Consider the following 56,766-nt stretch of genomic DNA (forward strand, 5'->3'; position numbering starts at 1 on the left):
ACGAAGGGGACAACGTACTGCTTACATCTTTAATACAAAAGCCCGCTCAAAAACGTCTTGAACGGGCTTCGTTCTGGCGGAGCGGACGGGACTCGAACCCGCGACCCCCGGCGTGACAGGCCGGTATTCTAACCGACTGAACTACCGCTCCAGCTTTCTTACCCAACCTGCAGGACGTCGGTTACGTTCCTGCAAGCCTTGCGACACTTCTATGAAACGCCGCTGAATCTGGCGTCCCCTAGGGGATTCGAACCCCTGTACTCACCGTGAAAGGGTGATGTCCTAGGCCTCTAGACGAAGGGGACATAATCTTTTCAGATTTGTCTGACTTTCGCTATTCACTTCTGGTCAACAGCGAAGGCCGAAATTCTAACTGCTATGAATCATTTTGTGAAGCATTTATTACTACCGCTGCTTCGCAAATCAATCCATCTTGTTCTGTTGGTGGAGGTAAGCGGGATCGAACCGCTGACCTCTTGCATGCCATGCAAGCGCTCTCCCAGCTGAGCTATACCCCCTTGCAGAACAGAAATGAGATTATATGGACCGATTTCGAACTTGTAAATACCCTTTTTACGATTCGTGCGAAATTTTTTGCGAAGCCGCCGCGTACCTCATGCACGGACAGCTTCGCGCGCGCACGAACGTCAAGCCAGCGCGGCCTCGATGCGCGTCACCACGACATCGCGACCGAACAGCACGAGCACCGCGTCGATCGACGGCGTATGCGTCGTGCCCGCCACCAGCAGACGCACCGGCATCGCGAGCTGCGGCATCTTCAGCTTGTGCGTGGCGAGCGTCGCCTTCAGCGCGGCGGACACCGCTTCCTTCGTCCAATCGGCCACCTTCAGCGCGGCAGCGAGATCGGCCAGCGCCGGACGCACCGCATCGGTCACGTGCTGCGCGAGCGCGTCGGCGTCGGGTACCGGCACACGATAGAACATCGCCGCACCTTCCGCGATCTCCTTGACCGTCGTCGCACGATCCTTCATCAAGCCGACCACCGCGTCGAGCGCGGGGCCCGTCGCGATCGCCGCGTCATCGATGCCGAGTGCGTCGAGGAACGGCTTCGCGAGTTCGGCAAGGCGCGCGTTGTCGGCTTCCTTGATGTAATGCGCGTTCAGCCAGCTCAGCTTGCTGTGGTCGTACTGCGCGGGCGACTTGCCGAGATGCTCGAGATCGAACCATTCGACGAACTGCTCGCGCGAGAAGATCTCGGCGTCGCCGTGCGACCAGCCGAGACGCGCGAGATAGTTGACGACGGCTTCCGGCAGGAAGCCCGCGTCGCGGTACGCCATCACGCTCATCGCGCCATGTCGCTTGCTCATCTTCTCGCCCTGCTCGTTCAGCACGGTCGGCAAGTGCGCATAGACGGGCGGCTCGCCGCCGAGTGCGTTCAGGATGTTGATCTGGCGCGGCGTGTTGTTCACGTGGTCGTCACCGCGGATCACGTGCGTGATGCCCATGTCCATGTCGTCCACCACCACGCAGAAGTTGTAGATCGGCGTGCCGTCCGGGCGCGCGATCACGAGGTCGTCGAGCTCCTCGTTCGAGATCTCGACACGCCCCTTCACCGCATCGTCCCACACGACCGTGCCCGTCAGCGGATTGCGGAAGCGCAGCACCGGCTTCACGCCGGCCGGCGGCTCCGGCAGCACCTTGCCGGGCTCCGGGCGCCACGTACCGTCGTAGCGCGGCTTCAGGCCGGCTTCGCGCTGGCGTTCGCGCAGCGCGTCGAGTTCCTCGGCCGACATGTAGCACGGATATGCGAGACCCTTCTCGAGCATCTGCGCGAGCACTTCGCGATAGCGGTCCATCCGCTGCATCTGGTAGATCGGGCCTTCGTCGAAATCCAGCCCGAGCCACTGCATCCCCTCGAGGATCGCATCGACCGCTTCCTGCGACGAGCGCTCGACGTCGGTATCCTCGATGCGCAGCACGAACGTGCCTTTCATCTTGCGGGCGAACGCCCACGGATAAAGTGCGGAGCGAATGTTGCCGAGGTGGATGAAGCCGGTGGGACTCGGCGCGAAGCGGGTACGGACAGGACGGGTCATAAACGGTAACTCGAACGCCTGGGGCGCATGAATGATTCGACGCGGGACGATGCGGCAGCCCGGACAGCAACGGAGCCGGCGGCGCCCGGAACGGGAAAGAAGCCGGAATTATACTCGCGCCGGACATCGCGCCAAGCGCACCGCTTGCTTTATGATGTGCGCGCCGCGGCCGCCAGCCGGTGCGGCGCCGGCCGCACGGAACCCGCTGCGCGGCCGCTCGGAACCTATCGCCGCCGCGGGCCGTGTGACCCGCCGCCAAGCCGCCGGAGAACCATTCGATGTCGTCCCCTCGCCTGTCGCGCCGCCACTTCACGATCGCGTGCGCGTCCGCCAGCCTCGCCGCCTGTACGTCCTTCGGCGACAAGTCCCGCCCCGGCACGGCCCTGCCGCAGGAGAAGCCCGTCAAGATCGGCATCGCGCTCGGTGGCGGCGCCGCGCGCGGGTTCTCGCACATCGGCGTGCTGAAGGCGCTCGAGGCGCGCGGCATTCCGATCGAGATCGTCGCCGGGACGAGCGCGGGCTCGGTGGTCGGCGCGCTCTACGCGTCGGGCATGAACGCGCTGCAGATCAACAAGATCGCCCTCGACATGGACCAGGCATCGATCAGCGACTGGGCGCTGCCGTTTCGCTCGCGCGGCCTGCTGCAAGGCGTCGCGCTGCAGAATTTCCTGAACAAGACGCTCAACAACCGGCCGATCGAGAAGATGGCGAAGCCGCTCGGCATCGTCGCGACGGACCTGCAAAGCGGCCAGCCGATCCTGTTCCAGCAAGGCAACACGGGGCTCGCGGTGCGCGCGTCGTGCAGCGTGCCGTCGGTGTTCGAGCCGGTGAAGATCGGCAATCGCGAATATGTGGACGGCGGGCTGGTGAGCCCGGTGCCGGCGTCGTTCACGCGCAAGATGGGCGCGAGCTTCGTGATCGCGGTCGACATCTCGGCCCGGCCGGACGGCGCGGCGACCAACAACCCGATCGAGATGCTGCTGCAGACCTTCACGATCATGGGCCAGACGATCAAGACCTACGAGCTCGACAAATATGCGGACGTCGTGATTCGCCCGAACCTGGCGGCGATGGGCGGCAGCGACTTCAACCAGCGCAACGCGGCGATCCTCGCGGGCGAGGAAGCGGTCGCGCGCATCATGCCGGAACTGCAGCGCAAGCTCGCGGCGGCGCGGGGCGTGACTGCCGCCGCGTAAGCCGCGATGGGCGGGAGGCCGCGGCACGCGCCGCCTCCCGGTGGCCGACAGAACGACCTCCGCTTCGTCGCCACCGTCAGCCCCAAAACAAAAAACCCTGCCGCCTTTCGGTGACAGGGTTTTTTATCGTCCGGCCTGACCGACCGGCAAACGTCAGTTGCTGCCGTTCGCCGAATCGTCGCCGATCGTCGCGCGCACGCGGCGCAGGTCTTCGGGCTTCATCGGGAATTCCGATTCGATCCGGCGCGCGCCGGTGAAACGCTTTTCCCAGTAGCCGCTGTCGAGATCGTCGACGCGGACGGTGCTGCCCGTCGACGGCGAGTGCACGAACTTGTTGTCGCCGATATAGATGCCGACGTGCGAGAACGTGCGGCGCATCGTGTTGAAGAACACGAGATCGCCCGGCTTCAGGTTGCTCATGCTCACCTTCTCGCCGACGCGGCTCATTTCTTCCGCGCGACGCGGCAGCGACATGCCGAGCGTGTCCTGGAACACGTAGCGCACGAAGCCGCTGCAGTCGAGGCCCGAATCCGGCGAGTTGCCGCCCCAGCGATACCGCACGCCGATCATGTTCAGCGCGCCGACGACCACGTCGCCCGCCTTGCCCGCCATGCCGGCAAGGAACGACTTCGCGCCGCCGCTCGACGGCTGCGCGCTGGTCTGCTGGAGGGAGGAACCCGACCCGATCTGAGTCGAATTGGTGACATTCTGGTTAAAACTGCTGACTTCGTCGGCGAACGCGCCGGGTGCTGCTGCGAACAGGGCGCCGATGAACAGCCCGGCGATGGTGCGCGCGCATGCCTGGGTCAGGGATCGATGCTGCATTGGTCGATGGAATGTGCTTAAAAATCAGCTGATTGGCGGAAAATTTCGGTCGATACTAGCCAGCGCGTAATCGTTTGTCAAAACAAATTAATAAATACAATCGAGATGGTCAGACCATTGGACGCCTATCACGCTTTCCAGACCGCTTTCAACAGCTTTTGTGTGTAAGGATGTGACGGTCGGGTGAAGATGTCGGACACCTCCCCCGACTCGACGACGGCGCCGTCCTGCATCACCGCGACGCGGTGCGCCATCGCACCGATCACCTCCAGGTCGTGGCTGATGAACACATAGCCGAGGTTGTATTTCTGTTGCAAATTCGCGAGCAGCTTCAGCACCTGCTGCTGGATCGACACGTCGAGCGCCGACGTCGGCTCGTCGAGGATCAGGATGCGCGGCTCCAGCACCAGCGCGCGCGCAATTGCGATCCGCTGGCGCTGGCCGCCCGAGAATTCGTGCGGATAACGCTGCAGCACCGTACGGTCGAGCCCGACTTCGCGCAGCACCGCGAGCGACTTCGCGCGGCGCGCGTCGGGCGTCATGTCCGGGCGATGCAGTTCGAGCCCTTCGCCGACGATCCGCTCGATCGTGTGACGCGGCGAAAGTGAACTGAATGGATCCTGAAAGACCACCTGCATGTTCGAGCGCAGCGCGGTCTGTTCGCGACCGCGATAGGTCGACAGCGCGCGTCCCTGGAATTCGATCTCGCCGCCGGCCGTCTTCTGCAGGCCGAGCAGCGCCATCGCGAGCGTCGACTTGCCTGAGCCCGATTCGCCGACGATGCCGAGCGTTTCGCCCTGCCGCACCGACACCGACACGTCGGCGACGGCCGTCACCGGCACCGTGCCGAACCAGCCCGCGAAGCCCGGCCGCTTGCGCGCGAACTGCACGCTCACGTGGCGCGCGTCGAGCACGACGGGCGCGATCGGCATCACCGGCGTGACCGTGCGTTGCGGCCGGCTGTTCAGCAGCCGCTGCGTATACGGATGCTCGGGTGCCGCAAAAATCTGCTCGACCGGCCCGCTCTCGACGAGCCGGCCGTGCTCCATCACCGCCACCCGCTGCGCGAAGTGCCGCACGAGATTCAGATCGTGCGTGATCAGGAGGATCGCCATCCCGCGCTTTTCTGCCTCCTCCCGCTGCAGTTCCAGCAGCAGGTCGACGATCTGCGCACGGATCGTCACGTCGAGCGCGGTGGTCGGCTCGTCGGCCAGCAGCAGGCGCGGCCGGCACGCGAGCGCCATCGCGATCATCGCGCGCTGCCGCTGGCCGCCCGACAACTGGTGCGGGTAGCTGTCGACCCGCTTCTCGGGCTCCGCGATGCCGGTGCGCGCGAGCAACGCGATCGCCCGCTTGCGCGCCTCGACGGCCGATACGCCGTCGTGCAGCACGATCGTCTCGCCGATCTGCACGCCGATCGTATACAGCGGGTTGAGCGCCGTCATCGGCTCCTGGAAGATCATCGCGATGTCCGAGCCGCGCAGCCCGCGCATCTCGCGCTCGCTCCTGGCCGCCAGATCCTGCCCGGCAAAGCGGATCGCGCCCGTGACCTCTGCGTCGCGCAGCAACCGCAGGATCGACAACGCGGTCACGCTCTTGCCGGACCCCGATTCGCCGACGAGCGCGACCCGCTCGCCCCGCCCGATCGCGAGCGTCACGTCGTCCACCGCGACCGTGTCGCCGAAGCGCACATGCAGACGCTCGAGCGACAGCAGCGGTTCGTGCTGCGCCGATACGGTCGACTCGCTCATCGCTGGCCTCCCGCCGCGCGCACCGAATCGGCGATCCGCGTGTCGAGCGCGTTGCGCAGCGCGTCGCCCATGAAGGTCAGCAGCAGCAGCGTCGCGACCAGCACGCCGAACGTCGACAGCGAGATCCACCATGCGTCGAGGTTGCCCTTGCCCTGCGCCAGCAGCTCGCCGAGGCTCGGCGTCGGCGGCGGCACGCCCAGCCCGAGGAAATCGAGGCTGGTGAGCGCGAGGATCGAGCCGCTCATCCGGAACGGCAGGAACGTGATCACCGGTGTGAGGCTGTTCGGCAGCACGTGGCGCCAGATGATCTGCCAGTTCGTCAGCCCCATCGCGCGGGCCGCGCGCACGTAGTCCTGGGTCCGGTTGCGCAGGAATTCCGCGCGCACGTAGTCGGCGAGGCCGATCCAGCCGAACAGCGACAACAGCACGATCAGCAGCAGGAAGCTCGGCTCGAAGATCGACGCGAAGATGATCAGCAGGTACAGCTCCGGCAGCGAACTCCAGATCTCGATCAGCCGCTGCCCGACGATGTCGATGCGCCCGCCGAAGAAGCCCTGCACCGCGCCCGCGGCGATCCCGAGCAGCGTGCCGATCACCGTCAGGATCAGCCCGAACTCGACCGACACGCGGAAACCGTACACGAGCCGCGCGAGCAGGTCACGGCCCTGCGCGTCGGTGCCGAGCCAGTTCTCGCGCGACGGCGGCGCCGGGTTCGGCACGTTCGAGAAGTAGTTCAGCGTGTCGTAGTAGTAGCGGTTCGGCGGATAGACGACGAAGTTGCCGGGCGCCTCGAGCCGCTTGCGCACGTACGGATCGAGATAGTCGGCCGGCGTCGGGAAATCGCCGCCGAAGGTCGTCTCCGGGTACGCATGGAACATCGGAAAATAGGTCTGGCCGTCGTAGCGCACCACGAGCGGCTTGTCGTTCGACCACAGCGGCGCCGCGAGACTCGCGGCGAAGGCCACGACGAAGATCACGAAGCTCCAGTAGCCGAGGCGCTGCTGCGTGAAACGCTGCCACACGCGGCGGGTGGGCGACGGCGACACGCGCGCACGTGCGGCGTCGATACGGGAAGAGGCGACGGCCCGGTTCATCGCGCGCCCCGCCCGCTGGCGCCGGGCATGCGAATGGCTCGTTTCATGTCAGCGCTCCAGGTTGTCGAATTGAATGCGCGGATCGACCCACACATAGCAAAGATCGGAGATCAGCTTGGTCGCGAGCCCGATCAGCGTGAACAGGTACAGCGTGCCGAGCACGACCGGGTAATCGCGCCGCACGACCGACTCGTACGACAGCAGCCCGAGGCCGTCGAGCGAGAACAGCGTCTCGATCAGCAGGCTGCCGGTGAAGAACGCACCGATGAACGCGGCCGGGAAGCCGACGATCAACGGCAGCATCGCATTGCGGAACACGTGCTTCCACAGCACGCTGCGCTCGGAGAGCCCCTTCGCGCGCGCGGTCAGCACGTATTGCCGGCGGATCTGGTCGAGGAACGCGTTCTTCGTGAGCATCGTAACGACCGCGAAGCTGCCGACGACCGACGCGGTGATCGGCAGCGCGATGTGCCACAGGTAGTCGAGCACCTTGCCGACGAGCGACAGCTGCGCGAAGTTGTCCGACGTGAGGCCGCGCAGCGGAAAGAGCTGCCAGAACGAGCCGCCGCCGAACAGCACGAGCAGCAGCACGCCGAGCACGAAGCCCGGAATCGCATAGCCGACCAGCACGACGAGGCTCGTCGCGACGTCGAACGGCGAACCGTTGCGCACGGCCTTCGCGATGCCGAGCGGCACCGAGATCAGGTACGTGAGGAAGAACGTCCACAGCCCGATGCTGATCGACACCGGCAGCTTCTGCACGACCAGCGACCACACGCTCTGGTGGCGGAAATAGCTGTCGCCGAGATCGAAGCGCGCGAAGCGCTTCAGCATCAGCCAGTAGCGTTCGAGCGGCGGCTTGTCGAAACCGTACAGCGCCTTCAGTTGCGCGAGCTGCTGCGCGTCGACGCCGGTGTGCGCGCGCATCCCGAACGGCGTCGCGCCCTGCTCCGTCGCGCCCTTGCGCAACTCCTGCACGGCCTGCTCGACGGGGCCGCCCGGCACGAACTGGATCACCGCGAACGTGAGCGTCAGCACGCCGACGAGCGTCGGGATCATCAGCAGCAGGCGTTTGAGGATGTAGCTCCACATAGGGCGTCGACTCGTGATCGGATGGCGGGGTTGGACGGAGGGCCGGCGCGGGTCAGTGATCGGGCTTCGCCCACCAGGTCGACACGACCCAGCCCTCGGCCGAATAGTACAGCGGCAGCGTCCGCGGATAGGCGAGCGTGCGCTTGTACGCGATGCGGTGCGTCGTGCTGTACCACTGCGGGACCGCGTAGTAGCCGTGCATCAGCACGCGGTCGAGCGCGTGCGTCGCGTCGAGCAATTCCTCGCGCGTCTGCGCGGCGCCGAGCGCATGCAGCAACGCGTCGACGGCCGGCGATTTCAATCCGATGAAGTTGTCGGAGCCCGGCTCGTCGGCGAACTTGCTCGCGTAGCGCGAGTATTGCTCGGCGCCCGGCACCTGCACGCCCGGCAGGCGGATCGTCGTCATGTCGTAGTCGAATGCATCGAGGCGCTTTTGCAGCAGCGCGTAATCGGCCGTGCGAAACCGCACGACGATGCCGAGCTTCGCCAGGTTGCGCTGGTAGGCGGTCACGACGCCTTCCATCGCGCCGCCCGCATCGTCGAGGATCTCGAACGCGAACGGCTCGCCCTTCGCGTTGCGCAGCGCGCCGTCGCGATAGGTCCAGCCGGCCTGCGCGAGCAGTGCGCGCGCCTTCAGCAGGTTCGCGCGCAGCGAGCCCGGCGGATTCGTGTCCGGCTGCGTGACCGTCGGGCCGAACACGGCCGGATCGAGCTGTGCGCGCAGCGGCTCCAGCAGCTTCAGCTCGCCTTCGCTCGGCGTACCGGTCGCCTGCAGGTCGGTGTCGGCGAAATAACTGTTGAGACGCGTGTATGCGCTGTAGAACAGCTGGCGGTTCAGCCATTCGAAATCGAATGCGAGGTCGAGCGCCTCGCGCACGCGCACGTCGCGGAACAACGGCCGGCGCAGATTCATGAAGAAGCCCTGCATACCGGCGCCGTTATGTTGGCGGAATTCGCGCTTGACGAGCTCGCCGCTGTCGAAGCGCTTGCCGACGTCGCGCCGCGCCCAGTTGCGCGCGATGTACTCGACGAGCACGTCGTATTCGCCGGCCTTGAACGCCTCGAGCCGCGCGACGCCATCGCCGTACAGCTTGTAGACGATCCGCTCGAAGTTGTTGGTGCCGACTCGTACCGGCAGGTCGGCGCCCCAGTACGCGGGATTGCGCCGGTAGGTGATCGTGCGGCCGTTGTCGTAGCGCTCGATCACATACGGGCCGCTGCCGATCGGCTGCTCGAACGCAAGCTGGTCGAACGGGATGCGCGAGCCGTCCGCGCGCAATCCCCACTTGCGCGAAAACACGGGCACGCCGCCGGCGATCAGCGGCAGTTCGCGGTTCGCGCTGCGGAACTCGAAGCGCACGGTCGCCGGATCGACGACCACGGCCTTCGCAATTTCCGCGAAATACGCGCCGAACTGCGGTGCGGCCTGCTTGCTCTTCAACGTGTCGAACGAAAACTTGACGTCGTCGGCCGTGACGCGATCGCCGTTCGAGAAGCGTGCGCGCGGGTTCAGGCGGAACGTGACCGAACGGCGGTCCGGGGCGACGTCGATGTCGTCGGCCAGCAGCCCGTAGGCGGACGCCGGTTCGTCGGAGCTGCCGGTCGCGAGGCTCTCGAACAGCATGTCGATGCCGGGCGCGGTGTTGCCACGCATCGTGAACGGATTGAACTTGTCGAACGACGTCAGTCGGCTCGGATTCGCGAGCACGAGCGTGCCGCCCTTCGGCGCGTCGGGGTTCACGTAGTCGAAATGCTTGAAGCCCGGCGGATACTTCGGCTCGCCGTACTGCGCGATGGCGTAGGCCGCGTGCGCGGCCGGCGCGGCCAGCACCGCATGCAGCGCCAGCACCGCGGCCACGCGGCCGGCGGCCCGCAGCGCGCCGAGGCAGGCACGCGCGGCGGCGGCCCGGGGCGAACCCTTCGTCATAGAGGCCCTGTCGATCGAATGAGGGTAGTAACGTGGAGCGATTCTACCCATTCAGTCCGTCGAGCCAAAAGAAAACCGCCACGCGGGCGGTTTCCTCGCGAGCAGTTGTCGCGCACGCGGCACGCATGCGCGACCGGTCGATCAGCGCCAGCCGTTGTGGCGGCCGTGATCCCAGTGACCGCGATCGCCGCCCCAGCCGCGGCCATGGCGGCGATACCACTCGTCGCGGCCCCAGTAGCGGCGGCCGTCCCAGTAGCGGTCGCCGTGCCAGCCGATCACGATCGCCGGCGCCGGGGCGTACACGGGCGCCGGTGCATAGACAGGCGCCGGCTGGTAGACGACCGGCGGAGGCGGCGGCGCATACACGGGCGCGGGCGCGACGTAGACCGGTGCCGGCACGCCGACGTTGATCCCGACATTGACTCCCGCCATTGCTGCGCCCGACACGAGCAAGGCCGTCATACCGGTCAGGAGCGAGGCAACACGCAAAGTCTTCATGGATTCCTCTTCTGGTTGTGTCATGTGTGATTCGACTATAGCGGCAAGCGCCGGCTCCGCATATTTCAAGTTTGTAAGAACTGATGCGCGGCATCGCAACAGGACACGCGCGCTAACGTCTTGTAACAATCGACGCCCGGCTGCCGGCCAGGCCGGGCTGCGTGGCGTAGCGCTGCGTACGCCGTCCGTCAAGAGATTCTTTCAGCCTGACGTCGATATCCACCCCGTCACCCGCCCGTGTCGAACCGGAAGCCGAATCGCGCAACCGTTTCGATCCGCGCGGAAAACGCATGCGCGACCAGCTTGCGCCGCAACCGGACGACCAGCGCATTGACCGTTTCGGGTTCGATATCGGCATCGTCCCACGCATAACGCAGCACGGCGTCCCGCCCGACCGGCCGCCCCGCTTCGCGCAGCAGGCATTCGACCACGCGAAACTCCCGTGCACTGAGCGCGAGCCGCCGGCCCTGCTCCTCGAGCGCACGCGTCGCCGTGTCGAGCCGGATCGATTCACGCATCGCGATGACGCCCGCGCGGCGCCACAGCGCGCGCAACCGTTCGTGCAATTCGACGAACGAACACGGATGTGCCAGGCATACGTCGCAGCCTGCGTTCAGCATCCGCGCGCGCTGGGCGGACGTGGTGCCGGCAACGATCGCGGCGATCGTCGCACCGCCGGCCGACGCGGCGAGCCGCGGCAATTCATCGAGAATCGCCGCCGCGGCCCCGCCATCGGTCGCGACGATCACGATCGCGTCGAACCGGTCCTGCGTCGCCGCGAAACAGCCATCGCGCCATGCGTCGACGCGCTCGACGCCGTGCGTGCTCTCTCGAAACGCCTTGTCGAGCCGCGACGCGTGCGGATTCGGCGGCGCAATCAGCAGGATGCGCATCGCTCGGTCTCCGGCGCCGTCATACAAGCGAACGCGGCCAGCATTCGACCGTGATCGCCGTACCGGTCGGCTGCGCATCGCCGATCCGCAGCGCGAAACCATGCACGCGCATCACCGCCGACACGATGCTCAAGCCGAGCCCCGAGCCGTTCACGTGGCGCGTGCGCTCGCCGCGGTAGAAGCGTTCGAGCACCGCATTGCGCTCGCCGGGCGGGATGCCGGGCCCGGTGTCCTCGAACCGGACGAGCGGGCCGTGCGGCGTCGTCTGGAGCACGACGTGCACGCGGCCGCCCGGCGGCGTGAACTTGATCGCGTTGTCCGCGAGATTGCTGAACGCCTCGAACAGCAACGCACGATCGCCGTGGATGCCGTCGACCGTGGCCGCCTCGAGCGCAAACGACACGTCGACGTCCTCGGCCAGCGGCTCGTAAAGCTCGCACACGTCGCGCAGCAGGGCCGCGACGTCGACCGCGGCAAAACCGCCGCGCCGGCTCAGCGTGCCGATCTCGGAGATGCGCAGCATCGCGCGAAACCGTTCGAGCAGCCGGTCGGTTTCGTCGCGCGCCGAAGCCAGCAGCGCCGCCGACGCGGGATCATGCGCGCAGAACGGCTGGTCGGCGAGCCGCGCCAGCATCGTATGCACGCGTGCGAGCGGCGTGCGCAGGTCGTGTGCGATCCCGTCGCAGGTATGGCGCACCTCGCCCATCAGCCGCTCGACTTCGTCGAGCATGTGGTTCACGAGATGCGCGAGCAGATCGAGTTCGTCGTAGCCGCCGACCGGCAGCCGCTTGCCGAGATCGCCTTCGGCGATCTGTCGCGTGACGCGCCGGATCGCGGCGACGCGGCGCATCTGCCGCATGCCGAGCATGCTGCCGCCCGCGATGCCCGCGATCAGGATCACCACGCCGCCGATCACGAGCCCGCGGATCGCGACGTCGCGGATCTGGATGAAATGCGACAGGTCGCGCGCGACCACCAGCGTCATGCCGTTGTCGCGGCGCACGGCCATCGCGCGCGCGATCGGCGACGGCTGGCCGTCCAGCAGCACGAGCGTGCGGTTCAGCGTCCGGCCGCGGCGATCGGTCTGCAGCGCGGGCGGCTTAGTGATGTCGCCGGCCACGCGGCGCCCGCTCGCATCGAACAGCCCGTAGAAATTCGTATGCATGTGCTCGTGCTCGAGCCGCCGGTGGATCGCGAGCGGCAGCTCGGCATCCGGAATCGAATCGAAATAGATCAGTTGCCACGCGAGCACTTCGTCGGTGTCGCGCGTCATCGTATGCGTCGCGGCCACGCTGATCACGCCCGCGAGCAGCAGCAGCGACACCGAGAAGATCGCCGCGTATGCGCATAGCCAGCGAAACGTCGTCGTATGCCAGCGGCGCGTGAAGTGCGCCGCGCGGGCTGCGTCCATTCGCGCCTCCGTCAAGCGAGCATGTAGCCCGATCCGCGCACCGTCTGGATCATCGGGTTCGCGCCGGGCGGATCGATCTTCTTGCGCAGCCGGCCCATGTGAACGTCGATCAGGTTGGTGCCGGGATCGAAGTGATAGCCCCACACGGCCTCGAACAGCATCGTGCGCGTAATCGTCTGGCCTGCGTTACGCATCATGAATTCGAGCACGCGGAACTCGGTGGGCAGCAGCGGAATCTCGTCGGCGCCGCGGCGCGCGCAGCGCGAAATGAGGTCGAGCTCGAGCGCGCCGACCTTCAGCAGCGTCTGCTGCGGCACACCCGATGCCTGCCGGCGGCGCAGCAGCACTTCGATGCGCGCGCTCAGTTCGCCGGAATCGAACGGCTTCGTCAGGTAATCGTCGCCGCCCGCGCGCAGCCCGCGGATGCGCTCGTCGACGTCGCCCAGCGCGCTCAGCATCAGCACCGGCGTGTCGATGCCGACCGTGCGCATCGCCGTCACGATCGCGAGGCCGTCCGCGCCCGGCAGCATCCGGTCGAGCGTGATCGCGTCGTACGATGCGCTCATCGCGCGCATCATCCCTTCGCGGCCGTTATCGGTCCAGTCGACCTCGAACCCGCGGGCGGTCAGTTCGCCGACGATTTCGTTCGCGGTCACCGCATCGTCCTCGACCGTCAGTACTCGCATGGTTGCCCTCGCAATGAACTTCAACACGGGCGCGCACGATGCGCCCGCCACTATCGTAAGCGCCGCGATTGCCGTGCGGCGCCAGATGAAAATAACTTCATTCGGTATCGCGACGTGCGTAGGTGAAACATGTTTCATCCGTGCGTCGCCGGCCCTGCGACGGCTACCGCCTACGCTGACGTCATGCGGCATCGGGCCGCGAAACCAGGAGCTACCGGATGAAACTGTCGACCACCGTCGCCTGCATGCTGCTCGCATGCGCCAGCACCGCCGCGTTCGCGGGGCCGCACCTCACGCCGCAGGAATGCCACGCGTACCCGTTCGTGCACACGGGCAGTGGCGTCTCGCGTGCGGACCTCGTACGCGAGCTGTCCGAGCTCGAACAGGTCGGCTACGATCCGGCCCACGCGAGCCCGTACTATCCCGACGATCTCGACGGCGCGAAGCATCGGCTGGCCGCCGAGTACCGCGCCGACTGCACGCATGTGCTGACGGCCGACGCCGGCACGCGGCACTGACCACACTGCCCGGCGCAACACGGCAGCCGGAAAAAACAAAAGGCGGCACGCATGTGCCGCCTTTCTTCATGAACGCGCACGGATGCGAACCCGATGCGCCACGTTGCCGCTCAGCGCGACATCATGTTCATGCTGACGTTGTGCATCACCCACAGCGTGCCGACGATCACGATCGCGGCGGTCAGCACCGTATAGCTGAACGCCATCACGTTCCAGCGCTGGCCCGACGAGCCGTTCATGTGCAGGAAGTACACGAGGTGCACGACGATCTGCACGAAGGCGAGCACGGCCAGCCCGATCAGCGACGCATGCGGCGACAGCACGCCGCCCATCACGAGGCCGAACGACGCGGCCGTGAGCAGCACCGACAGGATGAAACCGGCGACGTAGCCGCCGACACTGCCGTGCCCTTCTTCGAGTTGAGACGAATGCGAATGGGCCATTTAGATCACGCTCGCGAGATAGACAAAGGAAAACACGCAGATCCACACGATGTCGAGGAAGTGCCAGAACAGGCTCAGGCACGTCAGGCGTCGCAGGTCGCGATCGGTCAGGTCGCCGCCACGCAACACGATCTGCGCGGCCAGCACGATCATCCACAACAGGCCGGCCGTCACGTGCAACCCGTGCGTGCCGACCAGCGTGAAGAATGCCGACAGGAACGCACTGCGCTGCGGGCCCGCGCCTTCCGCGATCAGGTGCGAGAACTCGCGCAGCTCCATCGTGAGAAACGCCGCGCCGAGCACGAACGTCACCGCGAGCCATGCGAGCAGCGCGCCGCGCCGCTGCTGGTACGCCGCGAGCATCGCGAAGCCGTACGTGATGCTCGACAGCAGCAGCGCGGCGGTTTCGACCGCGACGCCCGGAATGTCGAACAGCTCTTTCGCCGTCTGCCCGCCCGCGTACTGGTGGCCGAGCACCGCGAACGTCGCGAACAGCGCCGCGAAGATCACGCAGTCGGTCATCAGGTACAGCCAGAACCCGAACACCGAATGCGACGGCGGATGGTCGTCGTGTTCGAGCAGGGTTGCGCTCAAGGTTTTCTGCAACATCAGTTGGCCTCCAGTTCCACGTCGTCGACGCGCGCGGCCGTGCGCCGCGTCGGCTGCTTGTCTTCGGTCTTGCGCACCGTCGACGCAGGGATGTAATAGCCGTCGTTATCGCGCGAGCTGTAGATCGCGAGCGTCGCGATGATCCCGACGAGCCCGCCGATCGCCATCCACCAGATGTGCCACACCAGCGCGAAGCCGAGCACCAGGCTGAAGACCGCGATCACGAGGCCCGCGCAAGTATTCGACGGCATATGGATGTCGCGGAACGTCGCCGGGTTCGGCCGGCCTTCGCCGCGCGCCTTCATGTCTGCATACGCATCCAGCGTGCGCACCTGCGGGATCACCGCGAAGTTGTAGTCGGCCGGCGGCGACGAGGTCGCCCACTCCAGCGTGCGGCCACCCCACGGGTCGCCCGTCGTGTCGCGGTACTCGGGCAGATGGCGGTTGCGGATGCTGACCACCAGCTGCAGCAGCTGGCACGCGATGCCGATCGCGATCAGCACGGCGCCGAATGCGGCGACCAGCAGCCACGGATGCCAGGCCGGGTTGTCATAGTGGTTCAGGCGGCGCGTCATGCCCATGAAGCCGAGCACGTAGAGCGGCACGAACGCGACGTAGAAGCCGACCTGCCAGAACCAGAACGCGGCCTTGCCGAGCTTCTCGTTCAGCTTGAAGCCGAACGCCTTCGGGAACCAGTAGTTGAAGCCCGCCAGATAGCCGAACAGCACGCCGCCGATGATCACGTTGTGGAAGTGCGCGATCAGGAACAGGCTGTTGTGCAGCACGAAGTCCGCGCCCGGAATCGCCATCATCACGCCGGTCATGCCGCCGAGCGTGAACGTGACCATGAAGCCGATCGTCCACAGCACGGGCGTCGTGAATTCGATCCGGCCGCGGTACATCGTGAACAGCCAGTTGAACACCTTCACGCCGGTCGGAATCGCGATGATCATCGTCATGATCCCGAAGAACGCATTCACGTTCGCGCCCGAGCCCATCGTGAAGAAGTGATGCAGCCACACGAGGAACGACAGCACCATGATCGCGCAGGTCGCGTACACCATCGTCTTGTAGCCGAACAACGGCTTCTTCGCGAACGTCGCGATGACTTCCGAGAAGATCCCGAACGCCGGCAGGATCAGGATGTACACCTCCGGATGGCCCCACGCCCAGATCAGGTTCAGGTACAGCATCGCATTGCCGCCGGCATCGTTCGTGAAGAAGTGCATGCCGAGGTAACGGTCGAGGCCGAGCAGCGCGAGCGTCGCGGTCAGGATCGGGAACGACGCCATGATCAGCACGTTCGTGCACAGGGCCGTCCACGTGAACACGGGCATCTTCATCAGCGTCATGCCCGGCGCGCGCATCTTGATGATCGTCACGAAGAAGTTCACGCCGGTCAGCAGCGTGCCGACGCCCGAGATCTGCAGCGCCCACAGGTAGTAGTCGACCCCTACCCCCGGACTGAACTGCAGCTCCGACAGCGGCGGGTACGCGAGCCAGCCCGTCTGCGCGAATTCGCCGATCACGAGCGACAGGTTGATCAGGATCGCGCTGACCGCCGTCATCCAGAACGACAGCGAGTTGATGAACGGGAACGCGACGTCGCGCGCGCCGATCTGCAGCGGTACGACCAGGTTCATCAGGCCGACCATGAACACCATCGCCATGAAGAAGATCATGATCACGCCGTGCGCCGTGAAGATCTGGTCATAGTGGTGCGGCGGCAGGTAGCCGGGCGCGTTGTACGCGAGCGCGAGCTGCATGCGCATCATGATCGCGTCGGCGAAGCCGCGCAGCAGCATGATCAGCGCGACGATGATGTACATCACGCCGAGTCTCTTGTGGTCGACCGTGGTCAGCCATTCCGTCCACAGCCATTTCCAGCGGCCGGTGATCGTCAGCGCGGCGAGAATGCCCAGCACGACCAGACCCATGAAGGCGCCGGCCCCCATGATGATGGGCTGATCGAACGGGATCGCCGAGAGTGTGAGTTTGCCGAACATGCGTTACCCCTTCGTGCCGCAGGCGGCGTCCTTCAGGTCGAGGACGTGGCCATCGTTGTATTTCGCGATGATGTTGTGGAAGAGCCGCGGATCGACCGACGAGAAATAGCGCACCGGCGCCTTCTCGCTCGGCTGCGCGACGCCGCCGTACATAGTCGCGTCGAGCCGGTCCGGCGACGCCTTCACCTTCTGCACCCACGCATCGAACTGCTCGCGCGGCTCGGCGAGCGTGCGGAATTTCATGTCCGAGAAACCGCGGCCGCTGAAGTTGGCGGACGTGCCCGCGTAGTTGCCGGGCTCGTCGGCGATCAGGTGCAGGCGCGTCTGCATGCCGGCCATCGCATAGACCTGGCCGCCGAGCTGCGGGATGAAGAACGAGTTCATCACCGAATCCGACGTGATGCGGAAGTTCACCGGCGTGCCGACCGGAATCGCGAGCTGGTTCACCGACGCGATGCCGAGCTCCGGATAGATGAACAGCCACTTCCAGTCGAGCGCGACCACCTCGACGTCGATCGGTTTCACCGCCGATTCGAGCGGCTTGTATGGATCGAGCTCGTGCGTGGTCTTCCACGTGAGCACGCCGAGGAACAGGATGATCAGCGTCGGCACCGTCCAGATCACGACCTCGATCGCGGTCGAGTGCGACCAGTTCGGTGCGTAAGCGGCGTTGCGGTTCGACGCACGGTAACGCCACGCGAACCATAGCGTGAGCAGGATCACCGGCACGACGACGATCAGCATCGCCCAGGTGGACGTCGCGATCAGCGCCTTTTCGGCGGCGCCCACACTTCCTTTCGGATTTAGTACATCTAAATTACAACCTGACAGGCTCAGCGCCGCGCCCATGGCCATCAGCGCCGACCAGCCTCTTGAAGCTCTTCTTTTCATCACACAGCCCCGCGGGTCATTGAATCCGTTTGCGTATGCCCGATGCGCATTCGATTCACGAAATTGGCCGAATCATACGTCGCGCGGGTGCGATGAAAAACCGGTGCAGGCGGCAAATCATCATTGCAAAATCTGCCGTGAGTCACATTGTCGCGGGGCAATTTCACGCAGCCGGAAGCGGGCCCGGCACGCCCCGTGCCAAGCCTCGATCGATGCGTGCGCAACGATACCTGCCGCGCGAATGCGGCTGGCCTGCGCGGCGCGGTGTGCCGGGATCAGTCGTGCGTCGACGCCATGTACGACGGCAGCGCCGGCGCGGGGCCATCCCCTGCCGGCACCTTCGAATGGCTCGCTTCCTGGATCAGCTTGCCGACGGTCGGATCGATCGCATCGGTGAACGGCTTCGGATCGATGCCGACCGCCAGCACGATCAGCGCGAGCGACGCGAACATCACGATCTCGCGCCGATTCAGGTCGGCCAGCTTCGCGATCCGCTGGCTCGCGACCTTGCCGAACACGACGCGCTTGAGCATCCACAGCGTGTACGACGCGCTGAGGATCAGCGTGAGCGCCGCGATCGCACCGATCCAGAAGTTGAAGCGGATCGCGCCCATGATCACCATGAACTCGCCGACGAACCCCGACGTGCCCGGCAGACCGACGTTGGCCATCGCGAACAGCAGCGTGAAGGTCGCGAAACGCGGCATCACACCCGCCACGCCGCCGTACGCGGCGATCTCGCGCTGCCTGGTGCGATCCACGAGCACGTTCACGCACAACAGCATCGCGCCCGCCACGAAGCCGTACGACACGAGTTGCACGATCGCGCCTTCAACGCCGATCCGGTTGAACAGGAACAGCCCCAGCGTGACGATCCCCATGTGCGCGACCGTCGAATACGCGAGCAGCTTGCCGAGATCGGTCTGCGCGAGCGCGATCAGGCTCGCGTAGACGATCGCGAACAGCGACAGCGCGATCACCGCCGGCGCGAAGAAGTGGCTCGCGTCCGGCGTGATCGGCAGCGCGAAGCGCAGGAACCCGTAACCGCCGAGCTTGAGCATCGCGAGCATCAGCGCGGCACCCGTCGGACCGTCCGTATACACGTCGCTCAGCCACGTGTGGACCGGCCACATCGGCACCTTGACCGCGAACGCCGCGAAGAAGCCGAGGAACACCAGCAACTGCGGCGCGAAGCCGAGCTGCAGCGTGCGCCACACGGCCATGTCGAACGTATGCGACTGCGCGTACAGGTACAGCATCGCCATCAGCAGCAACAGCGAGCCGGCGAACGAGATGAAGAAGAACTTCACGGCCGCATACACGCGTCGCTCGCGCCCCCACGTACCGATCAGCAGGTACAGCGGGATCAGCGTCGCCTCGAAGAAGATGAAGAACAGCAGCCCGTCCTGCGCGACGAATACGCCGACCATCAGCCCCGACAGGATCAGGAACGACGCGTAGTACTGCGCGACGCGCACCGTGACCGACTCCCACGACGCCACCACCACCACGAGCGTCGTGAATGCGGTCAGCACGACGAGCCACAGCGACGCGCCGTCGATGCCGACCCGCCAGCCGGCATTGAATGCCGCCAGCCAGTCGCGTCTTTCGACGAACTGCATCGCCGCCGAATGCGCGTCGAAACCGGCGATCAGCGGCACGACGGCCGCCAGCCCGGCGATCGCGCCGACCAGCGCGATCAGTCGTATCCGGCGTGAATGCTGGTCGGAACCGGCGCGCAGCAGCACCGCGCCGAACAGTATCGGAACCCAGATGGCCAGGCTCAGGAAGGGGAAATCATGCATGTCAACAACGCCTTGAGGAGGTCGCGCCCTGCATCGGGGACAGGCGCAACGAAAGGAACGAAATCAAATCGACAGGTAGATTTCGTGAATCGCCAATGTTGGCAAAATGTAAAGCGGCATCACCGGAAAAGTTGATGCTGCTCAAATGCGATCGGGTTAACCAGCATAAAACGATTGAATATTTTCTGCAGCGCAGCAGAACATCAATTTTGCGTGCCCGCGTAGCCTGCTGATTTTTATGAGTAATTTTTCGTATTGCTCGATGCCGCGTGCGACAGAAATCGACGCAGCGCCGCATTTTTGATGTCAACCGGTCATTTCGGAGGGCCGGAACGACATGCTCAGCGTTCCGCAGTACCGCGGTCGCGTGGCCTCTCCTGTCTTACAGAAATACTTTCATTTTTATTTCATTCGATCTCATGCTGCGCATACGCAGATCGAGTTACCCTCGCGCACCTCTTCTCACGCGAGCGGCCATTAGCGCAGGTGACTCAAGCGATCCCATACGCGCATCGTCACCGCACGATAGTGGTCGTGCTGGGCGGGGAAATGGACGAAGCGGCTGTCGCGCGTCGCATAGACCGGCGATGACGCGAGCGTCGTCGCATCGACGATATGGCGCGCGTCGATCATGCCGGACTCAAGCAACTCCACATAGATCGCCTGCTGGTCGCCACCACTCGCATAGACCGACGAGCGATCGTCGAACCGCTCGATGCGCGCGCAGATGCGTTCGACCAGTTCGCGCATCGGCGCCACGTTGCGCACGCCAATCATGCACGAGTTGATCGCCCACGCCGTGTGATCGGTCCCGATCACGAAGTCGCGCCCCTCGATCGTGCCATCGATGCGCTGGCGCTGGTCGATCGCGAGGATGTCCGCATCGACCCAGAACACGAACGCGTGATGCGGCAGATGTTCGCGAATCAGATGCAGCTTCGCCCAGTTCGCGTCGATGCCGTCCGGCAGGAAAGCGGGCGCGGCGCGATACGTGTGGTACGCATAGCCGTGTCGCGTGCAGTAGCGGACGAAATTCTCCTCGTGCAGGTCGCCATAGCCCGCGATATGCGACGTATGCAGGCTCACGAACGCGATCGGCGCATGCGGATTCACATGCCGCTCTGCTTCGCGCGGTCGCTGCTGCGCGGCGCACCAGTCGTCCATCGCGCGCGGACAGTCGCCGCGCTGGTACCGTTCGGCATCGTCGACGAGCGCCGTCACGTAACGGAAGTCGTAATCGGGCACCGGCGCCCAGAAGCCGTTCACGTCTCGCCACTCGGGTGCCTGGTGCGCCACGAGCGGTCGCGCGCCGGCGATCGAATCGATCGAGACGCCATCGCTCCAGACCGTCTGGGCCGACGCGAAATGGCCGTTCGCAAGCGGTACGTCGAACGGCAGCGGTGGAAAGTGCGCTGCCAGCAGCGTCGCCTCGCACGCGTGCTGCCGCTCCGGAAGATGCATCGCCCACTTGCCCAGTTCGAGCGCCAGCCGGCGCAACTGCTCGCGTACGTCGGGCACGTTGCGGAAGATCATGCCGCTCGCGGCGGGCAACGCCGATTTCGACGTCTGCGTCGTGACGATCGCGTCGTAACCGTGCGCGACATCCGTCAGCGCATGCGGATCGAACACGACGGAGAACGGGTCGAGCACGAGCAGCAACGCACCGTGCTCCATCGCAACGAGTTGCGCGATGATCGCGTGGTACTTGTACAGCACCTGCTGGCGCTCGCCATACACGTGCATGCCGTCGGCCATTGCATGCCGGTAGCCGTGCAGATGCGCGTAACGTGCGTGGTTGTCGATCAATCCGTCGACAGGTCGATGAGACAGGACGGTCAGAACGGAATGCGGGGTTGCCACGAGCATCACCTCGAGTCGCGCGGAACGATACGCGATATGTAGCGCATGACCGCCACTCCCGTCGAGCAGTCATTGCCCGAATGACGTATCGACGACGCGCGCCCGAGGATGAGACTCGACGGCATCGATGCTCGGCGCACGACACCACACGGTGGGCCGGAAAAAGAAAAAGCCCCGCAAGTCCGAGAACTTGCGGGGCTTTGTCACCGCTTTTGGCGGAGACGGAGGGATTCGAACCCTCGATCCAGGTTTTGGCCCAGATGCTCCCTTAGCAGGGGAGTGCCTTCGACCTCTCGGCCACGTCTCCCAAACTTTCGCTCGCACCAGGGAGGCAGTGCGACGAGAACGAGATAATATAGGGTTTCGAACCGTACGTCAATTTCCGTGATGCATTTTCTTCAATGCATCACGAAAAATTCACGACGCCTGGTCGAGTTCGAATACCTTGTGCAGCGCGCGGACGGCCAGCTCCATGTATTTCTCGTCGATCAGCACCGAAATCTTGATTTCGGACGTCGAGATCATCTGGATGTTGATGCCCTCTTCCGACAGCGTGCGGAACATCTTGCTCGCGACGCCCACGTGCGAACGCATGCCGACGCCGACGACCGACACCTTCGACACCTTCGGGTCGCCCTGCACGCGCTCGGCGCTCACATGGCCCTGCACCTGGTTGGTGAGGATGTCCATCGCCTTCTGGTAGTCGCCGCGGCCGACCGTGAACGTGAAGTCGGTCTTGCCTTCGACGCTCTGGTTCTGGATGATCATGTCGACGTCGACGTTCGCATCGGCCACCGGGCCGAGGATCTGATATGCGATGCCCGGCTTGTCGGGCACGCCCATCACAGCAATGCGTGCTTCGTCGCGCTGGAACGCGATGCCGGAAATGACTGCCTTTTCCATGGTCTCGTCTTCTTCAAAAGTAATCAGGGTGCCCGAGCGCATTTCTTCGTCGAGCGCAATCAGCGGATCGGTCAGGCTCGACAGCACACGCGTCTTCACCTGGTATTTGCCGGCGAATTCGACCGAGCGGATCTGCAGGACCTTCGAGCCGAGGCTGGCCATTTCCAGCATCTCCTCGAACGTCACGCGGTCGAGGCGGCGCGCCTCTTCGACGACCCGCGGATCGGTCGTGTAGACGCCGTCGACGTCGGTATAGATCAGGCACTCTTCGGCACCCAGCGCAGCCGCCACCGCCACCGCCGACGTGTCCGAGCCGCCCCGGCCCAGCGTCGTGATGTGGCCGTCCGGATCGACGCCCTGGAAGCCCGTGATGATCACGACCTTGCCTGCGTTCAGATCGTCCTTCACGCGCTCGTCGTCGATCGAGTGAATCCGTGCTTTCGTAAACGCGCTGTCCGTCTTGATCGGCACTTGCCAGCCGGCATAGCTCACGGCCTCGACGCCGATTTCCTGCAGCGCGATCGACAGCAGGCCGACGCTGACCTGCTCGCCGGTCGACGCGATCATGTCGAGCTCACGCGGGCTCGGCTGGCTCGAAATCTCTTTCGCGAGACCGAGCAGACGGTTGGTTTCGCCGGACATCGCCGAAGGCACGACCACCATCTGGTGCCCGGCCTGATGCCATTTTGCGACGCGTTTCGCGACGTTCTTGATGCGCTCGACCGAGCCCATCGAAGTGCCGCCGTATTTGTGTACGATGAGTGCCATTGTCGTTCTGAACTGGAGGAGAAACCGCACGGGCGCGCTGGGCAGGCCGCGTAGCCGTTCGGTCACGCGGCTTGTGGCTGTGGACGGACGACGAGGGGGACGGCTGGGACGCAACACGCAAGCGTGGCGGATTTTGCCCGGAAGGCCGATCAGGCCGCGCAAACCGGGTACGTCACGCGGAAAACCTGCACAAAACGCTCAAAAATCGAGCCGAGCAAACGACCGAGCGTACCCGATAGAAGCCCGCTTGACAAGCCGCGCGCCGTGTCGGCGGCCGTTCCGGCGCTGTTTACCAAATGGTGAAAATGGGCCCGCCATCGCGCGTTCGACCGCCTGCCGTTGCTAGGCGATCAGCAAATCGGGGCGCCATTCGATCCGGCGCCATGCCGCGTCACCGGGCGCCGCGTCGGCCGGCTCGCCGATGTCGCGATTGACGCCCAGTCGCGGCACGTAGATCAGCCGGTCACCCGCGAACAGCAGCGGCACGTCGCGTTGCCAGGCCGGCACCCCGCGCTCCTGGAACAGGTTCTTCAGCGTCCGGCCCGGCCCGCCCGGCGACGTGCGCATCCGTTCGCCGCCGGCACGGGCGCGTGCCGCCAGCCGGGTACCGCGCAGCAGCGCCTCGGGCACCGCGTCGGCGCTCCCCGCATCGGCGGGCGCGAACACGAACGTGCCGCGCCATCCCCGCAGATGCCACACTTCCTGCCCGTCCCACGCGAGTGCCGCCTCCGGCTGCGGCGTCCCCGTGCCGTCGTCGGCCGGCTCGCTGCTGTCGCCCGCCTCCCAGTACACGACATCGCGATAGAGCCGCAGGCACTGCCCCGCGTGATCGACACGCAGCGCATGCGCGTCGTGCGCCGCGCGCAGTTGCCGCATCATGTTGGCCAGACGGGCAGCCGACGCGCCCGGCAAACCGAGCCGGCGCATCCAGAAGCGCAGCAGGTTCGCACCGCGCGTGTCGTCGAATCCGACCAGTGCGTCGCGCGACAGCGCGTGACCGTCATCGCGCGTGGCGACGGCGAAATCGAGCTCGGCCAGATCGTCGAGCAGCCGCTGAGCGGCGGCCGCATGCTGGGCCGCGCGGCCGAGCGCGTCGCGAAAGCCCGGGAAATGCACGGCCAGCGCCGGCAGCACGTCGACGCGCAGCGCATTGCGCGCATAGCGCGTATCGCCGTTCGATTCGTCGTCGATCCACGCGAGCGCGTGCTGCTCCGCATAGCGCTCGAGTTGTGCGCGCAACAGTCGCAGCAACGGGCGCACCCGCTCGATGCTCACGCCGTCGGGGCGATAACGCGGCGCCATCGCGGCGAGCCCCGCGATTCCCGCGCCGCGCAACAGTTGCAGCAGCACCGTCTCCGCCTGGTCGTCCGCATGTTGCGCGATCCACAGCGCCGCTACGCCATGGCGTTCGCCCATCTCGTCGAGCGCCGCGTAGCGACGCTCGCGCGCGGTCGCCTCGATCCCGAGCCCGCTGTCGCGCGGCACGTCGACGCGCATCGATTCGAATGCGACACCGAGCCGCGCCGCTTGCCCTTCGGCATGCGCGACCCATGCGTCGGCGTTCGCGCTCAGGCCGTGATGCACGTGCAGCGCGACGCAGCGCGATGCGCCCGCGACGCGCACGGCCGCATCGAGCAGCACGGTCGAATCGAGGCCGCCGCTGTAAGCGATCGCGATGCGCGCGTCCGGCGGCAGACCAGAAAGCGCAACGCTGACCGCGTCGAGGACGACGCGGTCAGCGGAGAATTCGGTGGGCGGGATCACGAGCGAGACGCGCGTGCAGCGGCACGCGCCTTGAATACACGGCCGGTCATGCGCCGGGCGTGGTTTCCTTGAACTTGCCGTAAGCCATCAGGCGCTCGAAGCGGCGCTCGCGCAGCGCATCGATGCTCATGCCCTGGAACTGGCGCAGCGAATCGGCCAGCGCACGGCGCAGCAACGCGGCCATGCCCTTCGGATCGCGATGCGCGCCGCCGAGCGGCTCGTTGATGATCTTGTCGATCAGGCCGAGCGCCTTCAGGCGGTGCGCGGTCAGGCCCAGCGCTTCCGCGGCTTCCGGCGCCTTCGCTGCGCTCTTCCACAGGATCGACGCGCAGCCTTCCGGCGAGATCACCGAGTAGGTCGAGAACTGCAGCATCATCACGGTGTCGGCCACGGCGATCGCCAGCGCACCGCCCGAACCGCCCTCGCCGATCACCGTCGTGATGATCGGCGTCTTCAGCTCGGCCATCACGTACAGGTTGCGACCGATCGCCTCCGACTGGCCGCGCTCTTCCGCGCCGATGCCCGGGTACGCGCCCGGCGTGTCGACGAACGTGAAGATCGGCAGCCCGAACTTCTCGGCGAGACGCATCAGGCGTTCGGCCTTGCGATAGCCTTCCGGACGCGGCATCCCGAAGTTGCGCGCGGCGCGCTCCTTCGTGTCGCGGCCCTTCTGGTGACCGATCACCATGCACGGATGGCCGCCGAAGCGCGCGAGACCGCCGACGATCGACAGGTCGTCCGCGAACGCGCGGTCGCCATGCAGCTCGTGAAAATCGGTAAACAGTTCCGCGACGTAGTCGAGCGTGTACGGCCGCTGCGGGTGCCGCGCGATCTGCGAAACCTGCCACGGCGACAGGTTCGCGTAGAGGTCTTTCGTCAGTTGCTGGCTTTTCTTCGACAGCCGCTCGATTTCTTCCGAAATATCGACAGCCGAGTCGTCCTGCACGAATCGCAGCTCTTCGATCTTGGCCTCGAGTTCGGCGATCGGCTGTTCGAAATCCAGAAACGTGGTCTTCATGTGTTCGAATCCTTGGGTCTTGCGGCAGCGCGTATTCTACCCGCGCGGGCGACGCTCAAAACCGGCTCTCAACTATTGATGTTTAAAACCCGATAGCCGACGCTCAGGCGTCGGCGTCGGGCGCATCGAGGCTGCGCCACATGTACCAGGTCGCGACGGTGCGCCACGGCTCCCAGTTGGCCGCGACCTCGCGCGCCTCGCTGCGCGTGACGGGTTCCCCGCTGAAGTAATTGACGCTGATCGCACGGATCAGGCCCGGGTCGTCGAGCGGCAGCACGTCCGGCCGCGACAGGTTGAAGATCAGGAACATCTCGGCCGTCCAGCGGCTGATGCCGCGGATCTGCGTGAGTTCCGCGATCACGTCCTCGTCGTCCATCGACGTCCATTTGTCGACGTGCAGCGCCCCCGACACGAAATGCTGCGCGAGATCGAGGATGTATTCCGTCTTGCGTTTCGACAGCCCGCACGCGATCAGCTTGTCCGCGCCGAGCCGGATCACCGGTTGCGGCGCGAGTTTCGGGCAGGCGTCCTCGATGCGCGCCCACAGCGACTGGGCGGACGGCACCGAAATCTGCTGGCCGACGACCGAGCGCGCGAGCGTGACGAACGGGTCGCCGCGCTTCACGAGATGCGCGGGACCGAACTTCGGAATCAGCTTCTTCAGAATCCGGTCGCGCTTGACGAGGTCCGCGCACGCCTTGTCCCAATAGGCGGGACGCACGACACCCTCCTCGCCGCCCGCTTCGGACGCACGTGTCTTGCGGGCCGTGTCGGCGGCCGGCTGCGCGGCCGTCGGCTGCGCATGACCGTTCAGCGCGCCGTTCGGCACGGCGCGCGTCGCGTCCGCCTTCGCCGCCGGTACGCGCTTGGCTGCCGGACGCGCGGCGACCGGGGTCGCGCGCCTGACCGGCGCTTTTCTGGCCGTTGCCATCTTGCCTCCTACCTGACGGATCGGTCAGTGGAACGCGCTGCGCTCATACGCGACGCCATTCGGTCGATCCGCCCGGTTTGTCTTCAAGTGCGATGCCGGCTTCGAGCAATTCCGCCCGGATCCGGTCCGCTTCGGCATAGTCCTTCGCTTGCTTCGCCGCAACGCGCGCGGCGATCTGCGCTTCGATCTCGTCGGCCGCGAGCCCGCCCGCCTGCGCGGCGCCGGACGCCTGCTGCAGGAACGCGCGCGGTTCGCGGCCCAGCAGGCCGAGCAGGCCCGCCAGCTGTTTCAGTTGCCGTGCGAGCGAGGCATCGCGCGTGCGGTTGACTTCACCCGCCAGCTCGAACAGCGTCGCCACCGCGACCGGCGTGTTGAAATCGTCGTTCATCGCCGCCGCGAAACGTTGCGCGTGCGGCTCGTTCCAGTCGAGCGCGAGCGTGTCGGGCTCGACGTCCTTCAGCGCGGTGTACAGACGCGTGAGCGACGCGCGCGCGTCGTCGAGATGCACGTCGCTGTAATTGAGCGGCGAACGGTAGTGCGTGCGCACGATGAAGAAGCGCACGACTTCCGCGTCGTAACGCTCGAGCACCTCGCGGATCGTGAAGAAGTTGCCGAGCGATTTCGACATCTTCTCGTTGTCGACCTGCACGAAGCCGTTGTGCATCCAGTAGTTGACGAACGTCTCGCCGGTCGCGCCTTCGCTTTGCGCGATCTCGTTCTCGTGGTGCGGGAATTGCAGGTCCTGCCCGCCGCCGTGGATGTCGAAATGATTGCCGAGCAGCGAGCAGCCCATCGCCGAGCACTCGATGTGCCAGCCCGGGCGGCCCATCCCGTACTTCGACGCCCACGACGCGCCTTCCGGCTCGTCCGCCTTCGCGCGCTTCCACAGCACGAAGTCGAGCGGATCCTGCTTTGCATCGTTCGCGGCGACGCGCTCGCCCGCGCGGAGATCGTCGAGCGACTTGCCCGACAGCTTCCCGTAGTCTGCGAACTTGCGCACCGAGTAATTGACGTCGCCGTCGGCCGCCTGATACGCGTAGCCGTTCGTCTCGAGCGTCTCGATCATGCCGAGCATCTGCGGGATGAACTGCGTCGCGCGCGGCTCGACGTCGGGCCGCTGGATGCCGAGCGCGGTTTCATCCTCGTGCATCGCGCCGATGAAGCGGTCGGTCAGCGACTTGATCGTCTCGCCGTTCTCGACCGCGCGGCGGATGATCTTGTCGTCGATGTCGGTGATGTTGCGCACGTACGTGACCCGATAGCCGATCGCACGCAGCCAGCGCTGGACGAGGTCGAACACGACCAGCATGCGCGCGTGGCCCACGTGACAATAGTCGTAGACGGTGATCCCGCATACGTACATCCGCACTTCGCCGGGCTGGCGCGGCACGAAAACTTGCTTGTCACGCGCGAGCGTGTTGTAGATGCGCAGTGATTCCATAGAGATGAACCGTGAGCCGAAGGAAACCGCCCTGGCGAAGCTCGCCCAGCATGTGAAACGGACGGACCATCTGCTGCGGCGCCAGGCCGCGCGTCCTCGATATCACATGGGGCGGTCAGGCTGCAAGCACAGCGGTGACGGCCACGAGAGGCTAAGAAAGACTGTCTGCCGCTCGCCGGAACGCGCAGACGTTTTGTTAGAATGGCTCGGAGTATAACATTCCGATTTACGCCTATGAAACCTCATCGCGGCCGCGCGCCGAGCGCTGCGACCCTCGTTGCGACCACCGTCATGGGCGTCGCGCTGACGCTTTTCGCGGCTCCCGCGGCGCATGCGCAAAAGGCCCCGGCGGTCGCCGACGGCACTCCCGAAATCGACGCGTCGATCGCCGGCAAGCAGTGGCAGCAGGCGCTCGCGCAGCTCGACGCGCGCATCGCGTCGAACCCGCACGACGTGCAGGCGCAGTTCAAGCGCGGCACCGTGCTGGCCCGCCTGAACCGCGACGACGACGCGATCCAGCAGTTCGTCGCGATCACGCAGGCGTACCCCGAACTGCCCGAGCCGTACAACAACCTCGCGGCGCTCTACGCGAAGCACGGCCGCTATGACGAGGCGCGCACCGCGCTCGTCACCGCGACGCAATCGAACCCGGGCTACTCGCTCGCGTACGAGAACCTCGGCGATCTCTACCTGCGCCTCGCGGCCGAATCGTACAAGCGCGCGCAATCGCTCGGCCGCACGAGCGGCGCGACCGCGCAGCGCCTCGCCGATCTGCAGAAGATCGTGTCGCCGTCGAAAGCCGCGCCGAACGCCCGCGCGACGACGCCGGCCACGCGCGACTACACCGACCGCGCCGCCGCGAACGTGAGCACCACCACGCTGCCGATGTCGCCGACGTTCCAGTTCAGCGGTCCGTCGGGCGCACTGGCGGCACCGTACGTCGCGCCGTCGCAATAAGCGGCGCGGCCTTCCTTCCCTCCCAACCTGAGGATCGCAATGAAACGTCTGTTGCTGGCGCTTGGCGGCGCCGCCCTTCTCGCGACCGCGCCCGCGTTCGCGCAAACGGCCACCGCGCACCCCGTCGTGCAGCTGAAGACCTCGCAGGGCGACATCCGCGTCGAGCTCTATCCGGAGAAGGCGCCGAAATCCGTCGCCAACTTCCTCGATTACGTGAAGGCCGGCCAATACAACGGCACGATCTTCCATCGCGTGATCAAGGGCTTCATGATCCAGGGCGGCGGCTACAAGACCAACTTCGAGGAAAAGCCGACCCGCGCGCCGATCCCGCTGGAAAGCCGCAATGGTCTGAAGAACCTGACGGGCACGATCGCAATGGCGCGCACGAGCGATCCGAATTCGGCCACCGCGCAGTTCTTCATCAATACGGTCGACAACGGCGGCCTCGACTATCCGAACCCGGACGGCAACGGCTATGCGGTGTTCGGCAAGGTCGTGTCGGGCCTCGACGTCGTGAAGAAGATCGAAGGCGTGGCGACGACCTCGCGCGGCCCGATGCAGGACGTACCGGCGCAACCGGTCGTGATCGAATCGGCGAGCATCGTCTCGAAGTAAGCACCTGCCGGCACGTCCGGCGCCACACGCGGCCGCGTCGCACGACCGGCCGCGTGCCATTTAAACCGCCTCACCGAAGGAATTCATCATGGTTGAACTGCATACGAACCACGGCGTGATCAAGCTCGAACTCGACGCCGCGAAGGCACCGAAGACGGTCGAGAACTTCCTGAACTACGTGAAGAAGGGCCATTACGACGGCACCGTGTTCCATCGCGTGATCAACGGCTTCATGATCCAGGGCGGCGGCTTCGAGCCGGGCCTGAAGCAGAAGCCGACCGACGCGCCGATCGACAACGAAGCGAACAACGGCCTGAAGAACGACAACTACACGGTCGCGATGGCACGCACGAACGATCCGCACTCGGCGACCGCCCAGTTCTTCATCAACGTGAACGACAACGACTTCCTGAACCACTCGTCGCCGACGCCGCAGGGCTGGGGCTACGCAGTGTTCGGCAAGGTCGTCGAAGGCCAGGACGTGGTCGACAAGATCAAGGGCGTCAAGACGGGCAACGCCGGCTTCCATCAGGACGTGCCGACCGACGACGTCGTGATCGAAAAGGCCGTGGTGGTCTGACGCATAGTCGTTACGGAGGCACTTCGATGTTGCAGGAGAGTCCGCCGCGAAGCGTCTCCGCGGGCGTGCCGGGCGAGCGCGAGTACGCGCAAGCCGCACGCCCGTTCCTGTTTCTCTCCGATCTGCACCTGAGCGAGGCGATTCCGAAGACGGTCGCCGCGTTCGAGCATTTCGTGAAATACACCGCCGACAGCGCCGACTCGGTGTTCATCCTCGGCGACCTGTTCGAATACTGGATCGGCGACGACATCCTCGACGACGATCCGTTCGCCGCGCGCATGGCCGCGCTGATGCACACGTTCTCGGAACGCGGCATCGCGCTCTACGTGATGCACGGCAACCGTGATTTCCTGCTCGGCCGGCGCTTCATGAAGGCGGCCGGCGCGATGCTGCTGCCCGACCCGTCACTGATCATGGCGTTCGGCCAGCGCATCGTGCTAGCGCACGGCGACGCGCAATGCACGGCCGACCGCGGCTACCAGGTGTTCCGGCGCTTCGCGCGCAATCGCGTCGCGCAATGGCTGTTTCTCGCCTGGCCGTTCCGCTGGCGCCGCGCGCTCGCGCAGCGCATGCGCTCGAACAGCGAAGCGGGCCGGATGCGCCCGGCTTCGGCCATCTACGACGTCACGCGGGATGGCGTGGCCGCGCTGTTCCGGAAAAGCCGCGCGAGCGTGATCATTCACGGCCACACGCACCGCCCCGCGCGCCACGCGGAACCGGGCGGAATCCGCTGGGTGCTGCCCGACTGGGATCTCGATCACGGCACGCCGCGCGGCGGCTACCTGCGCGTCGACGCGGAAGGCATCCACGCGATGCCGCTCGACTGACGCCGGCGCTGCCGTCGCACTGACCGGCAGCGATCAGCGCCCATCGCGTGGGTTACGTCTGGCGTTCGACCGTCTTGCCTTCCAGCACCGCTGACAGCCTGCGCAGGTCGAGGCGCGCCGCGTCGGCGCCCTGCAGCGTTTCCAGATGCGTGCCGAGCCGCTCGAGCGCCGCGACGATCTCGTCGACGCGACGGCTTTCCTTCGCCGCGTGATCGATCAGCCCGTGAATCGCGAGCGACATCGGATCGTCGGCGTTCGGCGTGATCCCGTACGCGCTGAATGCCGCGCGCTCGGTCTGCGGCTTCGGCTGCGCCGGCATCACGATGCGTGCCGGGTTGCCGACCGCGGTGCCGCCGGGCGGCACCGGTTTGACGACCACCGCGTTCGACCCGATCTTCGCGCCCGCGCCCACCGTGAAACCGCCGAGCACCTTCGCGCCGGCGCCGACGATCACGCCGGCCTCGAGCGTCGGGTGGCGCTTCGCGCCGCGCGTGAGCGACGTGCCGCCCAGCGTCACGCCCTGATAGATGGTGCAGTCGTCGCCGATGATCGCCGTCTCGCCGATCACGACGCCCATGCCGTGATCGATGAATACGCGCCGGCCGATCGTCGCGCCGGGGTGGATCTCGATGCCAGTCAGGAACCGGCCGGCCTGCGACACGAACCGCGCGAGCCAGTAGCGCTTCGCGCGCCAGCATGCGTGCGCGAAACGGTGCAGCACGAGTGCATGCAGCCCCGGATAACAGGTCAGCACTTCCCACGCACTGCGAGCGGCGGGATCCCGCTCGCGAATCGTTGCGACGTCTTCGCGCAGTCTCGTGAACATGATATGTGATCTGGGAAAAGGCCGGCGCGCATCGCCGGCAATGCCGGCCGTTATCGCGCCGGGTAATTTACTTATGACGTCCGGCGATTGTAGGGCCAGTCGTGCCCGGCCGCACGCGGCCGCGCGTTCACCCCGCCGTCGGCACGGGTATTCGGCCGGGACGCTTGCTACGCCGGGGTTTCCGGGGCCGATCGGTCGGGAGAAACAGCAGGTTCGACGCGTGCGGTCGGTCGACACATGGCCCGGCCGAATGCACGCCGCATCGAGCGAACTCCCCCGCCCCCCCGGCAATCGGAGCGCCGGCCGCTTACGCGTCGCCGCCTGGTTTGCCCGACTTCAGCAGGATGTGCTTCGCGATGCCGCGCAGGATGTTGACCTCCTCGCGCTCGAGGCCCGTGCGCGCGAACAGGCGCCGCAGCCGCGGCATCAGCTTCTTCGGATTGCGCGGATCGAGGAAGTCGAGCGCGATCAACGCGTTCTCGAGGTGCACGTACATCCGCTCGATCTCGTCGCTCTGCGCGAGCGTGCCGGCTTCGGCCTGCGGCTGTGCCGACGGCTCGCTCGCCTGCTCGAGAAACGCGACGCGCAACTCGTATGCGAGCACCTGCACGGCCTGCGCGAGATTCAGCGAACTGTAGGCCGGGTTGGCCGGAATGTGCGCGAGCGCGCTGCACTGCTCGACATGCTCGTTCGCGAGACCGGTGCGCTCGTTGCCGAACACGAGCGCGATGTCGCCCGTGCCGACCTGCGCGCTCGCCTGTGCGGCAGCCGCGCGCGGCGCGAGGCGTGGCGGGCCGTATTCGCGCGTGCGCGCGGTCAGCGCGATCGACCAGTGCACGCCGGACAGCGCTTCGCCGAGCGTCGGCACGACATGCGCGGACGCGAGGACGTCGTCCGCACCGCTGGCCATCGCGATCGCCTCGGGGTCGCTCTGCACGTGCGGCACGCGCGGCGCGACCAGCACGAGGCGCGAAAAGCCCATCGTCTTCAGCGCGCGAGCGGCCGCCCCGACGTTGCCGGGATGGCTCGGCTCGACGAGCACGAAGCGGGTGGACGTGAAGCCGCCGGACGGCGGCGGGGACGAGGCCGCGCCCGATTCGGACGGCGCGGCGGTGTTCTGCGGAGTTTCCACTACGATACGACTCGGTTCATCAGAATGGCCGTATGGTATCGCCATCGCCCCGGCAAACCCACTCGTCCGGATGGCCAGTGGGGGTTTCCCCGCATGCCGGTCGCCTGAAACCGCCGAAAATCGGGTAAAATCATGCCTTTACGCGTTGCGCCCGGCGCAGCGCGGGTCGTACCCCGCTCTTTGTCAATTCGCGTCTCACCTCGCCCCGGCACGCTTGCGCCGTTCCGGGCGGTTGTCCCACTTCGTGGCGGCCCTGCCGCCGGCTACAGGATCCAGGCTCATGCATCCCATGCTCAACATTGCTGTCAAGGCTGCGCGCCGCGCCGGACAGATCATCAATCGCGCGTCCCTCGATCTCGACCTGATCGAGATCCGCAAGAAGCAGCAGAACGACTTCGTCACCGAAGTGGACAAGGCCGCCGAAGACGCGATCATCGAGACGCTGAAGACCGCCTACCCCGACCACGCGATCCTCGCGGAGGAATCGGGCGAATCCGACAACGAATCCGAATTCAAGTGGATCATCGATCCGCTCGACGGCACGACCAACTTCATCCACGGCTTCCCGTACTACTGCGTATCGATCGCGCTCGAGCACAAGGGCGTCGTCACGCAGGCCGTCGTCTACGATCCGAACAAGAACGACCTGTTCACGGCCACCCGCGGCCGCGGCGCGTACCTGAACGACCGCCGCATCCGCGTCGGCCGCCGCGACCGCCTGGCAGATGCACTCGTCGGCACGGGCTTCCCGTTCCGCGAGAAGGACGGCCTCGACGCCTACGCACGCCTCTTCACCGAAATGACGCAGGCCTGCACGGGCCTGCGCCGCCCGGGCGCGGCGGCACTCGATCTCGCGAACGTCGCGGCCGGCCGCCTCGACGCGTTCTTCGAGCAAGGCATCAACGTGTGGGACATGGCGGCGGGCAGCCTGCTGATCACCGAGGCCGGCGGCCTCGTCGGCAACTACACGGGCGACGCCGATTTCCTGCATCGCCACGAGATCGTCGCCGCGAACCCGAAGATCTACGCGCAGATGATCCCGATCCTGAACCGCTACAGCCGCGTGCATCCGGCAGCGGAGTAAGCCCGGGCCGCGCCTGCGTGGCGCGGCTTTCACGCAAACCGCTCGCGCGGCATCGTCATGATGGCGCGCCGATCGCCCGACACGCGGGACAATTTTCCGCGCACACGGGCCGCTTCGTGCGCCTATCCTGAAGTTGCCCGAGTTGCCCGGACGAGTCGGCGTACTGCCGCCCGCACCGCTTGTCCCGCAACGACAGCGAAGGGTTTGCGTCCGGCATGCCCGCGCGGCGAACGACGCCGCCGCCGGGGTGCCGGCCCCGCCTGTATCAACACCGCCACGGCGCCGTGGCAATCGCATCCGAGTCCCCATGTTACGGCTAAGCGAAATTAAACTCCCACTCGACCACCCCGAGAGCGCGCTCGAGGCCGCGATTCGCGCGCGCCTCGCGGAACTCGGCGTGGCGCCAGACGAACTGCTCCGTTACACCGTGTTCCGCCGCGCGCACGACGCGCGCAAGCGTGCCGACATCAAGCTCACGTATATCGTCGATATCGACGTCAAGGACGAAGCGGCCGCGCTCGAGCGCATCGCCGGCAAGCCGCATTGCGGCGTGACGCCCGACATGGCGTACCACTTCGTCACGAAGGCGCCCGAACACGCCGACTTCCTGCGCCCGGTCGTCATCGGCATGGGGCCGTGCGGACTGTTCGCGGGGCTGATCCTCGCGCAGATGGGGTTCCGTCCCATCATCCTCGAACGCGGCAAGGCCGTGCGCGAGCGCACCAAGGACACCTTCGGCCTGTGGCGCAAGAGCGTGCTCAATCCCGAATCCAACGTGCAGTTCGGCGAAGGCGGCGCGGGGACGTTTTCCGATGGCAAGCTGTACAGCCAGATCAAGGATCCGAACCACTATGGCCGCAAGGTCCTGGACGAATTCGTCAAGGCCGGCGCGCCCGAGGACATCCTGTACCTGAGCCGGCCGCACATCGGCACGTTCCGCCTCGTCAGCATGGTGGAAAAAATGCGCGCGTCGATCCACGAACTCGGTGGCGAAGTGCGTTTCGAAACCCGCGTCGACGACATCGAAATCGACCAGGGCAAGGTGCGCGCGCTCAAGCTGTCGAACGGCGAAACGCTGCGGTGCGACCGCGTGGTGCTGGCCGTGGGCCACAGCGCGCGCGACACGTTCCAGATGCTGCACGACCGCGGCGTCTATATCGAAGCGAAACCGTTCTCGCTTGGTTTCCGCATCGAGCATCCGCAGGGGCTGATCGATCGCAGCCGCTTCGGCAAGTTCGCGGGCCACAAGCAGCTCGGCGCGGCCGACTACAAGGTGGTCCACCACTGCAGCAACGGGCGCGCGGTCTACAGCTTCTGCATGTGCCCGGGCGGCACGGTGGTCGCCGCGACCTCGGAGCCGGGCCGCGTGGTCACCAACGGGATGAGCCAGTATTCCCGCGCGGAACGCAACGCGAATGCGGGCATCGTCGTCGGCATCACGCCGGACGATTATCCGGGCGGCCCGCTCGCCGGCATCGCGTTCCAGCGCAAATGGGAAGAACGCGCGTTCGAGCTCGGCGGCGGGGACTACCGCGCGCCGGGCCAGCTGGTCGGCGATTTCATCGCGGGCCGGCCGTCGACGTCGCTGGGCTCGGTGGAGCCGTCGTACAAGCCCGGCGTGAATCCGACCGACCTCAGTACCGCACTGCCGGACTACGTGATCGAGGCGATCCGCGAAGCGCTGCCCGAGATCGACAAGAAGATCGCCGGCTTCGCGATGCACGACGCCGTGCTCACCGGCGTGGAGACGCGCACGTCGTCGCCGATCCGGATTCGACGCAAGGACGACTACCAGAGCATGAACGTCGAAGGCCTGTATCCGGCCGGCGAAGGCGCGGGATATGCGGGCGGCATCTATTCGGCGGCGATCGACGGCATCGAAGTCGCGCAGGCGGTGGCGCTCAGTCTGACGTCGGGGCACGCGTCCTGACCTGCGGCGCAGGGTCGGGGCGCGCAGGTGCGTGACCTGAGCGCCGCCGGCCTGCCCCGCCGTGGCTTCATGGAGCTTCACTCGTGGCTCGACGCACGGAATTTCGTACCGCCCTTTCCGCGGCGGCAAGCGTATCCGATCAGGCCGAGCGAGCGCGATCCGCGCCACGATAGCGCGGGCGCTGCGTCATACACGGATGCGATGCCTGGCGATATCCGAACCCTGGTTAGCCTTCCGAACGCTCCACGACCACCTCACTGATTTGCAGCACGGGGCGTATATCCGTGTAATTGGCAATGTCGGCCATGATCTCCTGCGCGTGCGGATCGCGGGCTGCCTGAAAAGCTTCGATGGAAGTGCAGACGAAGTCACACTTGGCGACGTAAACAGGGTCCGCACCGGGAGCGCCGCCTGCGATACCCTTGTCCACCGTGTAGTACAGGCATGCCGCGCCGAGCCGCTGTTTCACCATTGGCATGTGCGTATCGCGGTAGTAAGCATGGTCGAAGCGCGCGCCTGCGGCGTACGGGTACATGACACTGACTTTGATCATCGAGGTTCTCCTGTTGCCGCACGGTAATCGAGGCGTCGTCGCCGGACAGACGACATCGAGGTCGCCGATATAGGCATGGCCAAGGTTGCTCCCGGACACGGCGAGCGCATTCTGCTGATTGTAAGTGAACCCGTCTTGCCAGTTTGGTGGCGCCGGATGCCCGACGCCGCGGGAGCGGCCCGGCGATCCCGGACGCTTCGTGGGTGGGCAGTCGGGCGAGTACCTCCATCAAATCGCGACGACCCGGCATCACCCGCCATCGGCCAAACGGCGAACTTCGCACGTGGACGTCGAAGCCACTGGTAAACTCGGGCAACCCAAGCAACAACTTCATGCCTGACCTATGACCACGCTGTCGCCCGAGGCCTTTGCCGGCCACACCCCGATGATGCAGCAGTACCTGCGCATCAAGGCCGATCATCCGGACACGCTCGTCTTCTACCGGATGGGCGACTTCTACGAGCTGTTCTTCGAGGACGCGGAAAAAGCGGCACGCCTGCTCGACCTGACCCTCACGCAGCGCGGCGCGTCGTCCGGCACACCGATCAAGATGGCCGGCGTCCCGCATCACGCGGTCGAGCAGTATCTGGCGAAGCTCGTGAAGATGGGCGAATCGGTCGCGATCTGCGAGCAGATCGGCGACCCCGCCACGTCGAAAGGCCCGGTCGAGCGCAAGGTCGTGCGCGTCGTCACGCCCGGCACGCTGACCGATGCCGCGCTGCTGTCCGACAAGAACGACGTCTACCTGCTCGCGATGTGTACCGGCCACAACAAGCGCGGCGTCGCGGTCAATATCGGCCTTGCATGGCTGAACCTCGCGAGCGGCGCATTGCGTCTCGCGGAAATCGAGCCCGACCAGCTTGCCGCCGCGCTCGAACGCATCCGGCCGGCCGAAATCCTGACGCCGGACGGCGCAACCGACGCCATTCCCGCCGGCGCGGGCGCAAGCAAGCGCGTGCCGGCCTGGCACTTCGACATCGCGTCGGGCACGCAGCGCCTGTGCGATCAGCTCGACGTCGCGAGCCTCGACGGGTTCGGCGCGCATTCGCTGACGAGCGCGTGCGGCGCGGCCGGCGCGCTGCTGCTCTATGCCGCGGCCACGCAAGGCCAGCAACTGCGGCACGTGCGCAGCCTGAAGGTGGAGAACGAAACCGAATACATCGGGCTCGACCCGGCCACGCGCCGCAACCTCGAATTGACCGAAACGCTGCGCGGCACCGAGTCGCCTACGCTGTATTCGCTGCTCGACACCTGCTGCACGACGATGGGCAGCCGCCTGTTGCGTCACTGGCTGCATCACCCGCCGCGCGCGTCGGTCGCCGCGCAGTCGCGCCAGCAGGCGATCGGCGCGCTGCTCGATGCACCAGCCAACGCGGGCCTCGATGCGCTGCGCAGTGCGCTGCGCCAGATCGCCGACGTCGAACGGATCACCGGGCGGCTCGCGCTGCTGTCCGCTCGCCCGCGCGACCTGTCGAGCCTGCGCGACACGTTCGCCGCGCTGCCGGCGCTGCGTGAGCGCATCAGCGCGATCGTCGCGAACGCGGATGCGCTCGCGCGCGTCGACGCGGCGCTCGCGCCCCCTGCCGAATGCCTCGACCTGCTGACGAGTGCGATCGCCCCCGAGCCGGCCGCGATGGTGCGTGATGGCGGCGTGATCGCACGTGGCTACGATGCCGAGCTCGACGAACTGCGCGACATTTCGGAGAACTGCGGGCAGTTCCTGATCGATCTCGAAGCGCGCGAGCGCGCGCGCACCGGCATCGCGAACCTGCGCGTCGAATACAACAAGGTGCACGGCTTCTACATCGAGGTCACGCGCGGCCAGACCGACAAGGTGCCCGACGACTACCGCCGCCGCCAGACGCTGAAGAACGCCGAGCGCTACATCACGCCGGAATTGAAGACCTTCGAGGACAAGGCGCTGTCCGCGCAGGAACGCGCGTTGGCGCGCGAGCGCGCGCTGTACGACTCGGTGTTGCAGGCGCTGCTGCCGTTCATCCCCGAATGCCAGCGCGTCGCCTCGGCCCTCGCCGAGCTCGACCTGCTGGCCGCCTTCGCCGAACGCGCGCGGGCGCTCGACTGGGTCGCGCCGACCTTCACCGACGAGATCGGCATCGAAATCGAACAGGGCCGCCACCCGGTCGTCGAAGCGCAGGTCGAGCAGTTCATCGCCAACGACTGCCGATTCGGCACCGAGCGCAAGCTGCTGCTGATCACCGGACCGAACATGGGCGGTAAGTCGACGTTCATGCGGCAGACCGCGCTGATCGCGCTGATGGCGTACGTCGGCAGCTACGTGCCGGCGAAGTCGGCGTGCTTCGGTCCGATCGACCGGATCTTCACGCGCATCGGCGCGGCCGACGATCTCGCGGGCGGCCGCTCGACCTTCATGGTCGAGATGACCGAAGCGGCGGCGATCCTCAACGACGCGACACCGCAAAGCCTCGTGCTGATGGACGAGATCGGCCGCGGCACGTCGACCTTCGACGGCCTTGCACTCGCCTGGGCCATCGCGCGCCACCTGCTGGCGCACAACGCGTGCTACACGTTGTTCGCGACGCACTACTTCGAGCTGACGCAACTGCCGGCCGAATTCCCGCAAGCGGCCAACGTCCACCTGTCGGCCGTCGAGCACGGCCACGGCATCGTGTTCCTGCACGCGGTCAACGAAGGCCCGGCGAACCAGAGCTACGGCCTCCAGGTTGCGCAACTCGCGGGCGTCCCGGCACCGGTGATCCGCGCCGCACGCAAGCACCTCGCGTATCTCGAACAGCAGTCGGCATCCCAGCACACGCCGCAACTCGATCTCTTCAGCGCGCCGCCCGCGGCCGTCGACGATCTCGAATGCGCGGACGCGCCGGCATTGCCCGACACGCCGCATCCGGCGCTCGAAAAGCTGCGCGACATCGATCCCGACGATCTGAAGCCGCGCGAGGCGCTCGACCTGCTGTATGAATTGCGCACGCTGGTCCGGTCGCACGATGCCGACGGGCACGCGTAAGCGCATGCCGCAGGGCCTGCCGGCCCGCGCCGCCGCCGCGCTCGTCGCGGCGGCGCTAGCGCTGGCGCAGGCCGATGCAGTGGCCGCGCCGCCCAAGCGCAGCGCAGCGCCCTATTCGTTCGCGGTCGTGTCGGGCGTCATCAATGCTCCGGCGGACGAACCGGCTGCGCAACGGCTGCTCGATGCGATAGCGCGCGAGCGCAATCTCGCGTTCGTCGTCTACGCAGGCGATCTCAAAGGCTCGAAGGAAGCATGCCGCGACGCGCTGTATTCGCAGCGCGGTGCGATCCTGGATGCGGCGCGCGTGCCGCTCGTGTTCATTCCCGGCCACGACGACTGGATCGCCTGCAACACCGCGGCCGGCGGCGGCTACGACCCGGTCGAGCGGCTCGACTTCCTGCGGCAGACGCTGCTCGCCGATTCGGCACTGCCCGATCCCGGCGCACTGCAGATCACGCGGGAGAGCGAAGTCGCACGGTTCCGGCCGTATCGCGAAAACGCACGCTGGATGCGCGACGACATCGTGTACGTCGCACTCAATGCGCCGGCGCCGAACAACCATTATTTGACCGCGGGCGGCCGCAACGGCGAATTCGAGGACCGCATCATCGCGAACGGCTTCTGGATCGATCACGCGGCCGAGTATGCGAAGCGGCGCGAAGCGCGCGCGATGGTCGTGATGTTCGAGGGCGACCCGCAGTTCGAACGCTATGAACGAGCGGAACGCTTTGCGTGGCTGCGTTTCAACCGGCCGCGCGTGCGCGACGGCTTCCGCGAGCTGAAACGAACGCTGGTGAAGGCGGCGGCGACGTTCCGCGGCCCGATACTAGTGATGCACGCGAGCGGCGAACCGCTGGCGAATGGCTTTCTGATCGACCGTCCGCTGCATGCCGACGATGGTGAGCTGGTAGGAAACGTCACGCGCGTCGCGATCGGACCGCGCCATCCGGCGAATCAGTGGGTGAAGGTGAGCGTATCGCCGGCACGGCAGACGATCTTCAACGTCAGCCTGCAGGAGGTGCCGAAGAACCTGCCCGTACCGCCCACCCTGCCGCTCGTGCCGCGCGACGACGTGCCGCTGCCGCAGATGCCGGAAATCCCCGCGCTGCCGGCGCTGCCCGACGCGTCGTCGGTCGCGCCGCCGTTGCAGGGTGACGGCGCCGCACCGGGCGGCGCGTCGTGGCCGGCCCCGCCCCCCGCATCAGGGCCGGCGCCGGGCCTGCCGGCAAGCTCAGTGCAGCGTACGCCCTGACGGCGCTTCGCCGTCTTCGTCGTCGTCCTCGTCGACGATCTCCAGCCCTTCCGCGCCATGCGCGTGCTCGTGCTCGATTTCGTCTTCGGTGGCTTCGCGAACGTCCTTCACGGTCAGCGCGAAACGCAGCGCCATGCCAGCCAGCGGGTGATTGCCGTCGAGCACGACTTTGTCCTCGGCGATATCGGTGACCGTATAGATCAGCGAGTCGGCTTCCTCGTCACCGTCTTCCGGCGTGCCTTCGAACTGCATGCCCACTTCGAGCGGCTCGGGAAAACGGTCGCGCGGCTCGATCTTCACGAGCTCGGGATCGTAGTCGCCGAACGCGTCCTCCGGCTCGAGCTGGATCTGCGCCTGGTAGCCTGCCTCGTGGCCGTCGAGCTGTTCCTCGATCTTGGGGAACGTGCCATCATAGCCGCCGTGCAGATAGACCATCGGCTCGTCGCTTTCCTCGATCAGATTGCCCTGTGCGTCCGACAGCTTGTAAGTGACCGACACGACGGTGTTTTTTGCGATTTTCATCCAATTCTCCCAAATACAAGTCTCATTATACGATGCGCAACCGGTCTCAAGCCGAACCGCGGGATACCGCTGCCGCCCCGCTCGGCGCGCCGCCCTCCGATCTTCCCACGCCGCTGCTCGGCGGCCTCACGCCGGCGCAATTCATGCGCGGCTACTGGCAAAAGAAGCCGCTGCTGATCCGCCAGGCGATCCCCGGCGTCGCGTCGCCGGTCACGCGCGATGCGCTGTTCGAGCTCGCCGCCGACTATGACGCGGAATCGCGATTGATCACCCATTTTCGTAACAAGTGGCAACTGGCGCACGGCCCGTTCGAACCCAACGCGCTGCCTGCCGTCACGCGCAAATCCTGGACCCTGCTCGTGCAGGGGCTCGACCTGCACGTCGACGCGGCGCGCGCGTTGCTCGACCGGTTCCGTTTCATCCCCGACGCGCGGCTGGACGACCTGATGATCTCGTATGCGACGGACGGCGGCGGCGTCGGCCCGCACTTCGACTCGTATGACGTGTTTCTGCTGCAGGTCGAAGGCCGGCGCCGCTGGCGGGTCGGTGCGCAGAAGGATCTGTCGCTGCAACCGGACGTGCCGCTGAAGATCCTCGAAAACTTCGAGCCGAGCGACGAATGGGTGCTGGAGCCCGGCGACATGCTGTACCTGCCGCCGCACATCGCGCACGACGGCGTGGCCGAAGGCGAGTGCATGACCTGCTCGATCGGCTTCCGGGCCCCGTCCGCCGGCGAGCTGGGCGCCCAGTTCCTGTACTACCTCGCGGAACGCGGCGGCCTGCGCGACGCGGGGGGCGACGATCTCTACCGCGATCCGAAGCAGCCGGCCGTCGACGCGCCCGCGCAACTGCCGCCGGCGATGGTCGAACGCGTGGCCGAGATCGTCGACGCGATCCGCTGGCGCAAGCGCGACGTCGCCGAATTCCTCGGCTGCTACCTGAGCGAACCGAAATCGAACGTCGTTTTCGACCCGCCCGAGCGCCCGCTGTCCGAGGCCGCATTCGTCACGCAAGCGTCACGCCGTGGCGTGCGTCTCGACAGAAGGGCCGCATTGATGTATAACGCGCGCTCGTACTTCATTAATGGCGAGGAAGGACCGCTCGAGCAAGCCGAGGAATGGCTGCCCGAACTGGCCAATCAACGTCAGATGGAGGCGAAACGGTTTGTAACACTATCCCGGGTTCCCTCGATGACAGCCTTGTTGCACGAGTGGTATCGTGCGGGCTGGATACGGGTCGGAAACCGGAATTAGTGTGAGTCGCCCCGTATGCCCGTACAGATCAAATTCTGTATGGGAAAGACAACGTATTGACCCCGCATTTGTCGACGGTCGATAGGAAAGTGCATATAATTTCCGCCCAAGCCGTAGGGAAGATTCACGCTCTAAGAAGTGCATCTCCACCAGCGGCCCAGGTCGGTGTTGGAGCACATTACCGGTATTGTTTCGCGCTGTTGCTTACCTTTAACCATAAAAGGACGTGATCATGAAGAAATCCCTCCTCGTAGCTTCCCTGTTGGCTGCTGTTGCACTGGCTGCTTGCAACAAGAGCGCTGATCAAGCTGCTTCGTCGGCTGCAAGCGACGCGGCTGCTGCTGCTTCGTCGGCTGCTTCGGCAGTTGCTGGTGCTGCGAGCGACGCTTCGGCTGCTGCTTCGTCGGCAACGGCTGCTGCGAGCGACGCTGCTGCTGCAGTGGCGTCGGCTGCTTCGGCAGCGACGGCTGCTCCGGCTTCGGGCGCAAGCCAGTAAGCCTTCAGCATCAGCTGAAAAAAACCGGCCCGAGGGCCGGTTTTTTTACGTCTGCCGCTTTCGAATCGAGCGCCCGGCAGACGCTTCGGGCCGCCGCAGCAGCCCCGCTCCGCTCATCCGAGCATCAGCCAGTCGAAGCCCGCGTCCTGCGAGGCCACGACCACGTCTTCGCCGTCCGTCCCAAGTACGCCGCCAAACGCCTGGCGGGCCAGTTCCGGCAGATTGTTCTGCTGGCTCAGATGGGCCGCGACCAGGTGCTGGAGACGGCTGCGTTCCAGCGACGCGAGGATGTCGGCCGCGGCGGCATTGCTCAGGTGGCCGTGGTTGCCGCCGATCCGCGCCTTCAGCGACTGCGGATAGCGGCTGGCGGCCAGCATCGCAGTATCGTGATTGGATTCGAGCACCAGCGCGTCACAGCCGCTCAGGACGGCCGTGATGTGCGGCGTGGCCATCCCGACGTCCGTCAGCACGCCGAGCCGGCGGTTTCCGTCCATGAAGACGAACTGGAGCGGTTCCCGCGCGTCGTGGGGAACCGTATAGGGCATCACGGCGAGATCGCCTATCGCGGCCGTCTCGTCGCCCCACAGCACGTGGAGATCGACATCGGCCTCGTCCGCGCCGACCGCGCGCGCGGTGCCCCAGCTCATGTAGAGCGGCAGCGACGCGCGGCGCGCAAGCGTCAGCGCGCTGCCGACGTGGTCGCTGTGTTCGTGGGTGATGAGGATCGCATCGAGATCGGCGATGCAGAGATTCAGTCGGCCGAGCCGGCGCTCGACCTCCTTGGCAGAAAAGCCGCAGTCGAGCAGCACGCGGGTGGTCGTCGTGCCGCTCGAGGCCTCGACGACCAGCGCGTTGCCTTCGCTGCCGCTTCCGAGGCTGGCGAATCGCACGCGCTCAGTTCAGCTGCGCGTGCAGCAGCGAAATGAGCCGCTGCGCGTCCGACGAGTTGTCGACCTGGCCGTTCGCGCCGACCACCGCGACCTGCGTGCCGCCGTTGCCCTGTGCGCGCACGTTGATCAGGTATTCCTTGCCCGGCTTGGCGGCTGACGGGCCGCCGTAGAACAGCTTGCCGAACAGGCCGTCACGCTTGAGCTCTTCCATCGAATTCGCATAGCGCACGGTGTACATGCCCTTCTCGCGGTCGCGATTGTCGACCGTGAAGTTGGTCCGGTCGAGCGCCAGGCCCACGCGCAGCCATGCGCGGTCGAACGACTCGGCCAGTTGCAGCGTCGCGGCGCCGCCGCTCGTGTCGCTGACCTGCGCCGGCGCTGTCGCGGGGCGCGCATCGGTCAGCAACTGCTTCGCCTGCGCGTCGGTCAGGCCGAACTTCTGCATCAGCTTCGACAGGAACACGGCTTCGAGCACCGGGTTGCGCGGACGCTCCTCCCAGCGCGACGACGTGCCGCCCTGCGGGCCGACCATCATTTCTTCCATCGCGCTGTGCGTGATCGAGATGTCGGTGTTGCCGTCGGACGTACGGTTCACGAGCGTGCGGAAGCGGTCGCGCGTGCCCGACGAATAGGCGAAATCGATGACCCGGCCGATCGTGCGGCGGAACCAGTCGTCCGGAATGTTCGCGCGGTTCTCGGCCCAGTCGGTGGCCATGATGCCCGTCGACGGCGCATCGGTCTTCAGCGAGAAGCCGTTTTCCTGCCAGAATTCCTTCAGGATCGGCCACAGCTGCTCGGGCGTCCGGCCGTCGACGACGAGCCAGCGGCGATCGCCGTCGCGCTCGATGTGCATGCCGAGCGGATCCTGCGCGCTCGGGATGCCGTCGGTCGCATTGCCGGCCTGCGTCGTGGCCCGCGGCGGCAGCGTGCCGAGCCCGGCGTTGGTCGGCGGCGCGACGAACTGCTGCGTCGTCTGCACCGGCTTCAGGTCGCTCGGCACCGCGAGCGGCGGCGCCGAGCCGGTGTTCTTGTAATTGACCCGGTCAGGGGCCAGGTAGTCGTTCAGCGTATCGCAGCCAGCGAGCGCGCCCAGCGCCAGCGCCACCACCGACAACTGGATGGCGCGAGAGGAAAAGGCGAAACGTTTCATGAAATCCTTCGTCTTGCTAGAACGCTCGTCAGGAGCGGCGCCGGACGGAGCCGGCCGGTGCGGGTTGATCAGGGGTCGAGCCGGCGGCCGCAGGACGCGGCCGCCTCGGCATCAGAGGACGCCGGCCTCGACGAGGGCCGAACGCACGGCATCGTGACAGCGCTCGTCGAGCGCCGTGAGCGGCAGCCGGATGCCGCCCTGCATCTTGCCCATCGTCTGCAGCGCCCACTTCACCGGGATCGGGTTCGCTTCGATGAACAGGTTCTTGTGCAGCGACAGCAGCTTCATGTGCAGCGCGCGGGCCGTCTGCACGTCGCCGGCCAGCGCCGCGCGGCACAGCTCGCTCATCGCGCGCGGCGCGACGTTCGCGGTCACCGAGATGTTGCCGTGGCCGCCGAGCAGCATCAGCGCGATCGCGGTCGGATCGTCGCCGCTGTAGATCGCGAAATGCTTCGGCGCGGCCTTGATCAGGTGGGCGGCGCGATCGACGTTGCCGGTCGCTTCCTTCACGCCGATGATGCCCGGGACTTCCGCGAGACGCAGCGTCGTCTCGTGCGTCATGTCCGCGACCGTCCGGCCCGGCACGTTGTACAGGATCACCGGCAGGTCGACCGCTTCGGCGATCGTCCGGAAGTGGCGGTACATGCCTTCCTGCGTCGGCTTGTTGTAGTACGGCACGACCTGCAGCGTCGCGTCCGCGCCGACGGCTTTCGCGTGCTTCGTCAGCTCGATCGCCTCGGCGGTCGAATTGCCGCCCGCGCCCGCGATGATCGGGATGCGTTTCGCCGCATGCTCGACCGCCGTGCGGATCATCAGGATGTGCTCTTCGACGCTGAGCGTTGCCGACTCGCCGCTCGTACCGACGACGACGAGCGCATCGGTGCCTTCCGCGATGTGCCAGTCGACCAGTTTGCGAAACGCCGGCAGGTCGAGACTGCCGTCTTCGAGCATCGGGGTGACGATCGCGGGGATGCTGCCGCGGATTTGAATGCCGTCTTGGGTGCCGTTAGCCATGAAACGCGATTGATTGTGTACCGGTAAACGTTGAGATTGTAGCGGATTAGCCGGGCAGTTCGTAACGTGGAATTCCCGCCCCCGCCTTCGGGGTCGCGCCCTCGCGCACTGCGCAGAGGCGCTGGACGAATGCCTCGCGCGGCGCGGCCACGAAACCGTCCTCGTACGCGACCACCCGCAGGCGGCCGTGCACCGCGTCCAGCAACTCGCCCGGGGCGAGCAGGAACGCGGGGTTGGACGGTTTTCCGACCGTTTCGTTTCCTTGCGCGAAAGTTTCGTAGATCAGCACGCCGCCCGGCGCCACGGCATCGAGCAGATGGGGCCAGAGTGGACGATGCAGGTAATTCGTGACGATCACGGCCGCAAACCGCTCGCCGGCCGGCAGCGGCCATGGCGCGCCTTCGAGATCAGCCGCGCGGGCGTCGACGCCGGGAATCGCGCGCAACGCGGCCAGCGCGGCCGGGTCACGATCGAGCGCGACGACCGGATGCCCGCGCGACGCGAACCAGCCCGCGTGGCGACCGCCGCCCGCGGCGACGTCCAGCACTGCTCCGCCGGCCGGCACGAGCCGCGCCCATTGCGCGACCCAGCGCGACGGCTCGGCCTGGCCGACGTGGCCGCCCGCGGCGGCGATGACGGATTCGCTCATGCGCCGGATCAGTTGTACGACAGACCCATCGCGTCGCGCACGTCGCGCATCGTTTCCGTCGCGTACTTGCGCGCCTTGTCGCAGCCGTCCGCGACGATCGCGCGCAGCAGCGACGGATCGTCCATGTACTTCTGCGCGCGCTCGAGCATCGGCTGCTGTTCGCGCAGGATGCCTTCGACGACCGGCTGCTTGCAGTCGAGGCAGCCGATACCCGCCGAGCGGCAGCCCTTCTGCACCCATTCGTGCGTCGCTTCGTCCGTGTAGACCTGGTGAAGCTGCCACACCGGGCACTTGTCGGGATCGCCCGGATCGGTGCGGCGCACGCGTGCGGGATCGGTCGGCATCGTGCGGACCTTCTTCGTGATCGTCTCGGCGTCTTCACGCAGGCCGATCGTGTTGCCGTACGACTTGGACATCTTCTGCCCGTCGAGGCCCGGCATCCGCGACGCTTCGGTCAGCAGCGCCTGCGGCTCGACCAGGATGATCTTGCGCGCGCCTTCGAGATAGCCGAACAGGCGCTCGCGGTCGCTCATCGACAGGCTTTGCGATTCCTGCAGCATCGCGCGCGCCTGTTCGAGCGCCTCGTCGTCACCTTCCTGCTGATACGCGTTGCGCAGCTCGTGATAGAGCTTCGCGCGCTTGCCGCCGAGCTTCTTCGCGGCTTCGAGCGCCTTCTCCTCGAAACCGGGCTCGCGGCCGTACAGGTAGTTGAAGCGGCGCGCGATCTCGCGCGTCATCTCGACGTGCGGCACCTGATCCTCGCCGACCGGCACCAGCGAGCCGCGATACAGCAGGATGTCGGCGGCCATCAGCACCGGGTAGCCGAGGAAGCCGTAGGTGGACAGATCCTTGTCCTTCAGCTTCTCCATCTGCTCCTTGTAGGTCGGCACGCGTTCGAGCCAGCCGAGCGGCGTGCTCATGCCGAGCAGCAGCGCGAGTTCCGCGTGCTCGGGCACCTTGCTCTGGATGAACAGCGTCGCCTGCGCCGGATCGATGCCGGACGCGAGCCAGTCGATCAGCACGTCCCACACGTTCTTCTCGATGACCTCGGGCGTCTCGTAGTGCGTCGTCAGCGCATGCCAGTCGACGACGCAGAAGAAGCACGGGTACTCGGACTGCAGCTTCACCCAGTTTTTCAGCACGCCGTGGTAATGACCGAGGTGCAGCGACCCGGTGGGTCGCATGCCGGAGAAAATACGTTCTGGGAACATGATTGTCGTTAGAAAAGCGAGGCGAAGGGAGACAGGATGGCGCTCAGGACGGCGTAGCCGACATTGACGAGCGGACGCAGCCAGAAGTTCGTCAGCACGCCCGTCGTGACGAGCACGAGGACGATGATGAAACCGTACGGCTCGATGCGCGACAGCGCGATCGATTGTCGGGTCGGCAGCAGCGCCGCCAGGATGCGGCCGCCGTCGAGCGGCGGCAGCGGAAACAGGTTCAGCACGCCGAGCACGAGATTCGCGCTGACGCCGGCGAACGCCATCCGCGTGAAGAACGGCTCGTCGACGCCGACGGCCGGCAGCACCAGGGTCAGCAGGCCCCAGACGAGCGCCTGCACGAAGTTGCAGGCCGGACCCGCGAGCGCGACCCAGAGGCTGCCCCAGCGCGGATTGCGCAGGTTGCCGAACGACACCGGCACCGGCTTCGCATAGCCGAACAGGAATGCGCCGCCGGTCAGGAAGTACATCGCGAGCGGAATCGCGATCGTGCCGAGCGGGTCGATGTGGCGCATCGGATTGAACGACACGCGCCCCATCGCGTAGGCGGTGTTGTCGCCGAGCAGGCGCGCGGCGTAGCCATGCGCGGCCTCGTGCAGCGTGATCGCGAAGATCACGGGCAGCGCGTAGACGGCGATGGTCTGTATCAGGGAAGCATCCATATCGCGTTATTGTAACAAGCGCACTCGCGCAAAAATGACACCGCGGGTCATGCGGCCGAGAGTCCGAACGGTTCGAGCGCGCCGCGCCCCGCACGGATGAGTTCGGGCGCATCGCCGGTCAGGTCGATCACCGTCGACGGTTCGCGCGGGCACGCGCCGCCGTCGATCACGAGGTCGACCTGTTTCTCGAGCCGCGTGCGGATTTCCTCGGGATCGTTCAGCGGTTCGTCGTCCGGCGGCAGGATCAGCGTCGTGCCGAGCAGCGGCTGGCCGAGCGACTCCAGCAGCGCGAGCGTGATCGCGTGATCGGGCACGCGCAGCCCGATCGTCTTGCGCGACGGGTGCGACAGCCGGCGCGGCACTTCCTTCGTCGCCTGCAGGATGAACACGTACGGGCCCGGCGTCACCGACTTGATCTGCCGGTACTGGCGGTTGTCGACCATCGCGAAGTTGGCGAGCTCCGACAGGTCGCGCACGAGCAGCGACAGGTGCTGCTTCTCGTCGAGGCCGCGAATCCGGCGCACGCGCTCGACCGCATCCTTGTCGTCGAGATGGCACGCGAGCGCATAGCTCGAATCGGTCGGCATCGCGATCACGCCGCCCTTGCTGACGATCTCCACCGCCTGCTTGATCAGGCGCGGCTGCGGATTATCCGGATGAATCCTGAAGAACTGGGACATGGGGACACGTAAAGAGGGAGAAGTCGGATGTGCGCATCAACGGCAACGCGGGCGGGCCGAAGCCGCCCGGCGTCAGAGCCAGCGCTCCCAGACCGGCGTCAGGTCGGGCGGCAACGGCGGCAGGCTGCCGAGCTCGATGCGGCCCTCGCCCGGTGCGTGGAAATCCGAGCCGCGCGACACTTCGAAGCCGAAGCGGCGCGCAACGTCCGCGTATTCGCGGTACTGGTCGGGCGTATGGCTGCCCGTGATGACCTCGATCGCGCGGCCGCCGAGATCGATGAACTCGCCGAAGAACGCGTCGAATTCGACCGGCGTATAGCGATAGCGGCCCGGATGCGCGACCACCGCTTCGCCGCCTGCCGCGCGAATCCAGCCAACCGCGTCGGACAGGGACGCCCAGCGGTGCGGGACGAAGCCGGGCTTGCCGTCGCCGAGCAGGCGATCGAACACGTCCGACGTCGATTCGGCGTGGCCGTTCTCGACGAGAAAACGCGCGAAGTGCGTGCGCGAGATCAGGTCGGGATTCGATACGTATTTGAGTGCACCTTCGTACGCGCCGGGGATGCCAAGCGTCGCGAGTTGCTCCGCGATCGCCACCGCGCGCGCCGCACGGCCGTGGCGCGTGCGATACAGGCCGTCGACCAGCGCCGGATGGGCGGGATCGATGTTCAGACCGACGATGTGCACGGTGCGCGATGCCCACGTGACCGAAATCTCGACGCCGCTCAGGTAGCGCATGCCGAGCGCTTCCGCCTCGCTGCGCGCCGCCGCCTGGCCGCCGATCTCGTCATGGTCGGTCAGCGCCCACAGGGTCACCCCGCCCGCATGCGCGCGGCGCGCGACGTCGGCAGGCGACAGCAACCCGTCGGAAACATTGGAATGGCAGTGGAGATCGGCGTTCATTGTCGGCATGGCAGGTAAGGCCTCATTCTACTGCAACGCGGCAATTGCGCCGCCCGCCTGCCGTGCCGCCCGTGCCACGCGCCTATGCGCAGAACGCCTCGATCAACGCCGCGATCTGCTCGGGCTGGTCGTGATGCACCATGTGGCCGGCATCCTCGATGAGCTTCTCGCGCCAGTCGGGGAACGCGTTGAAGCGCGCCTTGAATTCGGGCAGCGGGATGTCGCCGGCCAGGTGCGCGAGCGTCGGAGAATTGACGGCCTCGACGTGCAGCACCTTTGCGCGCACCTGCTTCCAGGTCGCCATCACTTCGTCGAGCCGGTACAGCAGCGGGCCCGGCATCTTGTGCGCCGGGTCGGCGAGCAGATGGTAGAGGCCGTCGTCGCCGCGTTTCGACCAGTGCGCGGCCAGAAACGCGGCGCGGCGCGGGTCGAGCCGCGGATTGGTCTTGATCAGGCGCGCCGCTACGTCGTCGAGGGACGCGTACGGCCGCAGCGCGGGCGGCTCGCGCAGCTCGTCGAGCCAGCCGCGCAGCCGGCGCGGCGCCTGTTCGGCGCGGGCCGGCGCGAGCCCGAACCCTTCGAGATCGACCACGCGGCGCACGCGTTCCGGCCGGGCGCCGGCATACAGGCACACGACGTTCGCGCCCATGCTGTGTCCGACCAGGTTGACCTCGCCGGTCGGCGCGTAGCGGTCGACGAGCGCATCGAGGTCGCCCAGGTATTCGTGGAACCAGTAGTGGCCGCCGCCCTGCCGCGCGACCGGCCAGTCGGACAGCCCGAAGCCGCGCGCATCGGGCGCGATCACCTGCCAGTCGCCCGCGAGCGCATCGACGACGAACTGGAACGACGCCGCGACGTCCATCCAGCCGTGCAGCATGAACAGCGTCGGCGCATCGGGCCGACCCCAGCGCCGCACATGCAGCTGGACGCCGCGCACCGTGACGAAATCGGAAACAGAACTCGAGGCACTCATCGCAGCCGCCCAAAAAAGAATGGTCGTTCGATTATAGCGGCGACACCCCGGTTCAGGCGGCCGGCAATCGAGGTAGCGCTCTAGCGGCGAGGTCGTACGGCGCCAAGCAGAAAGATGCTATCGATCGGGCGCGCAAGCAGGCGGCCCACCGGACGCAGCCGCACGCGAGCCGGCTAATGCGCGGTGCGCCCGTCCGCCGCGTCCTGCGCAGCCAGTTCGTCGAGTTCGGCCTGCTCGAAGCCGGCATCGCGTCGCGCATCGAAATTGAACGGGCCGCGCAGCCGCGGCGCGTGGTATTGCTCGGCGAGCTGCCGATAGGTCGGCACGGGGTCACGGCCGGCTGCGTCGCACAGATGGCGGAACCAGCGGTTGCCGATCGCGACATGGCCGATTTCGTCGCGCAGGATCACGTCGAGGATCGCAGCCGACGCGTCGTCGCCCGCCTGCACGAGTCGCGCGCGGATCGGCGGCGATGCGTCGAGCCCGCGCGCCTCGAGCGTGCGCGGCACGAGCGCCATGCGCGCGAGCACATCGTCCTTGGTCCGCTCGCACATCTCCCATAGCCCGTTATGCGCGGGAAAATCGCCGTACGCATGCCCGAAGCCGTCGGCGAGCCGGTCGGACAGCAGCGTGAAGTGATAGGCCTCCTCGGCCGCGACCTTCAGCCAGTCCGCATAGAACGCGTCGGGCAGGTCCGCGAAGCGCCAGACCGCGTCGAGCGCCAGGTTGATCGCGTTGAACTCGATATGGGCGAGCGCGTGCAGCAGCACGGCGCGCCCTTCGGGCGATCGCATGCTGCGCCGCTGCAGCTCGCGCGGCTCGACCAGCGGGGGCCGCGCCGGGCGCCCGGGCAGACCGGCCGGTTCGCGCAACTGGAGCGCCGGCGCGATCGCCGCCTGCCCGGCGCGCAGCGCATCGTGCAGCGCGCGCACCCGCGCGGCCTTGGCCGCCGGCTCGGCAATACGCAGCGCGTCGAGCGCCACGCTGCGCACACAGGCCGGCGCCGGGTCAAAAGAAGAAGACTCCATGCTCATAAACGGGGACACCTTGCGTACGCATCGCGGGAGCATCGGCACGCGACGGTTTACAATATGCGTTTGTTCCGCGGCGCCAGGCGCCGGGCAAACCGGACGCGCCATTCTACCGGCGCCCATCATCGAAGAGACAAGGAGACTCCGTGACGATCTACAAGCTGGGCGAGACGGCCCCGACGATCCACGAAAGCGTATTCGTCGCCGATACGGCGGCCATCATCGGCAAGGTCGTGCTCGAGGAAAACGCGAGCGTGTGGTTCGGCGCGACGATTCGCGGCGACAACGAGACGATCACGGTCGGCGCCGGCAGCAACGTCCAGGAAGGCGCGGTTCTGCATACCGACCCCGGCTTTCCGCTGACGATTGCGGAAAACGTGACGATCGGGCACCAGGCAATGCTGCACGGCTGCACGATCGGCGAAGGTTCGCTGATCGGGATTCAGGCGGTGGTCTTGAATGGAGCGGTCATTGGCCGCAACTGTCTGGTGGGTGCCGGCGCGGTCGTGACGGAAGGCAAGACGTTCCCGGACAACTCGCTGATTCTCGGCGCACCGGCGAAAGTCGTGCGCGAGCTGTCGGCCGAAGACGTCGCGCGGCTGCGCGCGAACGCGAAGACGTATGTCGAGCGACGCGCGCATTTCAAGGAGCAACTCGTGCGGATCGGGTGATTCGCACGGATTTCAAGGAAGAAGAGTGAGCGACCAGTTACAGAAATTCATGTTCAATGCGGCGCCCGTGCGCGGCGAGATCGTTTCGCTGCGCAACACGTGGCAGGAAGTGCTCGCCCGCCGCGACTACCCTGCCCCGGTGCGCACGGTGCTCGGCGAGATGATGGCCGCGTGCGCGCTGCTGTCCGCGAACCTGAAATTTCACGGCACCCTGATCATGCAGATCTTCGGCGACGGGCCGGTCCAGATGCTGGTCGTCCAGTGCGGGTCCGATCTGTCGATGCGGGCCACCGCGAAGTTCTCCGGCGACGCCGCGCAGACGATCAGCGACGACACGAGTTTCGCGTCGCTCGTCAACGCGAGCGGCCACGGCCGCTGCGTGATCACGCTCGATCCGGCCGACAAGCTGCCGGGCCAGCAGCCGTATCAAGGCATCGTGCCGCTGAACGGCGTCGACGGCCCGCTCGAATCGGTGTCGCAGGTGCTCGAGCACTACATGCATCACTCGGAGCAGCTCGACACGCGGCTGTGGCTCGCGGCCGATCGCGACCGCGCGGTCGGCATGCTGCTGCAGAAGCTGCCGGGCGACGGCGGCATCGTGCCGCGCAACGCCGAAACCGATATCGACACGTGGGAGCGCGTGTGCACGCTCGGCGGCACGCTGTCCGCGAAGGAACTGCTCGAAGTCGAACCGGAAGTCGTGTTCCGCCGGCTGTTCTGGCAGGAAAACGTGCAGCACTTCGAACCGGCCGGCACGCGCTTCCAGTGTTCGTGCTCGCGCGAGAAGGTCGGTGCGATGCTGCGCATGCTCGGTCGTGAAGAAGTCGACAGCGTGATCGTCGAGCGCGGCCACGTCGAGATCCACTGCGAGTTCTGCAACCAGCGCTACGAATTCGATCCGGTCGACGTCGCGCAACTGTTTGCGGCACCCGGTGTCGAAACCGGCATCGCGCCCGCGACCGACCAGCGTCACTGAGCCATGCGCCCGTGCCCGCCACCGGCGCGGCACGGGCGCATAATGACGCACGAGCGCCGCACCGCGGCTCAGGCGCCCAAGGCCCGGCCTTCGGCGCAAGCCGTTTTCCCACGGTCGGCGCGCCGCAGGAGAAACACATGAATCACCCTCACCCCTTGCTCACCATCCGCAGCGTCGTCCTGACGGGCATGGCCGCCGGCACGCTCGCGCTGGCCGGCTGCGCGATGCCGCCGCCGACTTCCACGATCCTGAGCCGCCTGCCCGAACCGGGCGCGTCGGGCGGCCAGCCACCCGTGTTGTCGAGCGCCGAACGCAAGCGCTACGACGAGATCGACCAGCAGGTGCTGCGCGAACAGAACAGCGCGATGGCAGCCGAGGCGGCGGCGCGCGCGTGGGCGTATTACTCGCCGCCACCCGTGACGGTCTACGGCGGGTACTACGGCGGATGGGGCAATCGCTGGGGCACGGGCGTCAGCTACGGCTACCCGGGCTGGTGGTGGTGAGCGGGCGTCGCCCGATCGATTGACGACTGGCAGGAAATAAAAAAGCGCGGCATTTCCCGCGCTTTTTCAATGGATTCGACGTACCGCGCTCAGTGATGCGCCGGCTTGCCCTTGTCGCCGCCGTGATGGCGCGACGGCTTCGCGATCGACTGCGGATTCGGCACGACCCGCACCGGCGCCGCCGAAACCGCGCCGCGCGTCGACGTATTCGATGGCGTGGTGTTCACCGGCCCTGCCGGCGCATTCGGCGACACGAACTGCACGAATACTTCGCCGTCCTTCACCATGCCCATCTCGTAGCGCGCACGCTCCTCGATCGCCGCGGTGCCGCTCTGCAGATCCTGCACTTCGCCCGCGGTGCGCTCGTTGCGCAGCTTCTCGTCCGCATTCTTCTGAAGCTGGTCGTCGAGCTGCTGACGCAATTCGTGCACCCGCAGCCAGCCGCCGTGTCCCCACCATAGGGGGTACTGAATGAGCGCCAGCAAGGCAATCAGGACGACAGTGACAAGCCGCATGTAAGAGACGCAGATATAAGAAGCGCCGCTCCGCGCACAGGCACAGAGCGGCGTCGAGATGACGAACCCGATAGTAGCGCGTTAGCGCAGGTTATAGAAAGCCGATTTGCCCGGGTAGCTCGCGATGTCGCCGAGATCTTCCTCGATGCGCAGCAGCTGGTTGTACTTCGAGATGCGGTCGCTGCGCGACAGCGAACCCGTCTTGATCTGACCGGCGTTCAGGCCGACCGCGATGTCCGCGATCGTCGAATCTTCCGTTTCGCCCGAGCGGTGCGAGATCACGGCCGTGTAGCCCGCGCGCTTCGCCATTTCGATTGCCGCGAACGTTTCGGTCAGCGTACCGATCTGGTTGATCTTGATGAGGATCGAGTTCGCGATGCCCTTCTCGATGCCTTCCTTCAGGATGCGCGTGTTCGTGACGAACAGGTCGTCGCCGACCAGCTGCACCTTCTTGCCGAGGCGGTCGGTCAGCAGCTTCCAGCCGTCCCAGTCGCTTTCGTGCATGCCGTCCTCGATCGACACGATCGGGAACTTGTCGGCGAGCGTCGCGAGGTAGTCGGTGAATTCGGCCGACGACAGTTGCAGGCCTTCGCCGGCGAGCTGGTACTTGCCGTCGTGGTAGAACTCGGATGCCGCGCAGTCGAGCGCGAGCAGCACGTCTTCGCCCGCACGGTAGCCGGCCTTCTCGATCGCCTGCAGGATCGTCGACAGGCACTCGTCGTTGCTGCCGAAGTTCGGTGCGAAACCGCCTTCGTCGCCGACGGCCGTGCTCATGCCGCGGTCGCTCAGGATCTTCTTCAGCGCGTGGAACACTTCCGCGCCGCAACGCAGCGCTTCACGGAACGTCGGCTGGCTGACCGGAACGATCATGAATTCCTGGATGTCCAGGCTGTTGTTCGCGTGCGCGCCGCCGTTGACGATGTTCATCATCGGCACCGGCAGTTGCATCGCACCCGAACCGCCGAAGTAGCGGTACAGCGGCAGGCCGGCCTCTTCGGCGGCGGCCTTCGCGACGGCCATCGACACGGCCAGCATCGCGTTCGCGCCCAGGCGCGACTTGTTGTCGGTGCCGTCCAGCTCGAGCAGCGTCTTGTCGAGGAACGCCTGTTCCGATGCGTCGAGGCCCATGATGGCTTCGGAGATTTCGGTGTTGATGTGCTCGACTGCCTTCAGCACGCCCTTGCCGTTGTAGCGGCCGGCTTCGCCGTCGCGCAGTTCGATCGCTTCACGCGAGCCGGTGGACGCGCCCGACGGCACCGCCGCGCGGCCCATCGTGCCCGATTCGAGCAGCACGTCGCATTCGACGGTGGGGTTGCCGCGCGAATCCAGAATCTCGCGGCCGATGATATCTACGATTGCACTCATGGGTTTCCTCTGAGAATGACGATGGATTCTTCAAACTGCGACGGCGTGCGTGCCGGAACCGCTTTCGCTACAGACGCGCGAAGCCGTCGCAAGGTTCATTCGATCTTTAATTGAAATCGTTTTCCAGGAACGGATTGCGCTTCACCGCC

General features: G+C 66.3%; 53 protein-coding genes, 4 tRNA genes and 1 pseudogene (1 of these 58 only partly in view). 15 read left to right on the top strand and 43 right to left on the bottom strand.

Translation table 11 applies throughout. The annotated features are described in order from the left end of the window. Positions 1-74: 74 nt before the first annotated feature. From AP428_RS07875 to gltX, 4 genes are all read right to left on the bottom strand, one after another. Positions 75-151 (bottom strand) — tRNA-Asp (locus tag AP428_RS07875). A 78-nt stretch (positions 152-229) separates the two neighbouring features. Further along, positions 230-305, bottom strand: a tRNA-Glu gene (locus AP428_RS07880). A 137-nt stretch (positions 306-442) separates the two neighbouring features. Next, positions 443-518 (bottom strand) — tRNA-Ala (locus AP428_RS07885). 129 nt (positions 519-647) lie between these two features. Continuing rightward, positions 648-2,057 carry a glutamate--tRNA ligase gene (gene gltX, locus AP428_RS07890; protein ID WP_054927940.1) on the bottom strand — a complete coding sequence of 470 codons (1,410 nt, stop codon included), beginning with the start codon at positions 2,055-2,057 and terminating at the stop codon, positions 648-650. Positions 2,058-2,335: 278 nt separating this feature from the next. Between gltX and AP428_RS07895 the strand changes: the two genes are divergently transcribed. Then, positions 2,336-3,253 (top strand): patatin-like phospholipase family protein, encoded by a 918-nt coding sequence (locus AP428_RS07895; RefSeq protein ID WP_054927941.1) that lies wholly within the window; start codon positions 2,336-2,338, stop codon positions 3,251-3,253. A 153-nt stretch (positions 3,254-3,406) separates the two neighbouring features. Here AP428_RS07895 and AP428_RS07900 read toward each other — a convergent pair whose 3' ends face one another. The 9 genes from AP428_RS07900 to AP428_RS07940 form a co-directional block, all read right to left on the bottom strand. Further along, positions 3,407-4,078, bottom strand: coding sequence for a C40 family peptidase (locus tag AP428_RS07900; RefSeq protein WP_054927942.1), 672 nt, complete (start codon positions 4,076-4,078; stop codon positions 3,407-3,409). Positions 4,079-4,206: 128 nt separating this feature from the next. Then, positions 4,207-5,829, bottom strand: coding sequence for an ABC transporter ATP-binding protein (locus AP428_RS07905; RefSeq protein ID WP_054927943.1), 1,623 nt, complete (start codon positions 5,827-5,829; stop codon positions 4,207-4,209). Continuing rightward, complete coding sequence (locus AP428_RS07910) at positions 5,826-6,923, bottom strand: ABC transporter permease (RefSeq protein ID WP_053525318.1); 1,098 nt, start codon at positions 6,921-6,923, stop codon at positions 5,826-5,828. Before AP428_RS07910 ends, AP428_RS07905 begins: the two co-directional genes overlap by 4 nt. A 48-nt stretch (positions 6,924-6,971) precedes the next feature. Further along, complete coding sequence (locus AP428_RS07915) at positions 6,972-8,015, bottom strand: microcin C ABC transporter permease YejB (RefSeq protein WP_006481944.1); 1,044 nt, start codon at positions 8,013-8,015, stop codon at positions 6,972-6,974. A gap of 52 nt (positions 8,016-8,067) precedes the next feature. Continuing rightward, complete coding sequence (locus tag AP428_RS07920) at positions 8,068-9,942, bottom strand: extracellular solute-binding protein (protein ID WP_054927944.1); 1,875 nt, start codon at positions 9,940-9,942, stop codon at positions 8,068-8,070. 141 nt (positions 9,943-10,083) lie between these two features. Continuing rightward, on the bottom strand, positions 10,084-10,440 hold the full coding sequence (locus AP428_RS07925) for a hypothetical protein (RefSeq protein WP_012328786.1): 357 nt from the start codon (positions 10,438-10,440) through the stop codon (positions 10,084-10,086). Positions 10,441-10,667: 227 nt separating this feature from the next. Next, positions 10,668-11,333 (bottom strand): response regulator transcription factor, encoded by a 666-nt coding sequence (locus tag AP428_RS07930; protein WP_054927945.1) that lies wholly within the window; start codon positions 11,331-11,333, stop codon positions 10,668-10,670. A gap of 19 nt (positions 11,334-11,352) precedes the next feature. Continuing rightward, positions 11,353-12,744 carry a HAMP domain-containing sensor histidine kinase gene (locus AP428_RS07935; protein WP_054927946.1) on the bottom strand — a complete coding sequence of 464 codons (1,392 nt, stop codon included), beginning with the start codon at positions 12,742-12,744 and terminating at the stop codon, positions 11,353-11,355. A gap of 11 nt (positions 12,745-12,755) precedes the next feature. Then, positions 12,756-13,430 (bottom strand): response regulator transcription factor, encoded by a 675-nt coding sequence (locus tag AP428_RS07940; RefSeq protein ID WP_011549499.1) that lies wholly within the window; start codon positions 13,428-13,430, stop codon positions 12,756-12,758. Positions 13,431-13,648: 218 nt separating this feature from the next. On the opposite strand from AP428_RS07940, the gene AP428_RS07945 reads away from it, so the two are divergent. Beyond that, the gene (locus tag AP428_RS07945) at positions 13,649-13,948 is read left to right on the top strand and encodes a DUF4148 domain-containing protein (protein ID WP_054927947.1); all 300 of its coding nucleotides are present in this window, start codon (positions 13,649-13,651) and stop codon (positions 13,946-13,948) included. Positions 13,949-14,058: 110 nt separating this feature from the next. On the opposite strand, the gene cyoD is transcribed toward AP428_RS07945, so the two are convergent. The 12 genes from cyoD to cysS all read right to left on the bottom strand — a co-directional run bounded on the left by cyoD (position 14,059) and on the right by cysS (position 28,387). Next, positions 14,059-14,391 (bottom strand): cytochrome o ubiquinol oxidase subunit IV, encoded by a 333-nt coding sequence (gene cyoD, locus AP428_RS07950; RefSeq protein ID WP_006478441.1) that lies wholly within the window; start codon positions 14,389-14,391, stop codon positions 14,059-14,061. Next, on the bottom strand, positions 14,392-15,000 hold the full coding sequence (cyoC, locus tag AP428_RS07955) for a cytochrome o ubiquinol oxidase subunit III (RefSeq protein ID WP_011549497.1): 609 nt from the start codon (positions 14,998-15,000) through the stop codon (positions 14,392-14,394). It lies immediately after the preceding gene. Beyond that, positions 15,000-17,006: a cytochrome o ubiquinol oxidase subunit I gene (gene cyoB, locus AP428_RS07960; RefSeq protein WP_054927948.1), complete on the bottom strand. Its 2,007-nt coding sequence runs from the start codon at positions 17,004-17,006 to the stop codon at positions 15,000-15,002. The genes cyoC and cyoB overlap by 1 nt, the downstream gene beginning before the upstream one ends. 3 nt (positions 17,007-17,009) lie before the next feature. Further along, positions 17,010-17,897: a ubiquinol oxidase subunit II gene (gene cyoA / locus AP428_RS07965; protein WP_006478438.1), complete on the bottom strand. Its 888-nt coding sequence runs from the start codon at positions 17,895-17,897 to the stop codon at positions 17,010-17,012. 275 nt (positions 17,898-18,172) lie between these two features. After that, positions 18,173-19,702, bottom strand: a complete 1,530-nt coding sequence (locus AP428_RS07970) for a NuoM family protein (RefSeq protein ID WP_027812926.1) — start codon at positions 19,700-19,702, stop codon at positions 18,173-18,175. 477 nt (positions 19,703-20,179) lie between these two features. Next, complete coding sequence (locus tag AP428_RS07975) at positions 20,180-21,568, bottom strand: hypothetical protein (RefSeq protein ID WP_054927949.1); 1,389 nt, start codon at positions 21,566-21,568, stop codon at positions 20,180-20,182. Positions 21,569-21,775: 207 nt separating this feature from the next. Next, a tRNA-Ser gene (locus AP428_RS07980) sits at positions 21,776-21,869 on the bottom strand. Positions 21,870-21,979: 110 nt separating this feature from the next. Beyond that, positions 21,980-23,233 carry an aspartate kinase gene (locus tag AP428_RS07985; RefSeq protein WP_011549493.1) on the bottom strand — a complete coding sequence of 418 codons (1,254 nt, stop codon included), beginning with the start codon at positions 23,231-23,233 and terminating at the stop codon, positions 21,980-21,982. Between the two features lie 342 nt (positions 23,234-23,575). Continuing rightward, the gene (gene tilS / locus AP428_RS07990) at positions 23,576-24,997 is read right to left on the bottom strand and encodes a tRNA lysidine(34) synthetase TilS (protein ID WP_054927950.1); all 1,422 of its coding nucleotides are present in this window, start codon (positions 24,995-24,997) and stop codon (positions 23,576-23,578) included. A gap of 46 nt (positions 24,998-25,043) precedes the next feature. Next, positions 25,044-26,015, bottom strand: a complete 972-nt coding sequence (locus tag AP428_RS07995) for an acetyl-CoA carboxylase carboxyltransferase subunit alpha (RefSeq protein WP_006478433.1) — start codon at positions 26,013-26,015, stop codon at positions 25,044-25,046. Between the two features lie 103 nt (positions 26,016-26,118). Further along, entirely contained in the window at positions 26,119-26,946 is an 828-nt protein-coding gene (locus AP428_RS08000) for a DNA-3-methyladenine glycosylase (protein ID WP_054927951.1), read from the bottom strand. Between the two features lie 43 nt (positions 26,947-26,989). Next, positions 26,990-28,387: a cysteine--tRNA ligase gene (cysS, locus tag AP428_RS08005; RefSeq protein ID WP_006478431.1), complete on the bottom strand. Its 1,398-nt coding sequence runs from the start codon at positions 28,385-28,387 to the stop codon at positions 26,990-26,992. A gap of 234 nt (positions 28,388-28,621) precedes the next feature. Between cysS and AP428_RS08010 the strand changes: the two genes are divergently transcribed. The 4 genes from AP428_RS08010 to AP428_RS08025 all read left to right on the top strand — a co-directional run bounded on the left by AP428_RS08010 (position 28,622) and on the right by AP428_RS08025 (position 31,366). Beyond that, positions 28,622-29,344, top strand: a complete 723-nt coding sequence (locus AP428_RS08010; RefSeq protein ID WP_027812922.1) for a tetratricopeptide repeat protein — start codon at positions 28,622-28,624, stop codon at positions 29,342-29,344. 39 nt (positions 29,345-29,383) lie between these two features. Continuing rightward, entirely contained in the window at positions 29,384-29,959 is a 576-nt protein-coding gene (locus AP428_RS08015) for a peptidylprolyl isomerase (protein WP_006478429.1), read from the top strand. 88 nt (positions 29,960-30,047) lie between these two features. Further along, entirely contained in the window at positions 30,048-30,539 is a 492-nt protein-coding gene (locus AP428_RS08020) for a peptidylprolyl isomerase (RefSeq protein ID WP_006478428.1), read from the top strand. A 26-nt stretch (positions 30,540-30,565) separates the two neighbouring features. Continuing rightward, on the top strand, positions 30,566-31,366 hold the full coding sequence (locus AP428_RS08025) for a UDP-2,3-diacylglucosamine diphosphatase (protein WP_006478427.1): 801 nt from the start codon (positions 30,566-30,568) through the stop codon (positions 31,364-31,366). Between the two features lie 52 nt (positions 31,367-31,418). Here AP428_RS08025 and cysE read toward each other — a convergent pair whose 3' ends face one another. After that, a complete protein-coding gene (cysE, locus tag AP428_RS08030; protein WP_027812921.1) occupies positions 31,419-32,192 on the bottom strand; it encodes a serine O-acetyltransferase in 774 nt (257 codons plus the stop codon). Positions 32,193-32,499: 307 nt separating this feature from the next. Then, the gene (locus AP428_RS08035) at positions 32,500-33,324 is read right to left on the bottom strand and encodes an RNA methyltransferase (protein ID WP_054927952.1); all 825 of its coding nucleotides are present in this window, start codon (positions 33,322-33,324) and stop codon (positions 32,500-32,502) included. Between the two features lie 280 nt (positions 33,325-33,604). Here AP428_RS08035 and AP428_RS08040 point away from each other — a divergent pair, with 280 nt between their 5' ends. Then, the gene (locus tag AP428_RS08040) at positions 33,605-34,408 is read left to right on the top strand and encodes an inositol monophosphatase family protein (protein WP_006493635.1); all 804 of its coding nucleotides are present in this window, start codon (positions 33,605-33,607) and stop codon (positions 34,406-34,408) included. A 307-nt stretch (positions 34,409-34,715) separates the two neighbouring features. Further along, positions 34,716-36,338: an NAD(P)/FAD-dependent oxidoreductase gene (locus AP428_RS08045; protein WP_054927953.1), complete on the top strand. Its 1,623-nt coding sequence runs from the start codon at positions 34,716-34,718 to the stop codon at positions 36,336-36,338. A gap of 226 nt (positions 36,339-36,564) precedes the next feature. Here the strand turns inward: AP428_RS08045 and AP428_RS08050 are convergent, their stop codons facing one another. Continuing rightward, on the bottom strand, positions 36,565-36,891 hold the full coding sequence (locus AP428_RS08050) for an EthD family reductase (protein ID WP_027805802.1): 327 nt from the start codon (positions 36,889-36,891) through the stop codon (positions 36,565-36,567). A gap of 343 nt (positions 36,892-37,234) precedes the next feature. On the opposite strand from AP428_RS08050, the gene mutS reads away from it, so the two are divergent. Further along, positions 37,235-39,892: a DNA mismatch repair protein MutS gene (gene mutS, locus AP428_RS08055; protein WP_054927954.1), complete on the top strand. Its 2,658-nt coding sequence runs from the start codon at positions 37,235-37,237 to the stop codon at positions 39,890-39,892. A 4-nt stretch (positions 39,893-39,896) separates the two neighbouring features. Continuing rightward, positions 39,897-41,144, top strand: a complete 1,248-nt coding sequence (locus AP428_RS08060; protein ID WP_054927963.1) for a hypothetical protein — start codon at positions 39,897-39,899, stop codon at positions 41,142-41,144. On the opposite strand, the gene AP428_RS08065 is transcribed toward AP428_RS08060, so the two are convergent. After that, positions 41,124-41,666, bottom strand: a complete 543-nt coding sequence (locus AP428_RS08065; RefSeq protein ID WP_011694320.1) for a peptidylprolyl isomerase — start codon at positions 41,664-41,666, stop codon at positions 41,124-41,126. The two genes, AP428_RS08060 and AP428_RS08065, sit on opposite strands and share 21 nt — an antisense overlap. 32 nt (positions 41,667-41,698) lie before the next feature. Here AP428_RS08065 and AP428_RS08070 point away from each other — a divergent pair, with 32 nt between their 5' ends. Together AP428_RS08070 and AP428_RS37745 are read left to right on the top strand one after the other, a co-directional pair. Next, positions 41,699-42,919, top strand: coding sequence for a cupin domain-containing protein (locus tag AP428_RS08070; protein WP_054927955.1), 1,221 nt, complete (start codon positions 41,699-41,701; stop codon positions 42,917-42,919). Positions 42,920-42,975: 56 nt separating this feature from the next. Further along, positions 42,976-43,222, top strand: a pseudogene (locus tag AP428_RS37745) (hypothetical protein). On the opposite strand, the gene AP428_RS37130 reads toward AP428_RS37745, so the two are convergent. The 11 genes from AP428_RS37130 to AP428_RS08120 all read right to left on the bottom strand — a co-directional run bounded on the left by AP428_RS37130 (position 43,223) and on the right by AP428_RS08120 (position 52,590). Next, on the bottom strand, positions 43,223-43,426 hold the full coding sequence (locus AP428_RS37130; protein ID WP_006487056.1) for a hypothetical protein: 204 nt from the start codon (positions 43,424-43,426) through the stop codon (positions 43,223-43,225). A 102-nt stretch (positions 43,427-43,528) separates the two neighbouring features. Then, positions 43,529-44,305 (bottom strand): MBL fold metallo-hydrolase, encoded by a 777-nt coding sequence (locus AP428_RS08075; protein WP_011549482.1) that lies wholly within the window; start codon positions 44,303-44,305, stop codon positions 43,529-43,531. 4 nt (positions 44,306-44,309) lie between these two features. Continuing rightward, positions 44,310-45,455: an outer membrane protein assembly factor BamC gene (bamC, locus tag AP428_RS08080; RefSeq protein WP_006478417.1), complete on the bottom strand. Its 1,146-nt coding sequence runs from the start codon at positions 45,453-45,455 to the stop codon at positions 44,310-44,312. 111 nt (positions 45,456-45,566) lie between these two features. Continuing rightward, positions 45,567-46,469: a 4-hydroxy-tetrahydrodipicolinate synthase gene (gene dapA / locus AP428_RS08085; protein ID WP_053525424.1), complete on the bottom strand. Its 903-nt coding sequence runs from the start codon at positions 46,467-46,469 to the stop codon at positions 45,567-45,569. Positions 46,470-46,515: 46 nt separating this feature from the next. Further along, positions 46,516-47,118, bottom strand: coding sequence for a bifunctional 2-polyprenyl-6-hydroxyphenol methylase/3-demethylubiquinol 3-O-methyltransferase UbiG (locus AP428_RS08090; RefSeq protein ID WP_006478415.1), 603 nt, complete (start codon positions 47,116-47,118; stop codon positions 46,516-46,518). Positions 47,119-47,126: 8 nt separating this feature from the next. Next, positions 47,127-48,329, bottom strand: coding sequence for a tryptophan--tRNA ligase (locus AP428_RS08095; protein WP_006487046.1), 1,203 nt, complete (start codon positions 48,327-48,329; stop codon positions 47,127-47,129). Between the two features lie 8 nt (positions 48,330-48,337). Beyond that, on the bottom strand, positions 48,338-49,000 hold the full coding sequence (locus AP428_RS08100) for a site-2 protease family protein (RefSeq protein WP_011549479.1): 663 nt from the start codon (positions 48,998-49,000) through the stop codon (positions 48,338-48,340). Positions 49,001-49,047: 47 nt separating this feature from the next. Then, complete coding sequence (locus AP428_RS08105; RefSeq protein ID WP_006487045.1) at positions 49,048-49,680, bottom strand: L-threonylcarbamoyladenylate synthase; 633 nt, start codon at positions 49,678-49,680, stop codon at positions 49,048-49,050. A gap of 72 nt (positions 49,681-49,752) precedes the next feature. Next, complete coding sequence (locus AP428_RS08110) at positions 49,753-50,583, bottom strand: 3',5'-nucleoside bisphosphate phosphatase (protein ID WP_027805809.1); 831 nt, start codon at positions 50,581-50,583, stop codon at positions 49,753-49,755. A gap of 82 nt (positions 50,584-50,665) precedes the next feature. Further along, a complete protein-coding gene (locus AP428_RS08115) occupies positions 50,666-51,556 on the bottom strand; it encodes an alpha/beta fold hydrolase (RefSeq protein ID WP_006478412.1) in 891 nt (296 codons plus the stop codon). Between the two features lie 173 nt (positions 51,557-51,729). Continuing rightward, entirely contained in the window at positions 51,730-52,590 is an 861-nt protein-coding gene (locus AP428_RS08120) for a ferritin-like domain-containing protein (protein WP_197285588.1), read from the bottom strand. 143 nt (positions 52,591-52,733) lie between these two features. Here AP428_RS08120 and AP428_RS08125 point away from each other — a divergent pair, with 143 nt between their 5' ends. The 3 genes from AP428_RS08125 (at position 52,734) to AP428_RS08135 (ending at position 54,737) form a co-directional block, all read left to right on the top strand. Then, on the top strand, positions 52,734-53,258 hold the full coding sequence (locus tag AP428_RS08125) for a gamma carbonic anhydrase family protein (protein WP_006478410.1): 525 nt from the start codon (positions 52,734-52,736) through the stop codon (positions 53,256-53,258). Positions 53,259-53,283: 25 nt separating this feature from the next. Then, positions 53,284-54,234 (top strand): Hsp33 family molecular chaperone HslO, encoded by a 951-nt coding sequence (hslO, locus tag AP428_RS08130; protein ID WP_012328811.1) that lies wholly within the window; start codon positions 53,284-53,286, stop codon positions 54,232-54,234. A gap of 137 nt (positions 54,235-54,371) precedes the next feature. Beyond that, positions 54,372-54,737 carry a hypothetical protein gene (locus AP428_RS08135; RefSeq protein ID WP_054927957.1) on the top strand — a complete coding sequence of 122 codons (366 nt, stop codon included), beginning with the start codon at positions 54,372-54,374 and terminating at the stop codon, positions 54,735-54,737. An 89-nt stretch (positions 54,738-54,826) separates the two neighbouring features. Here AP428_RS08135 and ftsB read toward each other — a convergent pair whose 3' ends face one another. The 3 genes from ftsB to kdsA form a co-directional block, all read right to left on the bottom strand. Beyond that, the gene (ftsB, locus tag AP428_RS08140) at positions 54,827-55,252 is read right to left on the bottom strand and encodes a cell division protein FtsB (protein ID WP_011549473.1); all 426 of its coding nucleotides are present in this window, start codon (positions 55,250-55,252) and stop codon (positions 54,827-54,829) included. Positions 55,253-55,333: 81 nt separating this feature from the next. After that, positions 55,334-56,617 carry a phosphopyruvate hydratase gene (eno, locus tag AP428_RS08145; RefSeq protein ID WP_006478406.1) on the bottom strand — a complete coding sequence of 428 codons (1,284 nt, stop codon included), beginning with the start codon at positions 56,615-56,617 and terminating at the stop codon, positions 55,334-55,336. 106 nt (positions 56,618-56,723) lie between these two features. Then, positions 56,724-56,766, bottom strand: partial view of a 3-deoxy-8-phosphooctulonate synthase gene (gene kdsA, locus AP428_RS08150; protein WP_011549472.1) — the 3' end only. It continues 812 nt past the right edge of the window; the window shows 43 of its 855 coding nt (coding positions 813-855); its start codon lies beyond the right edge, outside the window — the gene reads right to left on this strand; it ends in the stop codon at positions 56,724-56,726.

Origin of the sequence: Burkholderia sp. E168m22, from assembly GCF_001319805.1 — a bacterium.
GTDB lineage: Bacteria > Pseudomonadota > Gammaproteobacteria > Burkholderiales > Burkholderiaceae > Burkholderia > Burkholderia orbicola.

Bases quoted from the DNA above. Each gene is read 5' to 3' on its own strand.
- AP428_RS08040 (WP_006493635.1), top strand. From the start codon at position 33,605: ATGCATCCCATGCTCAACATTGCTGTCAAGGCTGCGCGCCGCGCCGGA.
- mutS (WP_054927954.1), top strand. From the start codon at position 37,235: ATGACCACGCTGTCGCCCGAGGCCTTTGCCGGCCACACCCCGATGATG.
- AP428_RS08010 (WP_027812922.1), top strand. From the start codon at position 28,622: ATGAAACCTCATCGCGGCCGCGCGCCGAGCGCTGCGACCCTCGTTGCG.
- AP428_RS07905 (WP_054927943.1), bottom strand. From the start codon at position 5,829: ATGAGCGAGTCGACCGTATCGGCGCAGCACGAACCGCTGCTGTCGCTC.
- ftsB (WP_011549473.1), bottom strand. From the start codon at position 55,252: ATGCGGCTTGTCACTGTCGTCCTGATTGCCTTGCTGGCGCTCATTCAG.
- dapA (WP_053525424.1), bottom strand. From the start codon at position 46,469: ATGGCTAACGGCACCCAAGACGGCATTCAAATCCGCGGCAGCATCCCC.
- AP428_RS07925 (WP_012328786.1), bottom strand. From the start codon at position 10,440: ATGAAGACTTTGCGTGTTGCCTCGCTCCTGACCGGTATGACGGCCTTG.
- AP428_RS07935 (WP_054927946.1), bottom strand. From the start codon at position 12,744: ATGGACGCAGCCCGCGCGGCGCACTTCACGCGCCGCTGGCATACGACG.
- AP428_RS08050 (WP_027805802.1), bottom strand. From the start codon at position 36,891: ATGATCAAAGTCAGTGTCATGTACCCGTACGCCGCAGGCGCGCGCTTC.
- AP428_RS07995 (WP_006478433.1), bottom strand. From the start codon at position 26,015: ATGAAGACCACGTTTCTGGATTTCGAACAGCCGATCGCCGAACTCGAG.
- cyoD (WP_006478441.1), bottom strand. From the start codon at position 14,391: ATGGCCCATTCGCATTCGTCTCAACTCGAAGAAGGGCACGGCAGTGTC.
- eno (WP_006478406.1), bottom strand. From the start codon at position 56,617: ATGAGTGCAATCGTAGATATCATCGGCCGCGAGATTCTGGATTCGCGC.
- AP428_RS08100 (WP_011549479.1), bottom strand. From the start codon at position 49,000: ATGGATGCTTCCCTGATACAGACCATCGCCGTCTACGCGCTGCCCGTG.
- bamC (WP_006478417.1), bottom strand. From the start codon at position 45,455: ATGAAACGTTTCGCCTTTTCCTCTCGCGCCATCCAGTTGTCGGTGGTG.
- AP428_RS08115 (WP_006478412.1), bottom strand. From the start codon at position 51,556: ATGAGTGCCTCGAGTTCTGTTTCCGATTTCGTCACGGTGCGCGGCGTC.
- cyoB (WP_054927948.1), bottom strand. From the start codon at position 17,006: ATGTTCGGCAAACTCACACTCTCGGCGATCCCGTTCGATCAGCCCATC.
- AP428_RS37130 (WP_006487056.1), bottom strand. From the start codon at position 43,426: ATGCTGAAGGCTTACTGGCTTGCGCCCGAAGCCGGAGCAGCCGTCGCT.
- AP428_RS08110 (WP_027805809.1), bottom strand. From the start codon at position 50,583: ATGAACGCCGATCTCCACTGCCATTCCAATGTTTCCGACGGGTTGCTG.
- AP428_RS08015 (WP_006478429.1), top strand. From the start codon at position 29,384: ATGAAACGTCTGTTGCTGGCGCTTGGCGGCGCCGCCCTTCTCGCGACC.
- AP428_RS08120 (WP_197285588.1), bottom strand. From the start codon at position 52,590: ATGAGCATGGAGTCTTCTTCTTTTGACCCGGCGCCGGCCTGTGTGCGC.
- AP428_RS08060 (WP_054927963.1), top strand. From the start codon at position 39,897: ATGCCGCAGGGCCTGCCGGCCCGCGCCGCCGCCGCGCTCGTCGCGGCG.
- AP428_RS08065 (WP_011694320.1), bottom strand. From the start codon at position 41,666: ATGAAAATCGCAAAAAACACCGTCGTGTCGGTCACTTACAAGCTGTCG.
- AP428_RS08095 (WP_006487046.1), bottom strand. From the start codon at position 48,329: ATGTTCCCAGAACGTATTTTCTCCGGCATGCGACCCACCGGGTCGCTG.
- AP428_RS08105 (WP_006487045.1), bottom strand. From the start codon at position 49,680: ATGTCCCAGTTCTTCAGGATTCATCCGGATAATCCGCAGCCGCGCCTG.
- cyoC (WP_011549497.1), bottom strand. From the start codon at position 15,000: ATGTTGCAGAAAACCTTGAGCGCAACCCTGCTCGAACACGACGACCAT.
- AP428_RS07970 (WP_027812926.1), bottom strand. From the start codon at position 19,702: ATGCATGATTTCCCCTTCCTGAGCCTGGCCATCTGGGTTCCGATACTG.
- AP428_RS08020 (WP_006478428.1), top strand. From the start codon at position 30,048: ATGGTTGAACTGCATACGAACCACGGCGTGATCAAGCTCGAACTCGAC.
- AP428_RS08025 (WP_006478427.1), top strand. From the start codon at position 30,566: ATGTTGCAGGAGAGTCCGCCGCGAAGCGTCTCCGCGGGCGTGCCGGGC.
- AP428_RS07895 (WP_054927941.1), top strand. From the start codon at position 2,336: ATGTCGTCCCCTCGCCTGTCGCGCCGCCACTTCACGATCGCGTGCGCG.
- AP428_RS07945 (WP_054927947.1), top strand. From the start codon at position 13,649: ATGAAACTGTCGACCACCGTCGCCTGCATGCTGCTCGCATGCGCCAGC.
- AP428_RS08000 (WP_054927951.1), bottom strand. From the start codon at position 26,946: ATGGCAACGGCCAGAAAAGCGCCGGTCAGGCGCGCGACCCCGGTCGCC.
- AP428_RS08135 (WP_054927957.1), top strand. From the start codon at position 54,372: ATGAATCACCCTCACCCCTTGCTCACCATCCGCAGCGTCGTCCTGACG.
- AP428_RS07930 (WP_054927945.1), bottom strand. From the start codon at position 11,333: ATGCGCATCCTGCTGATTGCGCCGCCGAATCCGCACGCGTCGCGGCTC.
- AP428_RS07920 (WP_054927944.1), bottom strand. From the start codon at position 9,942: ATGACGAAGGGTTCGCCCCGGGCCGCCGCCGCGCGTGCCTGCCTCGGC.
- cysS (WP_006478431.1), bottom strand. From the start codon at position 28,387: ATGGAATCACTGCGCATCTACAACACGCTCGCGCGTGACAAGCAAGTT.
- AP428_RS08070 (WP_054927955.1), top strand. From the start codon at position 41,699: ATGCGCAACCGGTCTCAAGCCGAACCGCGGGATACCGCTGCCGCCCCG.
- AP428_RS07985 (WP_011549493.1), bottom strand. From the start codon at position 23,233: ATGGCACTCATCGTACACAAATACGGCGGCACTTCGATGGGCTCGGTC.
- AP428_RS07975 (WP_054927949.1), bottom strand. From the start codon at position 21,568: ATGCTCGTGGCAACCCCGCATTCCGTTCTGACCGTCCTGTCTCATCGA.
- AP428_RS07910 (WP_053525318.1), bottom strand. From the start codon at position 6,923: ATGAACCGGGCCGTCGCCTCTTCCCGTATCGACGCCGCACGTGCGCGC.
- cysE (WP_027812921.1), bottom strand. From the start codon at position 32,192: ATGTTCACGAGACTGCGCGAAGACGTCGCAACGATTCGCGAGCGGGAT.
- AP428_RS08045 (WP_054927953.1), top strand. From the start codon at position 34,716: ATGTTACGGCTAAGCGAAATTAAACTCCCACTCGACCACCCCGAGAGC.
- cyoA (WP_006478438.1), bottom strand. From the start codon at position 17,897: ATGAAAAGAAGAGCTTCAAGAGGCTGGTCGGCGCTGATGGCCATGGGC.
- AP428_RS07940 (WP_011549499.1), bottom strand. From the start codon at position 13,430: ATGCGAGTACTGACGGTCGAGGACGATGCGGTGACCGCGAACGAAATC.
- gltX (WP_054927940.1), bottom strand. From the start codon at position 2,057: ATGACCCGTCCTGTCCGTACCCGCTTCGCGCCGAGTCCCACCGGCTTC.
- AP428_RS07915 (WP_006481944.1), bottom strand. From the start codon at position 8,015: ATGTGGAGCTACATCCTCAAACGCCTGCTGCTGATGATCCCGACGCTC.
- AP428_RS07900 (WP_054927942.1), bottom strand. From the start codon at position 4,078: ATGCAGCATCGATCCCTGACCCAGGCATGCGCGCGCACCATCGCCGGG.
- AP428_RS08090 (WP_006478415.1), bottom strand. From the start codon at position 47,118: ATGAGCGAATCCGTCATCGCCGCCGCGGGCGGCCACGTCGGCCAGGCC.